We start from the raw sequence: 41356 nt of genomic DNA on the forward strand, positions 1-41356 counted from the left end.
GCAGTGTTCAGCGTAAATGTATCAGAACAAGCTCTGCTCTGTAAACAAGCGTACACTCCAGGGGGCGGTGATGCCGTTGTAGAAGGCCAACCCCAGAACGGGCAGGCTGAGGAATCCATAGGCAATCTGGGCCAAAGGGATCCCGAGGGCATCGGGGATGAGGCTGTTGTCTCCCAGAGGGGCGATGAGCAACAGCTTCTGCCAATGGTGGGGCTGTAGACGGGCCGAGCGCAGCGCAAACCCTGCCGAGAGGGAATTGGCAATGACGTGACACGGTCGCCCGATCACCTCCTGGACAAAATCCCCGATCATCTCGGCATAGAGGCTGCCGGTGTACTTCAAATCTGGACGTTCTGAGTTGCCCCACCCCAACAAATCCAGAGCATAGACTTGATAGTGCTGCCCCAGCTCCGCCATAATGGCACGAAACTCATAGCTGGAGGAGCCTGCCCCAATGCCGTGCACCAGCAACAACGGCTGGCCGGATCCCATGACCTTGTAAAACAGGCGATGGCCGCGCCAGAAGTGATGCCTTTCCTCTCCCGGCAACAGGCTCTGCAGAGGCTGAGTTTGGGAAGAGATCCAAGCGTTGAAAACGGCTAGAGCACCCAAGCCGCCGACTGTAGCCCAGAGGCTGGTCTTGAGAACTTGGCTCAGCTCCTTCATGCTCAGCAGCCCGGCTGGGGAACTTACTTTTTCTTAAGGCGGTAGGTGATGCGCCCTTTGTTGAGGTCATAGGGGCTCAGCTCCACCTTAACCCGGTCGCCGGGCAAGATCTTGATGTAGTTGCGGCGAATTTTGCCGGAGATATGAGCGAGCACGTTGAAGCCGTTGTCCAGATCCACTCGGAACATGGCGTTGGGCAGGGATTCCGTAACAACCCCCTCCATTTCAATGGCATCTTCCTTAGACAATGAGCCCTCCCAAAAACGACATAACAAACAACAGAACAATCCACAGCCGCGACGACACGCGCTATTAAGAAATGAAAATATACTCCATCTCTTCTATCCTAACCGTTGCAGTCCTTCATCAGGGGATCCCTTAGGACTGAAAAGGCGTGCGATCGGTCAAAATTTCTGCTCCAGACTCGGTGACCAAGACCGTGTGCTCAAACTGAGCTGACCAAGAGCCATCTACTGTGACCACCGTCCATTGGTCTGGCAACACTCGGGTTGCCTCTCCCCCCGCATTCACCATCGGCTCAATGGCCACCGTCATGCCGGAGCGCAGCTTGGGATTGGGCAGATCGCGGGTGCGATAGTTGGGAAACTGCGGCTCCTCGTGCAGGTTGCGCCCCACCCCGTGACCAACATACTGCTTCACCACAGAATAGCCCCGCCCCTCGATGTAATCTTCAATGGCACCCGAGACATCCTGAAGCCAAACGCCGTGGCGCACACAGTCGATGCCCGTCTGCAGGGCTTTGGCCGCAGTATCGATCAGATCCCGAGCTGCGTCGCTCAGGGGTTCCAGGCCGATGGTGATACAGGAATCCGCATGCCAGCCCTCGACGATGGCACCAAAATCCACTTTGACCACATCTCCCGGCTGCACCACTTTACGGGGACTGGGGATCCCGTGCACCACCTCATGGTTGACACTGACACAAACGCAGGCGGGAAAGCCGTAGTAGCCCTTGAAACTGGGCAAAGCATTGAGTTGGGCCACCCGTCTCTCGGCATAGGCATCGATATCTGCCGTAGTCCAGCCCGGCTCTAGGCGCTCCGCGATCTCCTGCAATACTTGGGCCACCACCCGACCGGCCCGCCGCATTTTCTCCACTTCGCGGCGAGATTTGATCTCGATGAGCTGCATGCCCCGCCGCTGGGAGGGATTTCCAGCTCCTGCTCTGATCACGCCGTCCTCCTGAAGCCTTCCAAAAGAGCCTGCAGATGTTCCTGTACGGATTCCATCGGCTGGTTGCCGTTGACCCGCTGCAAGCGCCCCTTGGCCTCATAAAAATCAATTAGGGGAGCCGTCTGCTGCCGATAGACCTCCAGACGCTTGAGAATCACCGACCGATCCGCATCATCGCTGCGCCCCTGTTCCTTGCCCCGGGCCAGCAGCCGGGCCACCACCACCTCATCCGGCACCTCCAAGTTGAGGACGTAGTCATAATCTTGGCCCAGCTCTTGCAGCAGCTCTTCCAAGGCCTCTGCCTGGGCTAAGGTGCGAGGAAATCCATCTAGGATCCAGCCCTGCTCTGGAGATTGCTGCAACTGCCCCTTCACCATTCCGATCAGCACCTCGTCAGGCACCAGCTCTCCCGCATCCATGTAAACCTTGGCCTGGCACCCCAGGGGCGTTTGGGCTTTCACCTCGGCCCGCAACAGATCGCCTGTGGAAATTTTGGGCGTGTGGTAAATGGCCGCCAGCCGCTCCGCCTGTGTACCTTTGCCCGCCCCCGGCGGCCCCAGAAAGATCAACCTCGGCACTACTGTTTGACCATCCCTTCGTAGCGTTGTGAGATGACATAAGTCTGGATCTGCTTGGAGGTCTCGATCGCCACCCCCACCAAAATCAGCAGCGAGGTCGCCCCCAAACCTTGGAAAGTGGTGATGCCGGTTGCCCGTTCCACCGTCGTCGGGATGATGGCCACCGCGCACAGGAACAAAGCCCCCAGCAGCGTCAGGCGGTTGAGGATCCCTTCGACATACTCGGCAGTGGCCTTGCCCGGGCGTACCCCTGGAATGCTGGCCCCCATCTTCTTCAAGTTTTGAGCCAGATCCACCGGGTTGATGAGCAAAGAGGCGTAGAAGTAGCTGAAGAAGAGGATCAGCACGAAATAGAAGGGAATGTAGAACCAGGAGGTGGGGGATAGGAAGTTGGCCACCTGCACCAAGGTCAGGTTTTGGGTGTACTGGGCCAAGGCCAAAGGCAGGGACATCACCGAGTAGGCAAAGATGATCGGCATCACCCCCCCTTGGTTTAGCCTCAGGGGCAGATAGCTTTTCTGCTCGCGGAACAGCTTGTTGCCCACCTGGCGCTTGGCGTAGACGATCGGGATCTTGCGGCTGCCTTCTTGGACAAAGACAATGCCGACAATGGTGACCAAAAAGATTGCCAGCAACAGCAAGATGCCACCGATGGTGCTGCTATCGGCACGGGCCAGGCTAATAGTCTGTCCGAGGGCACGGGGCAGAGTGGCAACAATGTTGACGAAGATCAAGAGCGAAGGGCCACTTCCCACCCCTTTCTCCGTGATCATCTCTCCCAGCCACATCACAAACAGGGATCCTGCCGCCAGAGCCAAGGTGGTGGAGGCCATGAAGGCCAACTCATTGGTGGTACTGGCAAACTCCCGCACCCAAAAGGAAATGCCAATGCCCTGGATGATGGCCCAAACCAAGGTGACATAGCGGGTGTACTGAGAAATCTGCCGCCGCCCCTGTTCTCCCTCGTTTTTCTGCAGGTTCTCTAAGGCCGGAATGGCCGAGACCAGCAACTGCATGATGATCGAGGCGTTGATGAAGGGCAGGATCCCAAGGGCGAAAATTCCCAAAGCAGAAATCCCCCCGCCGGAGAAGACATCCAGCAAGCCAAACACAGGGCTGTTGGCAGCTTCGGCAGCAAAGCGGGCCCGATCGATACCGGGAATGGGGATGTAAATGCCCAGTCTGACCAACAGCAGCAAGCCCAAGGTGAGAAACAGACGGCTGCGCAGGCCAGAGGCCATAGCCATCTGCATAAAGGTCTCTTGGGCAGAGGGGGCGGAACCTCGTGTGTCAACCATAGGGAAGAGAATCTCGCGGGAGCAAAGGGCAAGGTTAGCTATCTACCACTCTACGCTGCTGGTGGAGCAGTCGGCAAAATCAAAGCAAAATCAAAAAAGTGCAACTCAGCGCCACCCGGCAGAAGCCGGCCAGAGCAACGGGAAGAAGGGGTTTAGGATCCCAAAATCTCCACCCGACCTCCGGCTGCCTCGATCTTGGCTTTGGCTGAAGCGGTAATAGCCGCCGCCCTGATCGTCAGGGGCACGCTGACTTCCCCATCTCCCAAGATCTTCAGCGGGCCATCGTTGGTGGTGACGATCCCTCGTTCCATTAAGCTTTGCAGGCTGACCTCGCTGCCGGCAGGCAGATCCGCCAAGGCGCGCAGGTTGACCAGGGTGTATTCCAGACGCCGCGTGTAGCGGGGGAAATGCTTAAGCTTGGGCAAACGCCGGTAGAGGGGAGTCTGCCCCCCTTCAAAGCCGGGTCGTGTACCACCCCCCTTGCGGGCCTTTTGCCCCCGCATCCCCTTGCCACAGGAGGCCCCCTGCCCGGCAGAAACGCCACGACCTAGCCGCCGCCGCCGCCGCGTCGAACCTGCTTGAGGCCGAATGTCTTCCAGTCGCATGTCTACCTCTAGCTCACTTGCTCAATATCACCTGTCCATCACTTGCCCAATAGGCGGCGCACATCGATGTCTCGGTCTTGGGCCACCTGCTTAAAGGTACGCATCCGCCGCAGCGCATCGATGGTGGCACGGGCATTGTTGAGGGGGTTGCTGGATCCCAGTTGCTTGGCCAAGCTGTTGCGTACACCCGCCAGCTCCAGAACGGTGCGGACTGCCCCCCCTGCGATGACGCCTGTGCCGGGAGCTGCTGGCATGACCAAGACGGTGGCACCGCCGCCTGCCCCCTGCATGGGATGGGGTACGGACAAACCTTTGGTGAGGGGCACCTCAATCAGGTGCTTTTTACCGTCCACAACCCCCTTGCGCACTGCTCCGATCACATCGTTGGCTTTGCCTACGCCAACCCCGACTTGGCCCCGCTCGTTGCCGACCACCACCACAGCGCGGAAGCTCAACTTCTTGCCGCCCTTGACCACCTTGGTGACGCGGCGAATCTGGATGACCCGCTCTTGCCACTCGGTGGGTTGCTCTTCGCGGTTTTTTTTGCTTCTGCGACGTTCCCTCTGCTCAGCCATGTGCTATGTCCTCAGTAGCTAGAACTGTAACCCTGCTTCTCGGGCAGCTTCTGCCAAAGCCTGAACGCGCCCGTGATAGAGCTTGCCCCCCCGATCGAAAACCACGCGGGAAATGCCCATCTGTAAGGCTCGTTCAGCAACTGAGCGGCCCACCAAGGCAGCCGCTTCTTGAGTAGCCGTCCCGGTTTCTTTGAATTTTTCGCGCAGCTCCGTGTCCAAGGTGGAGGCAGAGGTTAAGGTATGCTGGGCTACATCGTCGATCACCTGGGCGTAGATGTGTCGATGGGAGCGAAACACGGCCAGGCGAGGCCGCTCGGCAGTGCCAAAGACCTTGCGGCGAATGCGTCGATGACGACGTTGGGTGGTGATTTTGCGGCTGGTTTTCATAGGACTCCGTCCCGCTTTCGCAATGGGCTATTTACTTCTTCGCTTTCCCGGATTTACCCGCCTTGCGGCGAACTTGTTCCCCTAGATAACGGATCCCTTTCCCCTTGTAGGGCTCCGGAGGCCGGACCGCTCGGATGCGGGCGGCAGTATTGCCCACCAGTTCTTTATCTGTGCCTGAGACAACAATGATGTTGTTTCCCTCAACGGCAATTTGGATGCCAGGAGGAAAGGGGATCTCCACAGGATGGCTGTAGCCAACGTTCAAAACCAACTTGCTGCCTTGGATGGCAGCCCGGTAGCCCACGCCCACCAATTCCAGCCGCCGCTCAAATCCCTTGGATACTCCATCGACCATGTTGGCGACCAAGGTGCGGCAAAGGCCGTGCAGTTGGCGGGCAGGCCGAGAATCGTTGAGACGGCTGACCGTGAGCATCTGAGCGTTTTGCTGGACTGTGATCAAGGGCGGTAAACTGCGGGACAGTTGACCTTTCGGGCCTTTCACTGCAATGTGTTGGCCGTCGATCTGGATCTCCACCTTGGCAGGAAGGGCGATGGGGCGTCTACCGATACGGGACATGGGAAAAACTCCTGACCAGAGAAAACTTAAGGTCTAGTAGACAAGACAGAGGACTTCACCACCAATGCCCTGCTTACGAGCCTCCCGGTCGGTCATGATGCCGTTGGAGGTGGAGATGATGGCGATCCCAATTCCTCCCAGCACTCGGGGCAGCTCTTTGTGGTTGCGGTAAACCCGCAGACCCGGTCGGCTCACCCGCTTTAGACCATTGATGATGGGCCTGCAGTTGCGGCCTTTGCCTTTGTACTTCAATCGCAACACCACTCGGGCTTGGATCCCTTCTCCCTCCTCCTTCCATTCGCTGACGAACCCTTCCTCATGAAGAACGCGAGCGATGCTGCGGGTCATGCGGGTGGCCGGAACTGCCACCGACTCGTGCCGAGCCATGGTGGCATTGCGAATGCGGGTGAGCATATCGGCGATCGTGTCGTTGGTGTGGGCCATCGGTGGGTCAGTGCTCCTCGGAAGATCGATGCAGATCAAGAAAAGTCAGGGTGGGCAACCTAGGAGGCAAAGGGCATGCCAAACGCTTTGAGCAGGGCACGGCCCTCTTCGTCGGTTTTAGCAGTGGTCACAATGGAGATATCCATACCTCGCAACTGATCCACAGAGTCATAGTTGATTTCGGGAAAAATCAGTTGTTCACGGATGCCGAGGGTGTAGTTGCCTCGTCCATCAAAGGCCTTGGGGCTGACACCGCGGAAGTCACGGATACGGGGCAGAGCAATGTTGATCAGGCGATCCAAAAACGCATACATGCGCTCCCGTCGCAGGGTCACCATCAGGCCGACAGGCATGCCCTTGCGAATCTTGAAGCTGGCAATTGCCTTCTTGGCGCGGGTGATCACGGGCCGCTGGCCAGTGATGGCGCTGATCTCGGCAATGGAGGATTCCAGAGCCTTGGCATTTTGGGAAGCTTCCCCCAAGCCGCGGTTGATGACGATCTTCTCCAGGCGGGGCACCTGGTGGATGTTGGTGTAGCCCAACTCCTTTTGCAGCTTGGGGACGATGACGGTGTTGTAGAGGATTTGCAGACGTTGGGGCATGGTGGCTTCTCCTTGCGGCTCTGGGCTGGGTCAGAGCCAAACCAATGGTGGAAAGGGATCAAAAGCTTAGTCGAGAATCTCACCCGTTTTCTTAAGGACGCGAACCTTGCGACCATCGGCGGTGATTTGATAGCCGATACGGCTGGCCACCTCCTGCTTCTTGGAATAGGCCATCACTTTGCAGACGGGAATGGGAGCTTCCTTGGTCTCAATTCGGCCACTTTCCCCTTCTCGCTGGGGTTTACGGTGGTAGGTAACAATGTTAACCCCTTCCACCAAAACCATGTTGCACTCGGGAAAAACGCGCAGCACCTCGCCGATTTTGCCTTTGTCATCGCCGGAGATCACCTGCACGGTATCCCCTTGCTTGATACACATTTTGTAGCGCAGGCTGTTGCGGTGCTTGCGAATGCCGGGGCGCCGAACTAGGCGCTGAATTTGGCTGGGTTTGAGGGGGCGAACCATCAGAGTACCTCCGGGGCCAGGGAGATGATCTTGGTGAAGTTTTTCTCCCGCAGCTCGCGGGCTACAGGGCCGAAAACACGAGTTCCACGGGGATTGCCGTCGTTGTTGATGATCACGGCGGCGTTGTCGTCGAAGCGGATGCACATGCCGTCAGGGCGACGTACCGTATCGACGGTGCGGATAACAACAGCCTTGACAACATCGGATTTTTTGACGGGCATGTTGGGCAGGGCATCCTTGACGACACCAATGATCACATCGCCCAAGCTGGCGTAGCGACGGCCACTGCTGCCCAGCACGCGAATACACATCATCTTGCGAGCACCGGTGTTGTCGGCCACCGTCAGCATAGTTTGCTGCTGAATCATAGTTTCTTCACCTCCCTCAGGATTTCGGCAACTTGCCAACGCTTGGTGCGGCTAAGGGGACGGGTTTCCGTGATGCGCACCAGATCCCCTTCTTGACAGCGGTTTTCCTCGTCGTGGGCCTTAAACTTCTTGGTCTTGACGACGATCTTGCCGTACTTCGGGTGAGCAACTCGATTTTCCACAGCAACAACCACCGTTTTTTGCATCTTGTTGCTGACAACAATGCCAATCTTCTCCCGAACAGCCATTACTCCTCCTTGGTTGGGCGTTTGCCCCGCTTACGCTCTCCCTCCACAGTTAGTAGTTGCGCCAGCTTGTGTTTGCGCAGCCGGATGAGATGGGGCTGGTTCAACTGCCGCGTGGCCTGCTGCAAACGCAGCTCAAACAGCTCTTTCTTGACGGCGTAGATTTCGTTGCTCAGCTCTTCGTCCGATAAAGCACGGGCATCAGCAATTTTGGGCATGGGCATGGCTGAACTCTCCTCATACACTGCTGGTGGCCACCTCTGAAGCCGTTGCCTGGGCGGGCTCTGGCTTTTCAAAGTCGGCTTTGGTTACAAACTTGACCTTAATGGGCAGCTTCTGGGCGGCAAGGCGCATGGCCTCGCGGGCGATAGGCTCTGCCACTCCCCCCATTTCGAAGAGGATACGGCCCGGCTTGACGACACAAACCCAGTACTCAGGGTTGCCTTTGCCGGATCCCATGCGGGTTTCCGCGGCTCGCTGAGTAACGGGCTTGTCGGGAAAGATGCGAATCCAGATTTGGCCGCCCCGCCGAACATAGCGGGTCATGGCTCGACGGCTGGCCTCGATCTGTCGAGCTGTAATCCAGGCGGGTTCTAGGGCCACAAGGCCGTATTCCCCAAAGTTGATGCGGTTGCCACGGGTCGCTTTGCCTTTCATGCGCCCGCGCTGTTGCTTGCGGTACTTGGTGCGTTTGGGGCTTAACATGGCCGTTCCTTAAGTCAACTGCGATAGGGATCCCTGGACGTTCCGGTGTTGGCCCTCAGGCCTCCTGAGCCGAGCGATCTTCAAAGGTGGGCCGCCGCCGCTGCTGCCGACGTTTGGGCTGTTGCAGGGGAAACTTCTGTTCGTGGCGTTCCTGCCCGGGCAGAACTTCCCCTTTGAAGACCCAGACCTTGACCCCGATGATGCCGAAAGTGGTGTGGGCGAGGTGCTCGGCGTAGTCGATGTCGGCCCGCAAAGTATGCAAAGGGATCCGCCCCTCCCGCGTCCATTCGGTGCGGGCAATCTCGGCCCCGTTCAGACGCCCGGCAATTTGGATTTTGATCCCTTGTACACCTGCCCGCTGGGCCCGTTGGATCACCTGGCGCACGATGCGGCGAAAGGCAATCCGCCGTTCCAACTGTTGGGCAATGTTTTCCGCCAACAAGGTCGCCTCGGCATCGGCACGGGTGACCTCTACTACATTGATGCGAATGGTTCGCTCGCCACCACCTCGTGAACCAGGGCTTTGTCCCGCTAGCGCGGACAGCTCTTTCTGTAGACCTTGGCGCAAAGTCTCTAGGCTGGATCCGCCCCGACCCACAACTACCCCAGGGCGAGCAGCCCGGATCTCCAGGTCAATTTGATCCGCTTTGCGCTCGATTTGGATATCGGCCAAACCAGCACTGCTCAGTTGCTTGGTCAGGTAGGTGCGAATCTGGTCGTCCTCCTGTAACAGGGCTGGATAGCGGGCCGGATCGGCAAACCAGCGGCTGCGATGTTCTTTAATCACGCCGAGGCGGAAACCGGTGGGGTGGATCTTCTGTCCCATGGTGGTGTCGGTTGAAGGGTAAAGGGCTAGAAATACAGGAGGTTAAGAGGCCGTCGCCGCTTCAGCTTCCTCTATGGGCCGGACGGCGATGGTGATGTGACAGGTGCGCTTGCGAATGGGGTAGGCCCGCCCTTGGGCGCGGGGGCGAAACCGTTTCAGCACAGGACCCTGATCGGCGTAGGCTTGGCTGATCACCAGATCCCGGGGATCCAAGCCGTTGTTGTGCTCTGCGTTGGCCACCGCCGAGCGCAGCACCTTACGAACCGGCTCACAGGCAGCGTAGGGCATGAACTCCAAAAGAATCAGGGCATCGGCATAGGTGCGCCCACGGATCTGATCCAACACCCGCCGCACTTTAAAGGGGGACATGCGGATATAGCGGGCTACCGCTTTAACCTCAGGGGATGAATCGGCCATGGCCCTCTCCTTGCCTACTCGATACTTTCCTGTTCGTTATTCCTCTCAACGGCGAGCGGCTTTTTTGTCGCTCCCCGCGTGACCGCGGAAGGTACGGGTGGGAACGAATTCCCCCAGCTTGTGACCCACCATCTGATCGGTGATGTAGATGGGCACGTGTTGCTTGCCGTTGTGAACGGCGATGGTGTGGCCGATCATGACCGGCAAGATGGTGCTGGCCCGCGACCAGGTCTTGATCATGTGCTTCTCGTTGCGCTCGTTCATCTTCTCCACCTTGAGAAGCAGCTTGGCATCCACAAAGGGGCCTTTTTTCAGCGAACGTCCCATAAGAACCTCAACCGTTTGATAAGCAATTCACTGTCGAAAAAGCTTCGGGGAGCGAATGGCCAGCGGCTACTGAGCAGCCCTTCCGCCCTTGTCCCGGCGGCCTCCGCGACGGCGACCGCGCACGATGAATTTGTTGCTGGGCTTGTTGCGTTTGCGGGTCTTGTACCCCAGGGTGGGCTTGCCCCAAGGGGTGACAGGGGTACTGCGGCCTATGGGGGCTCGCCCTTCCCCGCCACCATGGGGATGATCCACAGGGTTCATCACCGAGCCACGCACCTTGGGACGGCGCCCCAACCAACGGCTACGACCCGCCTTGCCCAGGCTGATGTTGTTGTGGTCAACGTTGCCCAGTTGGCCGATGGTGGCGTAGCACTCGCCGCGGATCATGCGGACTTCGCCGGAGGGCAGCTTGAGGGAGACATATTTGCCTTCTCTGGCCACCACTTGAGCGCCAGCCCCGGCGGCGCGAACGATCTGCCCGCCGCGACCGGGATACAGCTCCACATTGTGAACCACCGTTCCCAAGGGGATCCGCTCCAGGGGCATGGCATTGCCGATCTCAAAGGGGGCCTCTGGCCCGGCCATGATGGTGGATCCCACCTCTAGGTTGCGGGGAGCGAGGATGTAGCGTTTCTCTCCGTCTTCGTATTCCACCAAGCAGATGTGGGCACTGCGGTTGGGATCGTACTCGACGGTTTTGACGGTCCCCGGGATCCCCCGCTTGTCACGGCGGAAGTCGATGATGCGGTAAAGCCGCTTGTGGCCACCACCGCGGTGCCGGCAGGTGATGACGCCACGGTTGTTGCGCCCTTTCTTGCGGTGAATAAATTGCAGCAGCGACTTTTCCGGTCTGGGCCGCTTGCCGTTCTCGTCACGGGACAGCTCCTCGAAGTCAGAGACCGTCATGTGACGGGTGCTGGGGGTGTAAGGTCGGAGAGTACGAATGCCCATGGCTCGGGTAGGGGTGGGGGATGGGATGACAACAACTCAAAAAGGGGGGTTAGGTGTCCGGGAAGAGGGTGATGGAATCTCCCTCCGCCAAGGTCACGATGGCTCGCTTGGGACGGGTGCGATAGCCAACGAAGCGGCCCACCCGCCGTTGCTTGCGCGGGAGCTTCAGGGTGTTGACGGAAGTAACTCGCACGCGGAACATTTCTTCGACGGCAGCTCGGATGAGCGGCTTGGTGGCGGTGGGCAGCACTTCAAAGACATATTTGCGCTGCTCCATCAAGGCGGTTGCCTTTTCGGTGATGACGGGGCGCAACAGGACGTCGGCCAGGATCCGCTTGCTCTCAGTCATCGCTTTCCTCCTCTGCTGGGGCTGTTTCGGCCTCTTCTGCAGTTGGCGGCTCTACTCCTTGAGCCAGTTCTTCTGCTTGATCTTGGGGCTCTTCGGTTTGCTCTTCTGGCCCCTGCTGATCTGCTGGACGTCCTTGAAGGTCAGCTTGGTCTTCCTGCCCTTCTTCCTCGTGTTCGCTTTCTGGAACGGCCTGATCTTCCGGCCCATCTCCGGGCAGGGCCTGATCTCCGGCTAGGTCGGCCTGAGGCGCAGTCTCAGAGGGCCTCTCCAGAACTGCCGGCGCGGCGTCGGATCCCCAACGGGCCTTGAGCTGCTCTAGGGCAGAAACGGTGATCAGCACCCAATCGACGTTGAGCAGATCGAAAACGTTGATCTGATCCAGGCCGATCAGCTTAACGCGGGCGATGTTGCGCACGGCCCGCTCTACGGCTTCCGAGCGTTCGGCAACGATGAGCAGAGCCGATTGATCTTCCATCACCCCCCAGCGCAGCAAAGCCTGGGCCACAGCACGGGTTTTGGGCGGGTTGAGCTGCTCCTGGAAATCCTCCACGACGATCAGGTCTTCCACCCGACTTTGCAGAGCGGTGCGCAGGGCCAGTTGCCGTTCTTTGCGGTTCATGGCCAGGTTGTATTCCCGCTTGCGGGGGCCGAAGATCACCCCCCCTTTGCGCCAAAGTGGGGAGCGGATGGAGCCGGCACGGGCCCGACCGGTGCCTTTCTGCTTCCAAGGCTTGCGACCGCCGCCGCGCACCTCAGCTCGGGTCTTGGTGTGGGCGTTGCCCTGACGAGCATTGGTCATCTGCCGGCGCAGTGCCAGATAGAGAATGTGGGCGGCTGTTTCGGGACGAGCAACTTTAAGGCTCAGCTCCGCGCTGCCCACCGTTTCCCCTTGCCAATTTTTCACCACACAACTTGCCATGGTTTCCTCGTCTTTGCGGATGCCGGTCAACCTTGGTTTCACCCAGGGATCCCTCCTTAGCGCTTGTTGCCCACCTGCTTGGCAGGGGTGATCTCCAGCAGCCCTCCTTCTACCCCGGGCACGCAACCCTTAATCACCAACAGATCCCGCTCCGGATCCACCTGCACCAACTGCAATTTGCGGGTGGTGACTCGGCCACCTCCCAACCGCCCCGCCATGCGCATCCCCGGAAACACGCGGCCTGGGGTTGTACCGGCGCCAATGGAGCCCGGTCGGCGGTGGTTTTTGGAGCCGTGGGACATGGGGCCACGACCAAAGTGGTGGCGCTTTTGATAGCCGGCAAACCCTCGCCCGATGGAGGTACCGGCCACATCCACCAATTGGCCAGGGGAGAACATCTCGACGGTAATTTTCTGCCCCAACTGGTAGGCTTCTGGCTGGTCAACCCGGAACTCCCGCAGGTGGCGCAGCAGCTCTGTCACCCCCGCTTTGGTGAGGTGGCCCCGCTGCGCCCGCGTGAGATGCTTTTCGGCAGTGGGCAAGTAGCCCAACTGAATGGCGTTGTAGCCATCTGTGGCTTGGGTTTTGATCTGGGTCACGGTGCAAGGCCCCGCCTGCACGACGGTAACCGGAATGGCCAGCCCTTCTGGAGAGAAGATCTGGGTCATGCCGACTTTTCTTCCGAGGATGCCAAGTGCCACAAGAACCTCCAATCGAGCCTGCACGACTCGTTTTCATCAACTGAGAGCCAGCTCACTCCGACAATCGGCTAGCCGTTCGCGAAGCGGGCCGTAGGCCAATGGCTCAGTTAGCCGGATGGATAGGCATACAGCAATAGCGTGGCAGCAGGAAGCTCAAGACAAAGCTGAGTCTGCCGGCTGAGGCGAAAGAGCAAGGTAGGGATCCCCCGAGGCCAAGTTCAGCGCCGGCAACGCTGAGCCTTTTGCTTAGTTCACCCCCAAAGCTGCACGCCAAACTGCTTTTGTTGAGAGCTGCTCAGACTTACCTGCTAAAGAGGCAGTATCTGGTGTAGCAGCGCGCCGGGTCGCCAAAGCGGATGGACTCAGTTGGCAACGGAAAACAATCATAATGAAGCGAAGGCCCGTTTGTCCAGACTTTTGCCGAGAAAATGGGTTGGTTGGGGAAGGCCAGCAATGGCGAGAGCAGCTCAGGCGGAAGAAAAGAGCCATTGGCGGGGGAAGCCATCTCCCTTCCAAAGTGTGATGGGCTGGGCAGGCAGTGGGCTGACCCAGGCTTGTGTAGATCACTATCGGAGATTGTTGCAGGCAGGAGCCGATCCGGGCCGGGTCTTGTTTTTGGTGCGGAGTCAACGGCAAGCGGATGAGGTGTTGCGGCGCTTGCAGCAGTCCAGTTCGGGCTTGGTGGGGCCGTGGCGGATCGAGACGTTCTTGCAGCGGGTTGGGCGCTCTCTGGCCGATCATTGGCCGCAGGTGTGTGCCCGCCTTCCTCAGTTGCCTCCTCAGTTTGAGCCGATCCCCTTGGCCAAAGATCTCACTCAATTTCTCTGCGAACGAGCTTGCGCTTTATGCCCTCGGCATGGGGAAGCCTTTGCCGGCGTCGGGCTCAAGGAGTTCCAGATCTGGGATCAGATCAGCAGTGCTGCTTATATTGCGGGGGCTTCGGGTTTGCCGGCAGAGGTGGTGGGATCCCGGCTGGCCCGGGCTTGGCCCGAGGAGGCAGATCCGCGGCGGGCAGAGGCTTTGCAGGCAATGGGCTGCTGTGTGGGTCGGCTGTGGGAGGCAGCGCTTCGGTTGGGATCCCTGGATTTTGGCCTGCAAATTCGGCTGTTTGGCGAGCACATCCTGCCGCTGGCGGAGTTTTGGCAAGAGTGGGATCACCTGATTGTGGATCAGGCGGAAGACAGTTGTGCCGTGGCGCTGGAGTTTTACCGGCAGGGGCAATCCCATCTGCAAAGTCAATTTTTCAGCTACACCCTTGGTGGTGGGGTTTCCTTGACCGGGATCCCAGAGGCAGTAGCTGACTTCTTGATGGCAAAAACGCAGGTTCGGTTTCTGGAGGGGAGCCATCGCGCTTCAGCAGGCATGATCCGCTTAGGGGTGCAGATTGCGCGGGTGCTGGATCCCCCGTTTTCTCATCCGCTGCCTGAGCCGAAGGGGGGGGAGCTGCCGCTGGTGCAAACGCTGGAGGAAGAGACCCAGTTTGCGGCAGTGGAGGTGATGGTTGCCCAAATTCGCCGGCTTTTGGGGGCCGGGATCCCGGCCCATCGCATTGCTGTTTTGCTGCCCCGTATGGATGTGGGGGTGAGCCTGAGCTTGCAGGAGCAGTTGTCGGAAGTGCCGGTTTTGTCGATTGCCCCCTTCCCGGCGTTGATCCGCTATCCCTTGGTGCGGGCGGTGCTGACGGCAGCAGAATTGGCCCATCCCGAGTGGGGTGCTTTTCCCACTTTGCCGGCTTGGCGGCTGATGTTGAGCTGGGTGCTGGGGCTGGATCCCATCCGGGCGGCTCTGTTGGCCGAAGATACCTGGGATCCGGTGGGGCGTTCTCTGCGTCCCCGAACAGCAGTACGGCAGCCGGAGCGGGTGGGGTTTGCCAACCTGGAGCGCTACCAGCGACTGTTCGATTGGCTGCGCGGCTATCGTCCCGGCCCTTCATTGGCCGCTTTCTTCCAGCAGTTTTTTGCCGATCACTTGGCCTCGGTGATTGCTTCCCCTCAGGATCAAGAGCTGCTGCGCGTATTGATGGAAGCGGCACAACGGTTTCGTCAGGCCTTCCCCGCCGAAGGGGATCCCGCCTTTTTGGCCATGATCCGCTCGGGACAGACCCCCAGCAGCAGCCGCTTCGAGCCCGACTATTCCCGTTACTTGGTAGTTGCAACTCCGGGGGCCTACATCACTCGGGGTTTGGAGGCGGATTACCAATTTTGGTTTGATATCACCAACCCCAGCTGGTCCCGCTCCCTCTGGCATGTGCTCTACAACAGCCGTGTGCTGACGCCGGAATGGGACGGGGAGGTTTTCGATGCGGCGCGGGATTTACAGGCGCGTCAACAGATTTTGGCCCGCACGCTGCTGAACCTCTGTTGCCGCACTCAGAAGGGGCTGTGGCTGGTGCGCTCCAATTTTAATTATCGCGGCGAGGAGAACACCAGTATTCTGGACTACCTGATTTTGAAGGGGTTGAAGGCCATGGCAACCGCCGGCTAAGGGAGAGCCTATCCTGAAAGGGTGCTGGCAACTCAGGCCTCCAAGAAATCGGGGGATCCACTGCAGGAATGGTCAAAGGCAAGGGTTTTAGAAGAGCGGCGCAGCCGCCCCTCTGGCTGACACGCACCTTGGAGTGGCAGGGCAAAAGGGAAGAAGCACTGGTCCTTTTGGCCAATTGGCTGGCGGATCCCTTCGGCGATGGAGACATGCGCTACGTCTTGCGCCGCCGCCTGCTTTTGCTCTTAGACAGCGGTGCAACCCCCAGCGAGTTGCAAGCTTTTCTCGACCGCCACGGCGAGCATCCTCTGGCCGCCGCCGTCCGCTATGCTCTGGCGGTTCGCTTCGCCCGCGAACACCGCTACGACCTAGCCCTGCAGCTGACGGAAAATCTGGCTTTGGATGCTGTGTTGGATCGCTACCCCTTGCTGGATGGCGGCTACTGGCTGGACGACTGGGATCCCGTGCCCGCCAGCCGCACCCCTCTGCAACCGAAAATCCAGGCCCAACGAGAACGCTGGCGCCAATTGAGCCGTTGGCAAGCCCAATCCACTCCCCAACAACGCTATCAACTGGCCGCCCACTGGGCCGCTGCCGACGGTTGGCGCAATGGGTACCTGTGGCTGTTTAACCAAACCCGTGCCGGTGGCCTGAGTGGGGATGCTGATGGAAGCGCGCCGCCGCAACCAGCTTCTTCCAGTTCTCTATCGGACTATCAGCGGGCCAATCACCATGCTGTAGCAGCAGAGTTACTCGGCTCTGTGCTGGCGGATCCCACCGCCCCTGCCCATCTTCAGGAAGAAAGCCTGTACCGGCAGGTGCTGATCCTCTACCGCCAGTACACCACCTACCCTCCCGAGGAAACGGCAGCCATCTATCCGCTGCCGGGCTTCCCCCCAGGAGTGACAGAAGATACCAGCTTGTTCGACACGTCACTGCCGGACTACGTGGATCCTGGCAGCCTCAGCTACAGCTACTTTCTGGAAGCCAAAGCCCTGCAGGATGGCTATGCCCGCCAGGCGATCTACGCCGGCAATGAGCTGCTGAACCGCTTCCCCCAGAGCCGCTATGCCGGGGATGTGCTCATGGCTCTGTACGGCCTGACGGGAGATGTCGCCTTCCTAGGACGGCTGCTGACGCAGTTTCCTGATAGCGAGCGCGCTCTGGAGGCAGCGCTTGAGCTGGGGCCCGTCAGCCACTGAGTCTTTAAGCGTACCGCAGCTTTGCAGCTTTATAGCCTCTTCACAGAGCCTTCATGAAAGGCAAATAGGGGTATTCTTGGACGAGAGCTGTCTTGCGAGATCCAGGGAGAAAGGCTTTATCTCCCCTTTGTCTCGGCGGATCTGGACTAGCTTGGGTTGAGTTTCCTTGGGCTGCCATGGGCTGATGGATCCTGCCACCTTTCTGGAGCACTATGGGTTTGAGCTGGAAGGTCAACCCAGCCAGGTTTGGGTGGAGCGCTGGAGCCAGTTGTTCCCGGATCTTTGGATCCCGGCAGCCTTGCTAGAAGCCCTCTACCAGGGGCGGTACAAGGCCGCCTCTGTGGAGCAGCTTCTCCGCCTTTGGCAGCGTCGCGGCTCTCCTCATCTTACCTTTCCCCCAGAAATCGGCCAGTTCCTTTGGCAGGAGCAGCAGGAGCGGATCCGCTCTTTGGCTTCGGCTGCCCTTGCCTGTTCTCCGTTGCCGCCGGTACCCCTCGCAGGATCCCTGTTTTCCCGAGAACCGGCCATATCTCTAAACTTGTTGTTGGAGCAGTTGCAGGAGCTTCCCCCCAAGCTGCGCCGCCTGCTTGCCCAGTCCCCTCCTCCCCAACTCGCCCGTGCTGGTGGGGCAGAGTCCTCAGGGATCCTAGAGCTCCAGCAGACGGTCGTTGACCCTCCAACTCCTGCCGAGCCTCCTCAGGAACAGTCTTGATGGGTTTGCCACCTTTTCCTCAGGGATCCCCGCCATGACCTTTCCCCTTGATCGCGACAGCGGTGCAGAGCACATTGCCTCCTTGCCCTGTGGGGTGATCACCGTCAGCGACACACGCACCCCTGAAACCGACCACAGCGGCCAGTTCATCTGCACAGCCCTCCAGGAATCCGGCCACCGGGTGGAGAGATATTGCATTCTCCGAGATGAACCGCAGCTCATTCGAGAGCAGGTTCAGGATTGGGCCGGATCCCTGCCGGTGATCTTGTTGAATGGTGGCACAGGCATCGCCCCCCGCGACACCACTTACGACGCCATCGAGGCTCTCCTGGAAAAGACCTTGCCCGGCTTTGGGGAGATCTTCCGCCAGCTCAGCTATGCCCAGATTGGCAGTCGGGCCATCGCCTCTCGGGCCATCGCCGGGATCCACGGAAAGTGCTTGATCTTTTCCATGCCTGGCTCCCCAGCAGCCGTGCAACTGGCTATGCGCAGCCTGATCCTGCCGGAGCTACCCCACCTGGTTAAGCAACTGCACCAGGGCAAGCATTGAGGCAGCAGGCCGTCTTAGTGATCCCCTCTTAGGCCAAGAGGGCAGTCGCCTTGGCAAGAGCCTCCTCCCGCAGCAGAGCGGCTTTATCGGTGCGCTCCCAGGGCAGATCCAGGTGAGTTTGCCCGAAGTGACCATAGACCGCTACATTTTGGTAGAAGCGTCCCCCCCGTTGGCGGGGCAGCTCCCGCAGTTGGAACTGGGCCAAAATGGCTGCCGGCCTCAGATCGAAGTGGCGCTGCACCAGCCGCAACAGCTCTTCGTCGGGGATGCGCCCTGTGCCGAAGGTTTCCACCAAAATGTTGATGGGGCGGGCTACCCCGATGGCGTAGCTCACCTGCACTTCACATTTTTGCGCCAAGCCAGCCGCCACGATGTTCTTGGCCACGTAACGAGCCGCATAGGCAGCGCTGCGATCCACCTTGGTGGGATCCTTGCCGGAGAAGGCCCCGCCCCCATGGCGAGAATAGCCGCCGTAGGTATCGACGATGATCTTGCGTCCGGTCAGGCCCGCATCTCCCTGAGGGCCGCCGATGACAAACTTGCCGGTGGGATTGGTGAGGAAGCGGGTGTGGCTATCCGGCTTGATGGGCAGCTCGGCAAACACCGGCGTGACCACTGCCTCCCAGAGATCGGCGCGGATCCGCTCTTGCACCGCCGCCTCTTCCGTAATGGCGCCAATCGTGGGCGTGTGCTGGGTGGAGATGAGCAGGGTGTGAATGCCCACCGGGCGACCTTCCTCATAGGCCACAGTCACCTGCGTTTTGCCATCCGGGCGCAGATAGGGCAGGGTGCCGTTTTTGCGAACCGTGGCCAACTGGCGGCTGAGGCGGTGGGCCAAGCTAATGGGCAAGGGCATCAACTCGGGAGTTTCATCGCAGGCAAAGCCAAACATCAACCCCTGATCCCCGGCCCCGACCAAGTCGAATTGATCTTCCTGGGAGCCGCGACTTTCCAGGGCCACATTCACCCCTTGGGCAATATCGGGAGATTGCTCATCGAAAGCCACCAACACCGCGCAGCTTTCTGCACAAAACCCATTCTTGGCATCGGTATAGCCAATTTCGGCCACCTTGTCCCGCACCAGACGGGTGAAGTTGACCTGCGCTTGCGAGGTGATCTCCCCGGTCAACAAAACCAGGCCCGTATTGACCACCACCTCGGCGGCCACCCGACTGAGGGGATCCGCCGTCAAGAGGGCATCCACGATGGCATCGGAGATCTGATCGCAGATTTTGTCGGGGTGCCCCTCCGTCACCGACTCCGAGGAAAACAAAAACGACTTGGACAACGAACCTTCTCCTTAAAAGCTAGAACTGAGAACCTGAACAAAAAACAAGGCTCACCCGCTCGTTCATTATCCGTCGGAGAAAGAGCCAACCAGGGATCCCCAGGTGCTCCGCACCAGCCCCAACTCAGCCAGAGGAAAGGCCCAGCAACCAGCAAGCGTTCTGCACCGCTGACGCACCAGCACTGCCGCGAAGGCCTTGCCCCGCTGCCGCGACCAGAGCTATGGGAGCTGCTAAAGGATAAAGTTGCCAGAAAAGTCCCCCGCCAAAGAGGGCTATCCTCTAGAGAAAACTTTATTGCCTTTATCTTTCGGTTACTGACTAACCGCAGGAATTGGCACCGTAGCGGAGGCTTCCGCCGGGTTGCCGCAGCTTCATTGGGCCTGGTCCCTCAGTCTGCTCTGGATAAAGAACGGAACTTGTCCCTATAGTACCCCCAACCTCCGCCCATTTGTCAAAAAATAAGCTGTGGGCGGCTTCAGCCAAACAGACCCTGCCACCAGTCTGTCCCCTGAGCGGCTTTGAGAAAGAATGCGCCGGCCAAGCCCAGGGGGGAGAGAACGCCGAGAAAGCCAACTGTCCCCAATCCCCAAGCCAAGCGGTGCAGATGCTTTTTGTCGGCAGGATTTGGCGTCGTTTCGGCTGAGATGGCCAACAGGGATCCCAAGGCTGCCAATAGGGATCCCCCCAGACCTGCAAAGTAGCTGGGCGCTAGCCACGGTTGCAACTCGGCGGCAGATACGACTTGGATGCGGGGCAAGACTTGAAAACACCCTATTGCCAGCACTGCCCAGATGAAGCAGTACATTAGCAGGCTATCTCGGAAAGCGGCAGCCGGTTCTCTCATATCCCAGCCGAATGAAACCGGATTAGGATAAAGGCGGTTCACTGTGGGGAACTTGGGTTTGCCCCGACGGTCGCGCCAGTGGTGCAGTTCCCCTCAGCCTGTGTGGCGAATCTCGATTCCTTTTGATTATGGCCCAACCCGCCCTGTCTGGCTTGCCTGCACCGGCTTCCGGATCCCAACCTCTCTCGACAACAGAACTTGAGGACGCTTGCGATAGCGGTGCGGAGTCTTCACCGGGCACAGAGGCTGACCCAAACTGGCGGCATCGCCAAAGAATGCAAAAACGCCAACAGATCCAGCGGCAGCGTCTGTCGGGCATGCGAGATGACAAGGGCTTGATCATCGTGCACACGGGGCAGGGCAAGGGCAAGACCACGGCTGCCTTCGGCATGATCTTCCGCGCCCTCGGCCAGGGATTGTCGGTGGGGGTGGTGCAATTTATCAAGGGGGCCTGGGATCCAGGAGAAGCCAAGCTATTGCGGAAATTGGCCGAGCATCCAGAGCTGGGCCTGGGGAAAATAGCTTTTTACGCCATGGGAGAGGGCTTTACCTGGGAAACCCAAGACCGGGAGCGAGACATCGCCCATGCACAGGCGGCCTGGGAAAAGGGGCGGGAGCTGTTCACCAGCGGGGAGTTTCAGTTGGTGCTTCTGGATGAGATCAATGTCGCCCTCAAGTTGGGATATCTCTCGCCGGACAGGGTGTTGGCCGGGCTAGCGGAGAAACCGGAGCGGGTTCACCTGATCTTGACGGGGCGGGGCGCGCCGGCAGCGTTGATCGACCGAGCCGATCTGGTGACGGAGATGACTTTGGTCAAGCATCCCTTCCGTGACCAGGGGATCAAGGCGCAAATCGGCATCGAGTTCTAACCCTTGGGCAGGAAAGATGGCCATTCTGCTGGCGGCAGCGGCAAGCGGCAGCGGCAAAACCACCATCACTCTGGCTCTGTTGGCCGCTCTGAGACGGCGGGGCCTGCACATCCAACCTTTCAAGGTGGGGCCGGATTACATTGATCCTCTGTTTCACACGGCGGTGAGCGGGATCCCCTGTCGCACTTTGGATCCCTTCTTGACCGACGAGGACTTTGTGCAGCGCTGCTTTCGCCACCATTGCCAGGGCAAGGATGGAGCCATTGTGGAGGGGGTAATGGGCCTCTTCGATGGACGAGCGCCGGGATCCCTGCCCCTCCCCGAGGGCGGAACGGAGCCTTTTTTTGCCAGCAGCGCCCATGTGGCCCGCCTGCTCGGGATCCCTGTGGTGCTGGTGATCGATGGCAGCGGCATGGGAACGACGGTGGCCGCTTTGCTCTACGGCTTGAGCCGCTGGGATCCCCGCCTCTCCATTGCTGGGGTGATTTTCAACCGGGTGGCCTCGGAGCGGCATGGACAAATCTTGCAGCAGGCAGCGGCTGCAGCGGGGATCCCGGTCTTGGGCCAGTTTCCCCGGCGGGAGGATTTGCGGTTGCCCAGCCGACACCTGGGGTTGGTGCCTGTCTCAGAACTGGATCACTTCCCCCACTGGCAAGCTGCCTGGGCCGAGCTGGCCGAGCAACACGTCAATTGGGATAGCCTATTGCCCCTCATTCGGAGGCTTCCTCCAGCGGTAGGAGAGCTGTGGCCAGGGATCCCCCCTCTCACCGAAAGGACTCCGCCCCGCCGCTGCGAACAGGTACGGGTGGCGGTGGCCCAAGACCACGCCTTTAACTTCTACTACGCCGACAACTTGGATCTGTTGCGGGCCTGTGGAGCCGAGCTGCTGGAGTATTCCCCCCTCCAGGTGGGGCTATGGCCACCGGAGCCCTGCGACGGCGTGCTGCTGGGGGGAGGGTTCCCGGAATTGTTTGCAGCACCTCTATCTGAGAGCATTAACCAACGCCCGCTCCCGCCCGCCCACCCACCCCTCTACGCCGAGTGCGGCGGACTGATGGTGCTGGGCCAATCCCTCACCGATTTTCAGGGAAAGACCTACCCGATGGCCGGGCTATTACCCATCCAGGTAGACATGGCCGACCGGCTGTGTTTAGGCTACCGCGAAGCTGCGGTTTTGCGCCCAACCCTGCTGGCCCCAGCCGGGGATCGCCTGCGCGGGCATGAATTTCACCGCTCCCGCAGCACCCCTATCTCCCCAAGCCCAATCTATGGCTGGGGATCCCCCGCCCAGCTTCAACAGGAAGGATGGGCCACCGAGCGTCTTCACGCTTCGTACCTGCATCTGCACTGGGGATCCCGTCCTGATTTGGCCCTGAGATTATTACAGAACTTCTTAAGAATCTCGAAAGGGGATCCCTAAAAAACCGTGCCATCGCTGAGCAGTTGGATGGGAGGAGAAGCATCTGGCCTAAGCTGGGCCGCTATTTGCCGTCCTGCCGTCCAGGTTCCCCCTTGCAGTATCTTCACCAGGGGCAACTCTTGGGCAGAGCAACCCAGTCTTTCCCGGATTAAGGAGGCAACTTGATCCAGCAAAATCACCGTCAGGGCCCGCCACTCCACAATCACCGTCGAATCTGGAGGATACGGTTGCTGACCAATCTCCGGCTGCTTAAGTTGGATCACCCCCAAATCCACAAACAGCCCCCCGTTGCGATACTCCGCCAAACCCGTCAGCTCATCCAAACCCCCGATTGGGATCCCCTCCTGCTGCAACGGCTCCAGCAGGGAATAGGTCATCCATTGGGACAACTTGTGAAAAGGCACCCAATGGCTCCCCGGCTCCGTTTGGGGCAGGTGGGGATAGGGCCAGACATCCCCCAGAGGGATCCCGGCCAGCGAGACTCGCCCAGGCCAAATGGGGCCAACCCCCCTCTGAACCGCCTGTAAGACCTGTGCTGCCTCGATCCCACCGCTGGGATCCTCAGGCTGGATGGCGTCCCACAACCGGCCTGGACGAGGAAGATTGTGACCAGATCCAAAGTAATGAGGTTGAGCCTGCAAAGTTTGTGCCAACCTTTGCAGCAGTTGCCAGCGCCCCTCCAGTCCCAGTAAAGGATTTTCCGGCCCCACCTGGAAAGCTGCTGCCAAATCCGCCAAGGTGATCCGCTCCAGGCCCGCCGCATCCACCTGCAGAGGCTGCTGGGGATCGCTGGAAAACCCACCTTGCCAGAACCAGTCGAAACTGGCCAAGGCCAAACCTTCGGAACGACCCACCACCGTCTGACTTTCTGGATCCCGGTACTTCCAGGCAGAGCCTGCCCCTGCGTCCAGCAGCACGCTGACTATGGCCAGATCCCACTTGCATCGCAGCCGCTCCAGCGGATCCATGTCTTTAAGTCGATTTTCCAAACGGGCTAGGCGCTCCCCGGATCCCACCTGAAAATGTTGCCAGCGGCTGTGGAAGGGAATTTCCCCGTTGGGATAATGGGCCCGCATTGTGGTGATCACATAGTCGGCTACGGATCCCAGCCGGTTCAGGTCGAGGCGAAAATGCTCTGATTCACCGGCCAAAACCCTTTCCAATAGCAACTGACAGCGATCCCGAATGGCTTGGGGACTCTGCAAATAAGCCACTCGTTTTTCCAGATCAACAGGTGTCAGCATCAAGCCGTTCCTTCTCAATTGTCCATGCCGAGAATTTTCTCAGCATAATCGGGCGGGAACCCACCTTGATCTGCATTCGTCTGCAAGCCTTGGCCCACTTGACACTCCCGCCGGTCTCTTGTCAAAAGACCGCGTCTTACTTCGCGATCGGTGAGACCCTTGCAAGAGAAAGCTTTGAGGCAACTGTCCTGCTGACACGAGCAGCCGCTGAGCCATTTTGAGAAAAGACTGGGCCAAGCACTGGGTGAGGATCCAGATAGATAAGAGCATTGACTCGAGGTAAATTTTGATGTCTTTGTTAAGATGAAGTGTTGAATACTACATTTCACTGAGGTAGACTTCGCCTACTCTGTGGCCTTAATCACTTCCTTGAGGGGTTGTCGATTGTTATGATAGATGTAAACCTAGCCCTAAGCATAAATTACTAGTTAGGTCATTTGCAGCTAGGCGGAGCCCCACAGAGGCCAATTCATTAGGGAGGAGTGTGATGTTCACACGGTTGGCGGAACAATACCGCAGCTATGTTCAAGATCTGGTGATGAGTTTGCAGGCCCTGGCCATCGTTTTGGAGAAGCGGGGCTACCCAGCCTCTTGCTACACCTGTGGTACGTCTTTCGAGAGTGCCTCGTTTATGGTCAGCTTACGAGAGGGGCACCTGATTCGCTTTTTGGTTTCCGAATGCTCCATTAGCTGGACAGAAATGCGGGATGACCGAGAGCTCATGAAATTGGAAGGAGCAGAGGCGATTCACCAACTGCAAGAGCTGGCAGAGCTTATCAAAGATGAGCTGTTGGTCGCCGCCACGCCGGCTGAAGCTCTGGTGGCCAGCACCTGATCCTGGCAGGCCCTAGGTCTGCTCAAACCCAAGCCGTAGCCGATTGGACAACTAAGCCTAACCTTCTAGGCCGCTGCTTTGGAGATTTTTCCCCTGTTGAGGAGTAAGGGTGGAATAGGGATCCCCCTCGACGGAGTGGCAGTTGGCTGGCTGCCCATGCCGCTTGTATGGGGATCCCAGATGACCCGCTCTCCCAGCTTGTATCTGGAGTGGTTTGTGGCGGCAAAGCCTCTCTGAGTAAAGTCTGAGTAAGGTGTCACCGCTGCCAGGGATCCCCTGTTGATGGCTTTATCTTATAACTCTGACCCAATACCCCCAAGGGGATTCGAACCCCTGTCGCATCCGTGAAAGGGATGTGTCCTAGGCCTCTAGACGATGGGGGCGCTCTCCGACAAGGCGATCCTAATCCTAAAGAAGGATAAGTAAGCTTGTCAACCTTTTAATCTGCATCCCCAGACCCACGCCCTGCCAAGTTCAGAATCAAGATCCCCAGCAAAGCCAGGCTCAGCAGGCTGGCAATCACGATCGGTTCATCTGGGATCACGTCCATCTTGGCTTCGCCTTCCCCCATCGTTAAAAAGCTACACCTCAGACCCGTTCCACATCCCAGAAGAAGAGGGATCCCGCCATAACCACCCCGTCTCCTTGCTGTTCTAGCCGGCTCACACCCCATCGAGCCCCGTACGGAGGCGGGCCGGTGAGTCGTTCTGAGCAAAGCACCCGTCCAGTGGCTTAGACTACACTAGTAAGGACTGACCCATCGTTTGGACTGGCATGATTCCCACCGTTATTGAGCAATCTGCGCGAGGCGAGCGCGCCTTTGACATTTACTCGCGTCTCTTGCGGGATCGGATCATTTTCTTGGGCACCCAGGTGGACGACGACATTGCTAACCTGATTGTGGCCCAGATGCTCTACTTGGAGTCCGAAGACCCTGAAAAAGACATCTACCTCTACATCAACTCCCCCGGCGGCTCTGTCTATGCTGGCATGGCCATTTACGACACCATGCAGCACATTCAGCCGGATGTCTCCACCATCTGCATTGGTTTGGCTGCCAGCATGGGAGCCTTTCTGCTGGCAGGGGGCACCAAAGGCAAGCGCATTGCCCTTCCCCACGCCCGCATCATGATCCACCAACCCCTTGGTGGAGCTCAGGGGCCAGCTACCGATATTGAAATTCAGGCCAAAGAGATCCTCTTCATCAAAAACAGCCTCAATAGCTTGCTGGCCTACCACACCGGTCAACCTCTAGAGCGCATCGAACGAGATACCGACCGCGACAACTTCATGACCCCAGAACAAGCCAAAGAGTACGGCCTCATCGACCAGGTGATCAGCAAGAGACCCCAGCCAACCCTGGCAGCCGTTTCTTGACCGTCCAGGCCCTGCGGGTGGGTTTGCTCTGCTCCCTCAAAGAAGGGAGCTTTTGGTTTTGGCCGGGGATTCCACCCAAAAGATATTAAGAAAGCCAAAGAAATCTGTATTCTCAGCGGGAAGCAGGGGGTCTTACTTTAATTAAACTAATCAAACTCATAAAGAAAGTAATGATCAGCCCATTATTGCGGATGGTAGCTTAGGATTAAACCTATATAGAGTTGTGTTTGCCGAGATTCTAGCTTAGGCGCTGTATAAATTCCTTTCCGCTGGGTTTGCAAATCCAGGGAGTCGAAGCTAGTAATTGAAGGCGCTCGAAAAGAAGGGTTTAGGGCTTCCATCCGCCGGGATGAAGAGTGTCTTAAAGCCCAACTTTGGCCTCATGGTTGTGGGGCGGTCTTATTCACGGAAACTCGGCGGTCTCGAGTTTTGGCCCTGAGTTTTTCCTCTTGGTTGCATCCGTGAAGGGCATTTTCTGGTTCTGTAATTCGTTCAGAGGGAGATCAACGTGGCCTACTCAGCAACCCAATCCAAAAGCGGCTATCAAGCCGGGGTGAAGGATTACCGACTCACCTATTACACTCCCGACTACACACCTAAGGATACCGACGTCTTGGCCTGTTTCCGAGTTACCCCTCAACCGGGCGTTCCTCCCGAAGAGGCGGGGGCAGCCGTGGCGGCTGAGTCTTCGACGGGCACCTGGACAACGGTATGGACCGATTTGCTTACTGACTTGGATCGGTACAAAGGCCGCTGCTATGACATCGAGCCGGTTCCCGGCGAAGACAACCAGTACTTCTGCTTCGTCGCCTATCCGCTGGATCTGTTCGAGGAAGGCTCGGTGACCAACATGCTCACCTCGATTGTGGGCAACGTTTTTGGCTTTAAGGCCCTAAAGGCGCTGCGGCTGGAAGATGTACGAATTCCGGTGGCCTACCTGAAAACCTTCCAGGGCCCTCCCCATGGCATTCAGGTGGAGCGGGACAAATTGAATAAGTATGGCCGTCCGCTGCTGGGCTGCACCATCAAGCCCAAGTTGGGCCTTTCTGCCAAAAACTACGGGCGGGCCGTGTATGAAGCTCTGCGGGGCGGCTTGGACTTCACCAAAGATGACGAAAACATCAACTCCCAGCCCTTCCAGCGCTGGCGAGATCGCTATCTGTTCGTGATGGAGGCTGTCCACAAGGCCCAAGCGGAAACCGGCGAGATCAAGGGCCACTATTTGAACGTGACGGCGCCCACCTGCGAAGAGATGTTCAAGCGGGCCGAGTTTGCCAAGGAGTTGGGCGCCCCTATCATCATGCACGACTACTTGACAGCCGGCTTTACTGCCAACACCAGCCTGGCCAAGTGGTGCCGGGATAACGGCATTCTGCTGCACATCCACCGGGCAATGCACGCGGTGATCGACCGGCAGAAGAACCATGGCATCCACTTCCGGGTGTTGGCCAAGTGTTTGCGCATGTCCGGTGGCGACCACCTGCACTCCGGTACGGTGGTGGGCAAGCTGGAAGGCGACCGCGCCATTACGATGGGCTTTGTGGATCTCATGCGGGAAAACTACGTAGAGGCCGATCGCTCCCGCGGCATTTTCTTCACCCAAGATTGGGCTTCCATGCCAGGGGTGATGCCGGTGGCTTCCGGTGGGATCCACGTTTGGCACATGCCGGCCCTGGTGGAAATCTTCGGCGACGATTCGGTGCTGCAGTTCGGCGGCGGAACCCTGGGGCACCCCTGGGGCAATGCGCCGGGCGCAACCGCCAACCGGGTGGCCTTGGAAGCGTGTATCCAAGCTCGTAACGAAGGTCGAGATCTGGCCCGCGAAGGCAACGACATCATCCGGGAAGCGGCCAAGTGGTCGCCGGAGCTGGCGGCTGCCTGCGAGCTGTGGAAGGAAATCAAGTTCGAGTTCAAGGCCGTCGACACCCTCTAGAGATCTGCTGGGGGCAAGGGATCCCCACGGTTCTCTTGCCCTGCTGGCTCCCTCCCTGGATCGGCAATGGATCTGAAACAGATCGCCAAGGACACTGCCAAGACCTTGATCAGCTACCTGACTTATCAGGCGATGCGCACGGTGCTGGCCCAACTGAGCGAAACAGATCCCCCCAGGGCCCTTTGGCTACAGCAGTTCTCCGCTCGGCAAAACCTTCAGGATGGAGAAGCCTACCTGCGGGCTTTGTTGGCTGAGCGTCCTGAGTTGGCCTATCGCATCATGACCGTTCGTGAACACATTGCTGCGGAGGTGGTCGATTACCTGCCGGAAATGGCCAAAGCCGGCATCCAGCAAGCCAACATGGAGCACCGCCGCAATCATCTAGAACGGATCACCTCAGCAACAGGATCCCTACCCGTTACCCACCCGGAAGCGGGATCCCCCCCACAAAACCCTAGACCCGAAACGGAGTGATACCCATCATGCAAACCTTACCGAAAGAGCGCCGCTACGAAACCCTCTCCTACTTGCCGCCGCTGACGGATCTGCAGATCATCAAGCAGGTGCAGTACATCTTGGATCAGGGCTACATCCCGGCCATAGAGTTCAACGAATCGTCTGAACCAACGGTTCGCTATTGGACGCTGTGGAAGCTGCCCCTGTTCAGCGCCACTTCTCCCCAGGAGGTGCTCAGCGAAGTGCAGGCTTGCCGCAGCGCCTACCCCAACTGTTTCATTCGCGTGGTGGGGTTCGACAACATTAAGCAGTGCCAAGTGCTCAGCTTCCTGGTCTATAAGCCCAGCGGCCTGCGCTAAGGGAGCTCTGGTCAGCGAAAGGGGAGAGCTTCTCCCCTTTTGGTCAAGCCTCCTGGCTTGACTTCTTTGTATGGCCGTTCTCGGTGGCACGGCAATAGAGACCGTGGTTCGGTAATGGTCATGTACAACGTTGCCGTCAACGGGCAACCGGGGTTGGGAACCAGCCTCGTTGGTCTCGGATGTTGCAGCACTCCTTCAGAGACCTGCGGGTCTATGAAGCAACTGGGACAGAGGAAGGGACAAAAACCTCACTGTTAAGGGGATGGGGCACTAGAAACCCCATCTGCCTATACGGTGGGGTAGTTCATGGTGACCCTATTTCTAGGATCCGATGCCCATAAGGGATCCCAGCCCTACCGCCAGAAGAGCGGCCAGGGTTGTTTGAATACTGTTTACAACTTCGTTGGTCATCCAGGCCAAACGGGGTTGTAACACCACTCCCATCCAGCTTTCCGCCAGGGTGGCCAGGATCCCAGCCAGCCAGCAGATGCCCAACCAAAATGGGCTTTCCCCCACCCACTCCCCGCCAATCCCCCAGGCCAACCCGGCCATCCCTGCCGCTGCCGCCACCCCCGCCAGGGATCCCTCTAGGCTTACAGCTCCTTCTGTGCCCGCCGGCACGGACTGGAAGGTGGTGATCAAAAAGGTCTTGCGGCCATAGGCTTTCCCCACCTCGCTGCTGACGGTATCGGCCAATTTCGCTGCAAAGCTGGCGCTGTATCCCAACCACCACAGGGGATGCGGGAAGAAAGCGTATCCTAGCGCACATACTGCCCCGGTTAAAGCGGATCCCCAGACGTTCTCCGGCCCTCGCGCCCCCTCTCGCTTTTCGGCGATCCCCTGCGCCTGCTTGCGCCGGATCCCCAGTTTGGTTACGGCTGTTCCCACTAAAAAATAGGCAGCTACCACCGCGTAGCCCCGCCCGCCCAGCCCCCCCCACACCAGCAAGCCCAGAAGGCCCGCGTGGATGACCCCTGCTCGCGTCAAAGCCTTCTGAGGGCTCAGCAGACCCAGCACCACCAGAGCCAGGTTGAGCCAGAGTGCCACCCCCCACTGACTCAGAAGCCACGCTTGCCACATATACCCTTAAACTTTAGCCACAGCAATTTGGCCAGATAATTCTCAGCACAAGCACCAATATAGCAATCCGTGTTAAATCGCAAAAAAATCTTTTATCGACTAAATGCCTCTCCCTGTAAACGTGCCGGTCAAATCTCCCACCACCCTCCTATTCCTCTTAGAAGGAATCAGCACCCGGCCTTCCCTTGTCTATCCTCTCCCTGAATTCCTGAGAATCTTATCCCCTATCACCTTCGTATGCTCTTCTTGCCAACTCTCTGGTAATGCCTCTGCTTGGGTAATATCCTGCTTTGCCCTGCTGTGATTCTAAACACTAACGGCTTCCCCAAACCATCCACACTCACATGGATCTGAGTGCTGTATCCACCTCGACTCCTCCCCAAAGCTTGCTCCCCTTTTTTTGCGGCTGCCCAGGGGTGAGCACGAACGACAGTTGAGTCAAGGATAAGATGCTCTAAGTCAGGGTCTTTCCCAAACTCCCAAGCAACTCCAGCGATGGAATCTCTGGTGTATCATTTTCCATATCTTTTTGGGAGGTAGCGCCACGGGGATCCAGAGCGAGCTATTACAGCAGGCCTTGGATAAACTGTTTGCATCCTGCCTCTTTGCCGATGTGGGTCTGGATTCTGTTTTCAGGAAAGCTATAATTTTTTGCTATTTTATTTGCTGTGATCTGCAGCAAGATAACTCATCAGACCTTACCCAAAAACTGTCCTTATCATAACTAAATGCAAAAAACCTAACGACTACACCTTTTGCCGTTCAACTGGGATCTGCAGCCAACGGCTTAGCTCCGCGGCCAGCCACTCCAACTCTGGCTCTTGCAGATCCTTTAGCTCGTACTTGCGGTTGCCCGCCCAGACGTTCAACTGTGGGCTTACCTCCACCCGATCCCCATCGGAATCCCGTCGGGTATGGCGTGGGATCAGCTCCAGCCGGTCAATATCCCATCGCCGACTGGGGGGAACGTTGCGAAAGCGCAGGCCAAACACCTCGTGAACCAGGCGAATGTATTCTGTGTCGATCTGCAGGTGGACTTTGCCGAATAGACCGTAGAGGATCCTGCCCGCCATCTCCAACCCCACCGTCCAGAAGGGCAGCATGAATAGGCCAAACACCAGATTGCCCGGAAAAGGCACAAGCCCAACCAACATGATCGCGGAAAAGGTGATGGAGGAGACGATAGACAGCAACAACAAAACATCGGTTTGCCGGGCCGGGATCACCACCTGAAAGGTCTGTTCGGACTTGTGCAGTTGAATCCGGCTGCCTGCTGGCTGTCGAGTAGGGACTGCTGCTGCGTCTGAGGGAATCAAGGCGGGACGACGATCCAAATGCTCCAGCGCCTCCAGGGCCTGCCGGGCAGAGGCGGGACGATTCGCCACCAGAGGCTCCGTCAACCACCGCAGCCAGTCGCGAAAGGGCGGGCTCAGTTGCACCGCTTGCTCGAACGCAATCCGGGATCCCTCCTGGGGCAAGTCCGCCGGATGCTGGCCCGTGAGCAGGTGAATCAGGGTGGCACCCAGGCTGTAGAGATCGGAAGCGGGCACGGTTCTGCCGCCAAATTGCTCCAGGGGCATGTAGCCGTAGCTCCCCACCACGGTGTAGGATCCTTGCTCCCGTGGAGCAGCCGCCTGAACCGAACCAAAGTCCACCAGATACACCTGCTGGTCGGATCCCAAGAGAATGTTGCTGGGCTTGAGATCTCGGTGAATGACGGGGGGATGGAGTTCGTGCAGGTAGACGAGAATGCGCAGCAACTTTTGCGCCAGATCCCGCACCTCCGGCTCGGCAAAGCGCCGCCCTTGCTCGATCCACTCCTGTAGCGAGGGGGCTTCGATATAGGTTTGTACCAGCGCTAAGCCACGCCCTCCCTTGAGGCTGATCTCGAAGTGGTCACGGTATTGGGGAATGGCCGGATGGGAGAGGGTTTGTAGGATCTGGGCTTCCCGCTCAAACAGTTTCAGGTCGGCCCAATCAAAGTCTGGCCCAAAGAGCAGCAGCTTGATCACCACCTGTTCCGAGGTGAGCAAATCCTGAGCCAGGTAGGTGTGTCTGCCGCTGCGCTTGCTCAATCGCCGCTCTGGCCGATAGCGCTGGCGCCAAATTGGGCGCTCTGGAGCCATATCCCCTCCTCAGGTCCGACCCTGCTGGTTGTTTCAGCTTTAGCTTATCCTTGTCCCTTTTGGATCCCTGCCGCCGCGCCCCTCAAAAACCGACTAGAGTGAGTGAAGAGATGTAAAGTAAGCTCTCAGGTTATATGGCCTCGAACCTGAAGATTCAAAAAATCCTCTATGTGCGGCTGCCCTGCAACCCCATTTTTCCCATTGGGGTGGTTTATTTGGCCGATCACGTCCACAAGCTGTTCCCCCAAGTTGAGCAGCGCATCTTCGATATGGGCACCTTCCCGCCCCTAGATTTTCGCCGCCGCATGCTGGAGCAGATCGACCAGTTTCAGCCGGATTTGCTGGTTTTCTCTTGGCGAGATATTCAAGTCTATGCGCCGGTGAACGGGCGGGCCGGCAACCTGTTGCAACACTCTTTTGAGTTTTTCTACGCCCGCAACCCCCTGAAAAAATTGCGGGGATCCCTGAATAGCCTCAGGCTGGTGCTGGCCTACTATGGCGAGATTTGGCGCAACACACGGCTGGTCTGGCAGGGGATCCGCAGAGCCAGGCGCTACAAACCTCACGCTGAAGCGGTGTTGGGGGGTGGGGCAGTCAGCGTCTTCTACGAACAATTGGGCCGCTACCTGCCCCAAGGCACCATCATCTCGGTGGGGGAAGGAGAAACGCTGCTGGAAAAAGTCATCCAAGGGCAAAGCCTAGCCACAGAGCGCTGCTATCGGGCCAAGCTGGAGCAACCTCGCCCAGGTTTGATCCACGAGCCGCCCCAACCTCTGCAAAAAACCGCCTGTGATTACACCTACATCACCGCCATTTGGCCGGAAATTGACTACTACTTAGAAGGGGGCGACTTTTACATTGGGGTACAAACCAAGCGCGGCTGCCCCCACAACTGCTGCTACTGCATCTACACCGTCATCGAAGGCAAGCAGGTGCGCCTCAACCCTGTGGATGAGGTGATCCGAGAAATGATGCAGTTGTACGAGCGAGGAGTGCGAAACTTTTGGTTTACTGACGCCCAGTTTATCCCTGCCCGCCGCTACATTGAGGATGCGGAGGAATTGCTGCAGAAAATCCTTGATGCCGGCATGACCGATATTCGTTGGGCTGCCTATATTCGGGCCGACAACCTCACCCCAAAGCTGGCCGAGCTCATGGTGAAAACCGGCATGAGCTACTTCGAGATCGGCATCACCAGCGGATCCCAGGAGCTGGTGCGCAAAATGCGCATGGGCTATAACCTGCGCACGGTACTGGAGAGTTGCCGCTACCTCAAACAGGCAGGATTTAACGACCTGGTTTCGGTCAATTACTCCTTTAATGTTATCGACGAGCGACCGGAAACCATTCGGCAAACAGTACGGTATCACCGCGAGCTGGAAGCCATTTTTGGCCGCGACAAAGTTGAGCCGGCTATCTTTTTTATCGGCTTGCAACCCCACACCCACCTGGAAGATTTTGCCCGCAAAATCGGTGTTATCGACGACCGCTTTAACCCCATGCACATGACTCCTTGGACGGCGCGCAAACTGCTCTGGAACCCAGAACCCCTGGGATCCTTTTTTGGGGAAGTGTGTCTGGAAGCCTGGGATCGCAACCCCCATGATTTTGGCCGCGAGGTGATGGATATCCTGGAGCGTCGTCTTGGCCTGGCAGAGTTGGAAGAAGCCCTGAGCGCGCCTCTAACAGGGGTTTACGTGTCTTAGATCTTGGGCCAGCAGCCTCGCTGAACCGGGCAGGATATGCTGGTCCGAAAGGAGGGATCCCTGTTGGGGTAAGGTGGCTGGCCTTCGAAGGCAGCCGGTTCTCCCTCTGTTCTGCAACCAACTGCTCCCATGCCTACTCTGCCTGCTTCCCCCACCTACTACCAACAGCTGGGGCTTTCTCCCCAAGCCAGCCTGGAGGAGATCAAAGCTGCCTACCGCCAGCGGGCACGCGAACTGCACCCGGATCGGTTGCCTGCCGATATCCCCGCAGGGTTGCGGCAGTTGGCCCAGCGGGAGTTCCTCCAGCTACAACACGCCTACCGAGTTCTCAGCGATAGCCAGCAGCGTCGGGCTTACGATCTCAGCCTCATGTCCAAACCCTTGCCTCCTCATGCGCCGGTGCAGGTGGTGCTTGAGCCGACTGCGACCTCTGTCAGTTGGCTCGCCCTCTTGAGTGCTGGACTGATAGGGGCTGCTCTGTGTTTGGCGGGCTTGGCCCTTTGGAATGCCCTCAACCCGGCCCAAGACTTGGACGCAGCCGGCAGAGTGGCCCTCCAGGCTCCTGCCAACCCGGATCCCTCTCCCTCGCCCAGGCCAGACTCCGGATGGGATGGGGATCTGCCCGCAACCTCTTCAGAGACGATGACCTCGGCCCCGGCTAGTCTTTCTGAAGCCACCTCTCCACCTTCTTCTGAGCAGATTGACCGCTTTGCCCGCACCCTCCTGGCGGTGCAACCTCTTCTGGAGAGCACCCAAAATCGCCTCCAACAGGCCAACAGCAGCGAGGAACGTCGGCAAATCGAACAACAGTTTGAGGCTGCTGCTGCCGAGATCATCGTCGCCCATCAACTGACCCCAGAGGACTATCAGCGCATCTCCGCCAGCGCCCAATTGGATCCGCAGGTGGCAGCCGCCATCACCGCAGCCGTGCGCCGTTGGAGGTCTCCGTCGCGCTAGCGGGACAGGGCCCTTGCGGCCAGCCGTGGAGAAAACACCTCGTAGATGACGGTCAAAGGCTGGCCCCTGTGCAACAAAAGATAATGCCTAGCCCAGAAGGGACCGGGACACTGCAGCAGCCGGGCAACCGGGTCTGCCTCGCCGTGGTAAAGGCCGCGCAGCTCGCGAAAGGTCTCCAGTTTTTCTTGGATCAGATTTTGGCCAATGGGCCGATCGGGATGGGGCAAGTATTGAACCAGATGTTCGGAGTTCCACCAAGAGGTGGCATAGAGCAAGGGCTGTTGAGAGGTTACTCCGCACAGCCAAACCCGCCGCCGCATCAAAGGGGATCCCAGCCGCCCCAAATCTCTGGCCAGCTGTTGCATGGACTTGGGGGCAGTGCCCTGCTCTGCCTGTAAATCAACCCGGCCCGTGTCCAGCAGATGAGCCTGAATCGGCTCTTGGATCAAGGCAGCAAGATTACGGGTGGTAAAGCCATCCCCCAAAAGCAGCAAGCGCAGCACGGGATCCACCTGCACCAGCTCAGGCTGTACCGGGTCTGGCTCCCCCTGCCAATGCAGCTGTAGAGGCCACCAATCGCCTTGGCCAGAGGAGACATTGCCCAAAGAGCCATCTGCAGAACGGAGAGCAGCGCTCCAAGGGGATCCGGCAGCGTCGGCATGGCAGGTGAGGGGAGAAGGGGAAAGTTCCAAGGCAGCGGTTCAGTTGTTAAGTTCTGTATCGCCCTTAGTCTAACCCACCCACCATCTCTGCTCTGAGGAGTTTCCTAGCTCGTGCCCGGCTGAACCAACAGCCGCACCACCCAGGGGACGACCACGACGACACTGATCAGGCGTGCCAAGTGCATGACCACCACTGTGCTGGTTTGGGCTCCCATGTCCAGGGCTATCAGGCTCATGTCGGAAATGCCTCCTGGAGCTGTGCCCAAGATGGCAGTCAAGCGCTCGATCCCCAGCCAACGGGAGATCAGGTACCCCGACAAGACCCCCGTGCCCACCGCAATCACTGTACAGAGCAGGGCTGGTCGCCACAGATCTTTCAGGGCCAGAAGCGTATCGGCAGTGAGCTTAGTACCCAAAAGAATGCCCAACACCACCTGCATGGCAAAACGGATCCCGGCTGGGGGAGCGGGAATTGGGATCGCCCCCCAGACATTCACCAGACCCACCGCCACCATGGAGCCCACCAGCGCTCCTGCCGGAAGCCTCAGCTTGACCCCGATCAGGGCGCCGGCCAGCCCGATCAACACTGTCCAGAGATAGCTCATCATTTGGGCTTAGCTTTGAGAAAAGAGGAACGCTGTGAGTCCGGGCTTGGCCCAACTCCTCCACGGCACTGTGCACAGACGCCGTAGAAGTCAAGCACATGGTACTCGATCGCAAATTGGTATCGGCTGGAAAGCTGTGCCTCCAAATCTTCCACCGGACAATCGGGCAAAGGCACCACCCGCCGACATTCGGTGCAGATCAGGTGGTGGCGGTTGTGGCCATTGCTGGGCAGAACCTGGTAGTAGGTCTGCTGGTCTCCCAAGTTGACCGCTTGCAGCTTGCCCTCATTGCGCAGAGCATCCAAAACTCGATAAACCGTGGCCAGACCGACGGTGTGGTTGGCATTGCGCAACTCCAGAAAGATCTCTTGCGCCGAAAGGGGCTGCGACTGCTGCTCTAGCACCTCCAGAATCAATTTCTGGTTGCGGGTCTGGCGGGAAGAAGACATGGTCCCTTCGTGTAGGTCGTTCTTGGGGGTCAACGCTCAGCGTCTGCCTCAGCTTTCATGCGCTCTAGGGTCTGGTGCATCTGGTCAAACATTTGGGTCAGGGAGAGCCCAAACCCCCCAAGCTGAGTTTGCAGTTGTTTGATGGTCATTTGAGCCATAAAGTCGTCGGAGAGTTCCAGCCGCTTCATGAAAATGCGCTGGCGCTCCAGCAACTCCTCCATCTGTTCGATGAAGATTTTTTTGCCTTCCCGGTCGAATTGGCCGTACCGTTGACCAAGCTGCATCAGGTTTTGGAAATCCTGAAACAGTTGCTTGGCTTCCTCTTGGACGATCTCAGAGTCGAAGAAGCTCATGGCCTTCCGTTTGCCCTGAATAAACTGCATTGGGTATACCCATCCTATCCGAATCCGATTGCCTCAGCAGGAGGCAACCCCTCCTGCGAGTACGGGATCCCGCCCTTCTGGCTCAGGATAGACTCTGGCTTGTTTGCCTCGGTGTCCGGTATGCTTCCGTTTCCTTGCGTTAAGGCTTACACTCAGCCGGCTGTGGCCCGGCGGTGGTGCGAACGGGTGCAGGGATCCCGACCTCTGTTTCTGGCCTGCTTGGGGTTTACCGAAACGGCTCTTGTTCCGGGCATTTCGGCTGCCGGCGCTACCCCCTCCTTGCGTCGCTACACAGCTCTTGCCGATGGGGAAGTGTTGCTGGCGGGCCATTCTCACCGCTTGCCCACCTCTCCGGATGGCTATCCTTCCCCAGTGGTGATCAGCTGCGCCATCCTGAGGGAGTTGGGGATCCCGTGCCGAGTGTTCGATTGTGGCTTGCCGGAACCTTTGCCGGGGGCAGAAATGGTGAGCTCTGGGGGAGTGGCCCGCTGCTTGAGCACAGGACAGGCTCTGTCTTTGGAGCAGGTGGGATCCCTTTGGCAAGAAGGGTACGACCGCGGATCCCGGCTGGAGCAAGGCTACTGTGTGATTGGGGAGTGTGTGGCAGGGGGCACCACCACGGCGCTGGCGGTGTTGTTGGGACTGGGGTGGGCAGCAGAGGGCATGGTAAACAGCAGCCACCCGGTCTGCAACCACGCCCAAAAGCTGGCCTTGGCCCGGCAGGGATTGGCCCGTCTGCCAAGGGGAGCTTCTGCTGCTGAGGTGGTGGCGGCAGTGGGGGATCCCATGCAGCCCTTTGTGGCCGGGTTGGCGATGGGCGCAGCGCAACGGGGAGCGGTGCTGCTGGCAGGGGGAACCCAAATGTTGGCGGTGCTGGCCTTGATGCAGCGCTGGGGGGAAGAGCAGGGGATCCCTTGGCCCCCAGAGAACGTGGTTGTGGGAACCACCCGCTGGGTGGCAGAGGATCCCTCGGGCAATACGGTGGCCTTGGCAGAGTTGTTGGGGGTTGCTCCCCTTTTGGCCACCCAACTGAGCTTTGCCAATAGCCGCTATCTGCCTCTACAGGCTTACGAGCGGGGCTATGTCAAGGAAGGGGTGGGGGCGGGTGGGCTGGCCATTGCCAGCAGCCTTTACGCCGGTTGGGGCCAAGCGGAGCTGTTGGCAGCAGTTGAGCGCAGCTACGAACGCCTGGTGCTTCAGGCCGGCTCCAAGGGGGCCATGGTCAACCCCTCCCGCAGCAATTGCTGATGGTAGAGCTCCGCCTGTTCTTGAGGGCCGACCCAAACAACTGCTTGCCCTTCGGCATCCACCTGCACGGTCAGTTGCCGCGCTAGGGGCAAAGTCATGCCGGGGATGTATTTCAGCAGACATTCCGTAACGTGCTGAAAGGTATTGAAATCGTCATCTAAGACGATCACCTTGAAGTGGGGGTAGGGCTGGCGAACCTGGGTTCTCGAGGGCGAGAACTGCTGAGCAGGTCGAGTTGGAGCTTCCGTAGTCATAGCAGAAGAGATCGACACAACTACCGAGTAACTTGGGTCTCTCAGGGGTGAGAAACCGGTCGCTTCTGATGATCTATCTCTATCTAGTTTCTAGTCTAATTGGCATCTTGTTGGCAGCTTGTGTCTGTATTCGGATCCCTTGTCGGTCGTTGGCGTCAGCGATAGAGCATGGTTCCTCTAAAGCTCTTCCCGCAGCGGGCGGCGGGGCTTTTGCCCGCCGAAGTGGCGCTCGAAATACAGGGCAGTGGCCCGGCGTAGAATCCCGGCTTGGGCAAGGGCCTGACACAGGGATCCCCCTGGCGGCAGGTGCTTCTGGATCTGTTCGATTTGGGTGGCACTGACCAATCCAGAAGCCTTGAGGTAATCGGCCACGTGGCGTCCCCCCGCCAGTTGAACGGAGTAGCCCCCTTCGCTGAAAAATTTGACGGTCTCCGGCTTGAGGCCGCTGTGGTGGGCCAGCACATCCGTGAAGGTGCCCCCTTCCTTTTCCCAAGCGTGAATGACGGTTTCGATGCCGGCATTGTCGATTAGGCCAGCCGCCCGCAATTGGGTCAACACCCGCTGTACCCAGGGGGTGGCCCGCTGCAAGGCTTCCAAGTCCTCTTCCCCCAAATACTGCTGCGGGGGCAATTCGCTTTCTGGGGCACTCAGTTCCGCTGCCCAGTCGGCTATGGTCAGGGCCTTGAGATCCTCTGTCTCTGGCCGGGCTTTCTCTGGAGCTGGGGTCGGTGCGGCTGAAGGTGGGGAAGTTCGCCGGGCTTCGGCTACCGCTGCGGCTAGAGCACGGTTTTCCGCTTGGGCCGCCTGCAGTTGGGCCTGGAGCTGGCTCACTTGGGCTTGGGCTTCCTGCAAGCGATCTTGAGTTTCTCGCAGTTGGGCTTGGGTTTCTTGGAGGTGCACTTGCAGGCGGTGGGTGGCCTCGGCAGCTTCTTGGCGAACGTGGGCCAGGTCGGCAGTTAAGCGCTGCTTCGTAGACTGGGCCAGTTGGAGTTGATGTTGGTGCTCCTGCAGCGATTGGTTCAGGGCAGCCACTTGGGCTTCCATTTGCTGCAGAGCATGACGCAGGTGGGCCTGCTCTTGGAGCTGCTGTGCCTGATCCTGCTGTATCTTCTGCTGCTCCTGCAGTTGGGATCCCAGCTCTTGCAGCTGGTGTTTGGCTTGAGATTGCCATTCTGTCAGCTCGTGGCAGCGGCGACGTAGGATTTCCAGCTCTGCTTGGGCGGCTTGCAGTTGCGCGGATCCCTGAGCTTGCTGAGCTTGGAGTTGCTCCTCCAGTTCCCGAATGCGCTGTTGGGCAGCCTTTTGTTGTTCAGTGCCCTGCTGGATTTGGGCTTCCAATTGGGCAATGCGCTGCTGCTGCTCCTGCTGGCGGGCTTGATAGTCGGCGACCTGCCGCAGCGATTGTTCGACCAGGAGCTGTTGCTGCTGCCGCTGCTGCTCCAGTTGCGCTTCTAAGATGGCAATTTGCTCTTGGTAGCGCTCCAGCTGGGCTTTGTATTGCTGGGTAACTCTGTAGGTCTCTTGGGCTACCTGTAGAGGGGAGACATAAAGAGGGGGCTGATCGGGAATGGTGGACCACTGCTCCACCATCACTTCCCAACTGTTGGCAGCTCCTTTCTGGCGCCGCAGCCGCTGTTGCTTGTCCAAGGCCCATTCCAACCAGTGGGGTTGCACCCAGCCCTGCTGCACCAAGATCTCCCCCAGCTTGCGCTCCGGGTGCTGCCGCTGCTGAATCAGGGCCTGATGGATGTGCTCCAGCTCCAGATACCCATGCAGCATCAAGATCTCGCCGATGCGCACCAATTCGACCGGAATCAATGGGTAGAGATCTCGGGGGGCAACCCAGCCGTGCTGCATACACAGCTCCCCCAACATCAAGGGGTTGTCGGCCTTTTCCCACATGGCCTGAGCCAGTTGGGCGGGGGTGAGCAGTCCTGCTCGGTTGAGGGCTTCTCCCAAGCGGATCTCAAACTTTTCCTGCTCGATGGCGGTTGGGGTGGGGCTGGTCGGCGGATTCATTGGGCCTCTCGGACGGGAAGAGTAAGCTCTGCTACAACTATCGTAGTGGAAAATCCTTAGAGAAGTAGCATGCTGCAACCGAAACGCATTTTGTCAAGCCGAGGATCCACGGATTTTGCCGGAAGGTCGCTTTTTAAGTCCTAAGAGGGGCGCTGTTCTTGGCTTTGGGCAAACTGTTGCAGCCGCCGCAGCATCAGCAATTGTCCCAAGCCCAAGGGCAGGAGAGAGACGGCCTCTACCCGCAACTGCACCCAGCCGTTCCCCCACAGCCAGTCACAGTAGCCATCGGCTCCTCCCCACATCAGCAGGCGCAGCCGTTCCGGCAGCAGGGTTTCCACCTGGTGCATGATCGAGAGGGGGCCCCATTGGGCCGCAAAGGTGCTGCCCAGCTCCAGCCTTTCGGGAAGGGATCCCTGCAGTTGCTGGGGCCAGATCCACTGCTGCAACAATCCCACCTCTGTCAGACAGCGCTGCACGGTCGATGCACTGGCCTCGACTTCAACCCGGATGGTGGAGGATTGAAATGTCCCTAGCATATCCATTCCGCGTGGGCGCTCTGGTGACCGGTGCCACGGTTCCCCCGGCGATGCCTGACTCTATTCTGGTCAATTTGTAGGGTTTGCCCACCCTTTCTCAGCAATCTTGTCTTTGAATCGTCCCCATTTGGTAGCCATCTTCGCCCAGAGCTTGGATGGAAAGATCGCAGCCCACCGAGCGCAGAGGCCCTCCTTCAGCAGCCCTGAGGACTATCGGCATTTGGAAACCCAAGCTGCCCAGCAACAGGCTTTGATCATGGGGGCAGCCACTCTGCGGGCCTACGGCACCAGTCTGCGTATTCGGGATCCCGAGTTGATCCAACGCAGAACCGCTCAGGGCCTCTCTCCCCAGCCCCTGACGATCATCTGTTCCGACAGCGGGGATATTCCTGAGGATTTGCCGTTTTTTCGCCAGCCCCTCACCCGTTGGCTGTGGACAACTCCCAAGGGATCCCAAATTTGGCAGAACCGAACCGGCTTTGAGGACATCTGGGTGGCTGCCGATTGGGATCTGCCGGCACGGCTGGCCCGCCTGCGCAGCTTGGGCATTGAACGGGTGGG

General features: G+C 58.7%; 49 protein-coding genes, 1 tRNA gene, 2 pseudogenes and 1 riboswitch. Of the genes and pseudogenes, 15 read left to right on the plus strand and 37 right to left on the minus strand.

What is annotated here, in order from left to right:
- Window positions 1-21 precede the first annotated feature (21 nt).
- From NW818_RS04420 to rplC, 23 genes and pseudogenes are all read right to left on the minus strand, one after another.
- Window positions 22-666 (minus strand): alpha/beta fold hydrolase, encoded by a 645-nt coding sequence (locus tag NW818_RS04420; protein WP_414423936.1) that lies wholly within the window; start codon window positions 664-666, stop codon window positions 22-24.
- A 23-nt stretch (window positions 667-689) separates the two neighbouring features.
- Entirely contained in the window at window positions 690-914 is a 225-nt protein-coding gene (gene infA / locus NW818_RS04425) for a translation initiation factor IF-1 (protein WP_011434173.1), read from the minus strand.
- A gap of 130 nt (window positions 915-1044) precedes the next feature.
- Window positions 1045-1818, minus strand: a complete 774-nt coding sequence (gene map, locus NW818_RS04430; RefSeq protein ID WP_011434172.1) for a type I methionyl aminopeptidase — start codon at window positions 1816-1818, stop codon at window positions 1045-1047.
- Between the two features lie 38 nt (window positions 1819-1856).
- Window positions 1857-2438 carry an adenylate kinase gene (locus NW818_RS04435; protein WP_011434171.1) on the minus strand — a complete coding sequence of 194 codons (582 nt, stop codon included), beginning with the start codon at window positions 2436-2438 and terminating at the stop codon, window positions 1857-1859.
- Window positions 2438-3736 (minus strand): preprotein translocase subunit SecY, encoded by a 1299-nt coding sequence (secY, locus tag NW818_RS04440; protein WP_414412798.1) that lies wholly within the window; start codon window positions 3734-3736, stop codon window positions 2438-2440. Before secY ends, NW818_RS04435 begins: the two co-directional genes overlap by 1 nt.
- A gap of 152 nt (window positions 3737-3888) precedes the next feature.
- Window positions 3889-4341: a 50S ribosomal protein L15 gene (gene rplO, locus NW818_RS04445; protein ID WP_414355942.1), complete on the minus strand. Its 453-nt coding sequence runs from the start codon at window positions 4339-4341 to the stop codon at window positions 3889-3891.
- A gap of 38 nt (window positions 4342-4379) precedes the next feature.
- The gene (gene rpsE, locus NW818_RS04450) at window positions 4380-4916 is read right to left on the minus strand and encodes a 30S ribosomal protein S5 (protein WP_011434168.1); all 537 of its coding nucleotides are present in this window, start codon (window positions 4914-4916) and stop codon (window positions 4380-4382) included.
- 18 nt (window positions 4917-4934) lie between these two features.
- A complete protein-coding gene (rplR, locus tag NW818_RS04455) occupies window positions 4935-5303 on the minus strand; it encodes a 50S ribosomal protein L18 (protein ID WP_414349593.1) in 369 nt (122 codons plus the stop codon).
- A gap of 31 nt (window positions 5304-5334) precedes the next feature.
- A complete protein-coding gene (rplF, locus tag NW818_RS04460) occupies window positions 5335-5880 on the minus strand; it encodes a 50S ribosomal protein L6 (protein ID WP_011434166.1) in 546 nt (181 codons plus the stop codon).
- A 33-nt stretch (window positions 5881-5913) separates the two neighbouring features.
- On the minus strand, window positions 5914-6324 hold the full coding sequence (gene rpsH / locus NW818_RS04465; protein ID WP_011434165.1) for a 30S ribosomal protein S8: 411 nt from the start codon (window positions 6322-6324) through the stop codon (window positions 5914-5916).
- A 59-nt stretch (window positions 6325-6383) separates the two neighbouring features.
- Window positions 6384-6926 (minus strand): 50S ribosomal protein L5, encoded by a 543-nt coding sequence (gene rplE / locus NW818_RS04470; RefSeq protein WP_414355946.1) that lies wholly within the window; start codon window positions 6924-6926, stop codon window positions 6384-6386.
- A gap of 66 nt (window positions 6927-6992) precedes the next feature.
- Window positions 6993-7391 (minus strand): 50S ribosomal protein L24, encoded by a 399-nt coding sequence (gene rplX / locus NW818_RS04475; protein WP_414344280.1) that lies wholly within the window; start codon window positions 7389-7391, stop codon window positions 6993-6995.
- On the minus strand, window positions 7391-7759 hold the full coding sequence (rplN, locus tag NW818_RS04480; protein WP_011434162.1) for a 50S ribosomal protein L14: 369 nt from the start codon (window positions 7757-7759) through the stop codon (window positions 7391-7393). The genes rplX and rplN overlap by 1 nt, the downstream gene beginning before the upstream one ends.
- Window positions 7756-8007: a 30S ribosomal protein S17 gene (rpsQ, locus tag NW818_RS04485; protein ID WP_011434161.1), complete on the minus strand. Its 252-nt coding sequence runs from the start codon at window positions 8005-8007 to the stop codon at window positions 7756-7758. The genes rplN and rpsQ overlap by 4 nt, the downstream gene beginning before the upstream one ends.
- A complete protein-coding gene (gene rpmC / locus NW818_RS04490) occupies window positions 8007-8228 on the minus strand; it encodes a 50S ribosomal protein L29 (RefSeq protein WP_011434160.1) in 222 nt (73 codons plus the stop codon). The genes rpsQ and rpmC overlap by 1 nt, the downstream gene beginning before the upstream one ends.
- Window positions 8229-8241: 13 nt before the next feature.
- Window positions 8242-8709, minus strand: coding sequence for a 50S ribosomal protein L16 (gene rplP / locus NW818_RS04495; RefSeq protein ID WP_011434159.1), 468 nt, complete (start codon window positions 8707-8709; stop codon window positions 8242-8244).
- Window positions 8710-8764: 55 nt separating this feature from the next.
- Window positions 8765-9535, minus strand: a complete 771-nt coding sequence (gene rpsC / locus NW818_RS04500; protein WP_011434158.1) for a 30S ribosomal protein S3 — start codon at window positions 9533-9535, stop codon at window positions 8765-8767.
- Between the two features lie 42 nt (window positions 9536-9577).
- On the minus strand, window positions 9578-9952 hold the full coding sequence (gene rplV, locus NW818_RS04505; protein ID WP_011434157.1) for a 50S ribosomal protein L22: 375 nt from the start codon (window positions 9950-9952) through the stop codon (window positions 9578-9580).
- Between the two features lie 45 nt (window positions 9953-9997).
- Window positions 9998-10279 carry a 30S ribosomal protein S19 gene (gene rpsS, locus NW818_RS04510; RefSeq protein WP_414331934.1) on the minus strand — a complete coding sequence of 94 codons (282 nt, stop codon included), beginning with the start codon at window positions 10277-10279 and terminating at the stop codon, window positions 9998-10000.
- 66 nt (window positions 10280-10345) lie between these two features.
- Window positions 10346-11230: a 50S ribosomal protein L2 gene (rplB, locus tag NW818_RS04515; protein WP_414413740.1), complete on the minus strand. Its 885-nt coding sequence runs from the start codon at window positions 11228-11230 to the stop codon at window positions 10346-10348.
- A gap of 49 nt (window positions 11231-11279) precedes the next feature.
- The gene (locus NW818_RS04520) at window positions 11280-11579 is read right to left on the minus strand and encodes a 50S ribosomal protein L23 (protein ID WP_414330452.1); all 300 of its coding nucleotides are present in this window, start codon (window positions 11577-11579) and stop codon (window positions 11280-11282) included.
- Window positions 11580-11871: 292 nt separating this feature from the next.
- Window positions 11872-12498: pseudogene (gene rplD / locus NW818_RS04525) on the minus strand (50S ribosomal protein L4); the annotation flags it as partial.
- Between the two features lie 56 nt (window positions 12499-12554).
- Complete coding sequence (gene rplC, locus NW818_RS04530; RefSeq protein ID WP_011434152.1) at window positions 12555-13199, minus strand: 50S ribosomal protein L3; 645 nt, start codon at window positions 13197-13199, stop codon at window positions 12555-12557.
- Window positions 13200-13652: 453 nt separating this feature from the next.
- On the opposite strand from rplC, the gene NW818_RS04535 reads away from it, so the two are divergent.
- The 4 genes from NW818_RS04535 to NW818_RS04550 all read left to right on the plus strand — a co-directional run bounded on the left by NW818_RS04535 (window position 13653) and on the right by NW818_RS04550 (window position 18144).
- Window positions 13653-15683: a hypothetical protein gene (locus NW818_RS04535; RefSeq protein WP_414423937.1), complete on the plus strand. Its 2031-nt coding sequence runs from the start codon at window positions 13653-13655 to the stop codon at window positions 15681-15683.
- A gap of 68 nt (window positions 15684-15751) precedes the next feature.
- Window positions 15752-16882, plus strand: a complete 1131-nt coding sequence (locus NW818_RS04540) for a hypothetical protein (RefSeq protein ID WP_414329181.1) — start codon at window positions 15752-15754, stop codon at window positions 16880-16882.
- A gap of 184 nt (window positions 16883-17066) precedes the next feature.
- Complete coding sequence (locus tag NW818_RS04545; protein ID WP_414423938.1) at window positions 17067-17594, plus strand: hypothetical protein; 528 nt, start codon at window positions 17067-17069, stop codon at window positions 17592-17594.
- 34 nt (window positions 17595-17628) lie between these two features.
- The gene (locus NW818_RS04550) at window positions 17629-18144 is read left to right on the plus strand and encodes a MogA/MoaB family molybdenum cofactor biosynthesis protein (protein ID WP_414344296.1); all 516 of its coding nucleotides are present in this window, start codon (window positions 17629-17631) and stop codon (window positions 18142-18144) included.
- 28 nt (window positions 18145-18172) lie between these two features.
- Here the strand turns inward: NW818_RS04550 and metK are convergent, their stop codons facing one another.
- Window positions 18173-19432 carry a methionine adenosyltransferase gene (gene metK, locus NW818_RS04555; protein ID WP_414349600.1) on the minus strand — a complete coding sequence of 420 codons (1260 nt, stop codon included), beginning with the start codon at window positions 19430-19432 and terminating at the stop codon, window positions 18173-18175.
- Window positions 19433-19730: 298 nt separating this feature from the next.
- Window positions 19731-19842, minus strand: a riboswitch (SAM riboswitch).
- A 66-nt stretch (window positions 19843-19908) separates the two neighbouring features.
- Window positions 19909-20277 carry a hypothetical protein gene (locus NW818_RS04560; protein WP_011434147.1) on the minus strand — a complete coding sequence of 123 codons (369 nt, stop codon included), beginning with the start codon at window positions 20275-20277 and terminating at the stop codon, window positions 19909-19911.
- A 128-nt stretch (window positions 20278-20405) separates the two neighbouring features.
- On the opposite strand from NW818_RS04560, the gene cobO reads away from it, so the two are divergent.
- A complete protein-coding gene (gene cobO / locus NW818_RS04565) occupies window positions 20406-21146 on the plus strand; it encodes a cob(I)yrinic acid a,c-diamide adenosyltransferase (RefSeq protein WP_414423939.1) in 741 nt (246 codons plus the stop codon).
- A 16-nt stretch (window positions 21147-21162) separates the two neighbouring features.
- Complete coding sequence (locus NW818_RS04570) at window positions 21163-22566, plus strand: cobyrinate a,c-diamide synthase (RefSeq protein ID WP_414423940.1); 1404 nt, start codon at window positions 21163-21165, stop codon at window positions 22564-22566.
- On the opposite strand, the gene NW818_RS04575 is transcribed toward NW818_RS04570, so the two are convergent.
- Window positions 22563-23810: a URC4/urg3 family protein gene (locus NW818_RS04575; RefSeq protein WP_414423941.1), complete on the minus strand. Its 1248-nt coding sequence runs from the start codon at window positions 23808-23810 to the stop codon at window positions 22563-22565. The two genes, NW818_RS04570 and NW818_RS04575, sit on opposite strands and share 4 nt — an antisense overlap.
- Before the next feature lie 487 nt (window positions 23811-24297).
- Here NW818_RS04575 and NW818_RS04580 point away from each other — a divergent pair, with 487 nt between their 5' ends.
- Window positions 24298-24645 carry a DUF1815 family protein gene (locus tag NW818_RS04580; RefSeq protein WP_414419792.1) on the plus strand — a complete coding sequence of 116 codons (348 nt, stop codon included), beginning with the start codon at window positions 24298-24300 and terminating at the stop codon, window positions 24643-24645.
- Window positions 24646-24955: 310 nt separating this feature from the next.
- Here the strand turns inward: NW818_RS04580 and NW818_RS04585 are convergent.
- A tRNA-Glu gene (locus tag NW818_RS04585) sits at window positions 24956-25028 on the minus strand.
- Between the two features lie 391 nt (window positions 25029-25419).
- Between NW818_RS04585 and clpP the strand changes: the two genes are divergently transcribed.
- The 4 genes from clpP to NW818_RS04605 all read left to right on the plus strand — a co-directional run bounded on the left by clpP (window position 25420) and on the right by NW818_RS04605 (window position 28770).
- Window positions 25420-26022: an ATP-dependent Clp endopeptidase proteolytic subunit ClpP gene (gene clpP, locus NW818_RS04590; protein ID WP_011434140.1), complete on the plus strand. Its 603-nt coding sequence runs from the start codon at window positions 25420-25422 to the stop codon at window positions 26020-26022.
- A gap of 508 nt (window positions 26023-26530) precedes the next feature.
- Entirely contained in the window at window positions 26531-27955 is a 1425-nt protein-coding gene (locus NW818_RS04595) for a form I ribulose bisphosphate carboxylase large subunit (protein WP_011434138.1), read from the plus strand.
- A 66-nt stretch (window positions 27956-28021) separates the two neighbouring features.
- The gene (rcbX, locus tag NW818_RS04600; RefSeq protein WP_414349604.1) at window positions 28022-28429 is read left to right on the plus strand and encodes a RuBisCO chaperone RbcX; all 408 of its coding nucleotides are present in this window, start codon (window positions 28022-28024) and stop codon (window positions 28427-28429) included.
- Window positions 28430-28437: 8 nt separating this feature from the next.
- Entirely contained in the window at window positions 28438-28770 is a 333-nt protein-coding gene (locus NW818_RS04605) for a ribulose bisphosphate carboxylase small subunit (protein WP_011434136.1), read from the plus strand.
- Window positions 28771-29091: 321 nt separating this feature from the next.
- Here NW818_RS04605 and NW818_RS04610 read toward each other — a convergent pair whose 3' ends face one another.
- The 3 genes and pseudogenes from NW818_RS04610 to NW818_RS04620 all read right to left on the minus strand — a co-directional run bounded on the left by NW818_RS04610 (window position 29092) and on the right by NW818_RS04620 (window position 31976).
- A complete protein-coding gene (locus tag NW818_RS04610) occupies window positions 29092-29850 on the minus strand; it encodes a TIGR00297 family protein (protein WP_414343840.1) in 759 nt (252 codons plus the stop codon).
- 94 nt (window positions 29851-29944) lie between these two features.
- Window positions 29945-30498, minus strand: a pseudogene (locus NW818_RS04615) (IS5 family transposase); the annotation flags it as partial.
- Window positions 30499-30596: 98 nt separating this feature from the next.
- The gene (locus NW818_RS04620; RefSeq protein ID WP_414423942.1) at window positions 30597-31976 is read right to left on the minus strand and encodes a serine/threonine protein kinase; all 1380 of its coding nucleotides are present in this window, start codon (window positions 31974-31976) and stop codon (window positions 30597-30599) included.
- A 134-nt stretch (window positions 31977-32110) separates the two neighbouring features.
- Here NW818_RS04620 and NW818_RS04625 point away from each other — a divergent pair, with 134 nt between their 5' ends.
- Both NW818_RS04625 and NW818_RS04630 read left to right on the plus strand, forming a co-directional pair.
- On the plus strand, window positions 32111-33682 hold the full coding sequence (locus NW818_RS04625) for a photosystem II high light acclimation radical SAM protein (protein ID WP_414343837.1): 1572 nt from the start codon (window positions 32111-32113) through the stop codon (window positions 33680-33682).
- Window positions 33683-33811: 129 nt separating this feature from the next.
- Window positions 33812-34639 carry a DnaJ domain-containing protein gene (locus tag NW818_RS04630; protein WP_011434132.1) on the plus strand — a complete coding sequence of 276 codons (828 nt, stop codon included), beginning with the start codon at window positions 33812-33814 and terminating at the stop codon, window positions 34637-34639.
- Here the strand turns inward: NW818_RS04630 and NW818_RS04635 are convergent.
- From NW818_RS04635 to NW818_RS04650, 4 genes are all read right to left on the minus strand, one after another.
- Window positions 34636-35331, minus strand: a complete 696-nt coding sequence (locus NW818_RS04635; protein WP_414330733.1) for a chorismate pyruvate-lyase family protein — start codon at window positions 35329-35331, stop codon at window positions 34636-34638. The genes NW818_RS04630 and NW818_RS04635 overlap by 4 nt on opposite strands.
- A gap of 74 nt (window positions 35332-35405) precedes the next feature.
- Entirely contained in the window at window positions 35406-35909 is a 504-nt protein-coding gene (locus NW818_RS04640) for an AbrB family transcriptional regulator (RefSeq protein ID WP_414330730.1), read from the minus strand.
- The gene (locus NW818_RS04645) at window positions 35906-36355 is read right to left on the minus strand and encodes a Fur family transcriptional regulator (protein ID WP_414423943.1); all 450 of its coding nucleotides are present in this window, start codon (window positions 36353-36355) and stop codon (window positions 35906-35908) included. Before NW818_RS04645 ends, NW818_RS04640 begins: the two co-directional genes overlap by 4 nt.
- Window positions 36356-36384: 29 nt before the next feature.
- The gene (locus NW818_RS04650; protein ID WP_011434128.1) at window positions 36385-36708 is read right to left on the minus strand and encodes a DUF1825 family protein; all 324 of its coding nucleotides are present in this window, start codon (window positions 36706-36708) and stop codon (window positions 36385-36387) included.
- Between the two features lie 150 nt (window positions 36709-36858).
- On the opposite strand from NW818_RS04650, the gene cobT reads away from it, so the two are divergent.
- Window positions 36859-37986: a nicotinate mononucleotide-dependent phosphoribosyltransferase CobT gene (gene cobT / locus NW818_RS04655; RefSeq protein ID WP_041436788.1), complete on the plus strand. Its 1128-nt coding sequence runs from the start codon at window positions 36859-36861 to the stop codon at window positions 37984-37986.
- On the opposite strand, the gene clpS is transcribed toward cobT, so the two are convergent.
- From clpS to NW818_RS04670, 3 genes are all read right to left on the minus strand, one after another.
- Complete coding sequence (clpS, locus tag NW818_RS04660; RefSeq protein ID WP_011434126.1) at window positions 37935-38240, minus strand: ATP-dependent Clp protease adapter ClpS; 306 nt, start codon at window positions 38238-38240, stop codon at window positions 37935-37937. The genes cobT and clpS overlap by 52 nt on opposite strands.
- A gap of 177 nt (window positions 38241-38417) precedes the next feature.
- Entirely contained in the window at window positions 38418-40259 is a 1842-nt protein-coding gene (locus NW818_RS04665; protein WP_414423944.1) for a hypothetical protein, read from the minus strand.
- 140 nt (window positions 40260-40399) lie between these two features.
- Window positions 40400-40795, minus strand: coding sequence for a hypothetical protein (locus tag NW818_RS04670; protein ID WP_414349609.1), 396 nt, complete (start codon window positions 40793-40795; stop codon window positions 40400-40402).
- Between the two features lie 112 nt (window positions 40796-40907).
- Between NW818_RS04670 and NW818_RS04675 the strand changes: the two genes are divergently transcribed.
- Window positions 40908-41356, plus strand: a 449-nt coding sequence (locus NW818_RS04675; RefSeq protein ID WP_414423945.1) for a RibD family protein, incomplete at its 3' end; no start/stop codon positions are given.

It is taken from the genome of Synechococcus sp. R6-5, assembly GCF_047461775.1.
In the GTDB taxonomy this organism is placed as follows: Bacteria; Cyanobacteriota; Cyanobacteriia; order Thermostichales; family Thermostichaceae; genus Thermostichus.

What these genes read in the sequence shown, in the direction of transcription:
- rpsE (WP_011434168.1), bottom strand. Translation starts at nt 4,916, where the DNA reads ATGGCTGAGCAGAGGGAACGTCGCAGAAGCAAAAAAAACCGCGAAGAG.
- NW818_RS04625 (WP_414343837.1), top strand. Translation starts at nt 32,111, where the DNA reads ATGGCCTCGAACCTGAAGATTCAAAAAATCCTCTATGTGCGGCTGCCC.
- cobT (WP_041436788.1), top strand. Translation starts at nt 36,859, where the DNA reads ATGCTTCCGTTTCCTTGCGTTAAGGCTTACACTCAGCCGGCTGTGGCC.
- NW818_RS04570 (WP_414423940.1), top strand. Translation starts at nt 21,163, where the DNA reads ATGGCCATTCTGCTGGCGGCAGCGGCAAGCGGCAGCGGCAAAACCACC.
- rplN (WP_011434162.1), bottom strand. Translation starts at nt 7,759, where the DNA reads ATGATTCAGCAGCAAACTATGCTGACGGTGGCCGACAACACCGGTGCT.
- NW818_RS04640 (WP_414330730.1), bottom strand. Translation starts at nt 35,909, where the DNA reads ATGATGAGCTATCTCTGGACAGTGTTGATCGGGCTGGCCGGCGCCCTG.
- NW818_RS04420 (WP_414423936.1), bottom strand. Translation starts at nt 666, where the DNA reads ATGAAGGAGCTGAGCCAAGTTCTCAAGACCAGCCTCTGGGCTACAGTC.
- NW818_RS04580 (WP_414419792.1), top strand. Translation starts at nt 24,298, where the DNA reads ATGTTCACACGGTTGGCGGAACAATACCGCAGCTATGTTCAAGATCTG.
- NW818_RS04560 (WP_011434147.1), bottom strand. Translation starts at nt 20,277, where the DNA reads ATGAGAGAACCGGCTGCCGCTTTCCGAGATAGCCTGCTAATGTACTGC.
- NW818_RS04575 (WP_414423941.1), bottom strand. Translation starts at nt 23,810, where the DNA reads ATGCTGACACCTGTTGATCTGGAAAAACGAGTGGCTTATTTGCAGAGT.
- NW818_RS04540 (WP_414329181.1), top strand. Translation starts at nt 15,752, where the DNA reads ATGGTCAAAGGCAAGGGTTTTAGAAGAGCGGCGCAGCCGCCCCTCTGG.
- NW818_RS04665 (WP_414423944.1), bottom strand. Translation starts at nt 40,259, where the DNA reads ATGAATCCGCCGACCAGCCCCACCCCAACCGCCATCGAGCAGGAAAAG.
- NW818_RS04520 (WP_414330452.1), bottom strand. Translation starts at nt 11,579, where the DNA reads ATGACTGAGAGCAAGCGGATCCTGGCCGACGTCCTGTTGCGCCCCGTC.
- rpsQ (WP_011434161.1), bottom strand. Translation starts at nt 8,007, where the DNA reads ATGGCTGTTCGGGAGAAGATTGGCATTGTTGTCAGCAACAAGATGCAA.
- rplP (WP_011434159.1), bottom strand. Translation starts at nt 8,709, where the DNA reads ATGTTAAGCCCCAAACGCACCAAGTACCGCAAGCAACAGCGCGGGCGC.
- secY (WP_414412798.1), bottom strand. Translation starts at nt 3,736, where the DNA reads ATGGTTGACACACGAGGTTCCGCCCCCTCTGCCCAAGAGACCTTTATG.
- NW818_RS04620 (WP_414423942.1), bottom strand. Translation starts at nt 31,976, where the DNA reads ATGGCTCCAGAGCGCCCAATTTGGCGCCAGCGCTATCGGCCAGAGCGG.
- rplR (WP_414349593.1), bottom strand. Translation starts at nt 5,303, where the DNA reads ATGAAAACCAGCCGCAAAATCACCACCCAACGTCGTCATCGACGCATT.
- NW818_RS04550 (WP_414344296.1), top strand. Translation starts at nt 17,629, where the DNA reads ATGACCTTTCCCCTTGATCGCGACAGCGGTGCAGAGCACATTGCCTCC.
- rcbX (WP_414349604.1), top strand. Translation starts at nt 28,022, where the DNA reads ATGGATCTGAAACAGATCGCCAAGGACACTGCCAAGACCTTGATCAGC.
- rplO (WP_414355942.1), bottom strand. Translation starts at nt 4,341, where the DNA reads ATGCGACTGGAAGACATTCGGCCTCAAGCAGGTTCGACGCGGCGGCGG.
- clpS (WP_011434126.1), bottom strand. Translation starts at nt 38,240, where the DNA reads ATGACTACGGAAGCTCCAACTCGACCTGCTCAGCAGTTCTCGCCCTCG.
- NW818_RS04670 (WP_414349609.1), bottom strand. Translation starts at nt 40,795, where the DNA reads ATGCTAGGGACATTTCAATCCTCCACCATCCGGGTTGAAGTCGAGGCC.
- NW818_RS04545 (WP_414423938.1), top strand. Translation starts at nt 17,067, where the DNA reads ATGGATCCTGCCACCTTTCTGGAGCACTATGGGTTTGAGCTGGAAGGT.
- rplF (WP_011434166.1), bottom strand. Translation starts at nt 5,880, where the DNA reads ATGTCCCGTATCGGTAGACGCCCCATCGCCCTTCCTGCCAAGGTGGAG.
- rplV (WP_011434157.1), bottom strand. Translation starts at nt 9,952, where the DNA reads ATGGCCGATTCATCCCCTGAGGTTAAAGCGGTAGCCCGCTATATCCGC.
- NW818_RS04610 (WP_414343840.1), bottom strand. Translation starts at nt 29,850, where the DNA reads ATGTGGCAAGCGTGGCTTCTGAGTCAGTGGGGGGTGGCACTCTGGCTC.
- rpsC (WP_011434158.1), bottom strand. Translation starts at nt 9,535, where the DNA reads ATGGGACAGAAGATCCACCCCACCGGTTTCCGCCTCGGCGTGATTAAA.
- cobO (WP_414423939.1), top strand. Translation starts at nt 20,406, where the DNA reads ATGGCCCAACCCGCCCTGTCTGGCTTGCCTGCACCGGCTTCCGGATCC.
- NW818_RS04630 (WP_011434132.1), top strand. Translation starts at nt 33,812, where the DNA reads ATGCCTACTCTGCCTGCTTCCCCCACCTACTACCAACAGCTGGGGCTT.
- NW818_RS04535 (WP_414423937.1), top strand. Translation starts at nt 13,653, where the DNA reads ATGGCGAGAGCAGCTCAGGCGGAAGAAAAGAGCCATTGGCGGGGGAAG.
- rpsS (WP_414331934.1), bottom strand. Translation starts at nt 10,279, where the DNA reads ATGGGACGTTCGCTGAAAAAAGGCCCCTTTGTGGATGCCAAGCTGCTT.
- NW818_RS04645 (WP_414423943.1), bottom strand. Translation starts at nt 36,355, where the DNA reads ATGTCTTCTTCCCGCCAGACCCGCAACCAGAAATTGATTCTGGAGGTG.
- NW818_RS04605 (WP_011434136.1), top strand. Translation starts at nt 28,438, where the DNA reads ATGCAAACCTTACCGAAAGAGCGCCGCTACGAAACCCTCTCCTACTTG.
- rplX (WP_414344280.1), bottom strand. Translation starts at nt 7,391, where the DNA reads ATGGTTCGCCCCCTCAAACCCAGCCAAATTCAGCGCCTAGTTCGGCGC.
- clpP (WP_011434140.1), top strand. Translation starts at nt 25,420, where the DNA reads ATGATTCCCACCGTTATTGAGCAATCTGCGCGAGGCGAGCGCGCCTTT.
- rplB (WP_414413740.1), bottom strand. Translation starts at nt 11,230, where the DNA reads ATGGGCATTCGTACTCTCCGACCTTACACCCCCAGCACCCGTCACATG.
- map (WP_011434172.1), bottom strand. Translation starts at nt 1,818, where the DNA reads ATGCAGCTCATCGAGATCAAATCTCGCCGCGAAGTGGAGAAAATGCGG.
- NW818_RS04650 (WP_011434128.1), bottom strand. Translation starts at nt 36,708, where the DNA reads ATGAGCTTCTTCGACTCTGAGATCGTCCAAGAGGAAGCCAAGCAACTG.
- rplE (WP_414355946.1), bottom strand. Translation starts at nt 6,926, where the DNA reads ATGCCCCAACGTCTGCAAATCCTCTACAACACCGTCATCGTCCCCAAG.
- rpsH (WP_011434165.1), bottom strand. Translation starts at nt 6,324, where the DNA reads ATGGCCCACACCAACGACACGATCGCCGATATGCTCACCCGCATTCGC.
- rpmC (WP_011434160.1), bottom strand. Translation starts at nt 8,228, where the DNA reads ATGCCCATGCCCAAAATTGCTGATGCCCGTGCTTTATCGGACGAAGAG.